48 protein-coding genes are annotated in these 57,671 nt (G+C 67.1%); 26 read left to right on the forward strand and 22 right to left on the reverse strand.

Features of this window, described 5'->3' with window-relative positions; translation table 11 throughout:
* Nucleotides 1-593 precede the first annotated feature (593 nt).
* Nucleotides 594-1,781 carry a mechanosensitive ion channel family protein gene (locus AC5JLE_RS19185; RefSeq protein ID WP_219634425.1) on the forward strand — a complete coding sequence of 396 codons (1,188 nt, stop codon included), beginning with the start codon at nt 594-596 and terminating at the stop codon, nt 1,779-1,781.
* Between the two features lie 83 nt (nt 1,782-1,864).
* Here the strand turns inward: AC5JLE_RS19185 and AC5JLE_RS19190 are convergent, their stop codons facing one another.
* The 3 genes from AC5JLE_RS19190 to typA are packed head-to-tail and all read right to left on the reverse strand — an operon-like array spanning nt 1,865 to nt 5,855.
* Nucleotides 1,865-3,487: an amidase gene (locus tag AC5JLE_RS19190; protein WP_496065549.1), complete on the reverse strand. Its 1,623-nt coding sequence runs from the start codon at nt 3,485-3,487 to the stop codon at nt 1,865-1,867.
* A gap of 41 nt (nt 3,488-3,528) precedes the next feature.
* Entirely contained in the window at nt 3,529-3,996 is a 468-nt protein-coding gene (locus tag AC5JLE_RS19195) for a DUF2127 domain-containing protein (protein WP_032955872.1), read from the reverse strand.
* Nucleotides 3,997-4,007: 11 nt separating this feature from the next.
* Nucleotides 4,008-5,855 (reverse strand): translational GTPase TypA, encoded by a 1,848-nt coding sequence (gene typA, locus AC5JLE_RS19200; protein WP_046429077.1) that lies wholly within the window; start codon nt 5,853-5,855, stop codon nt 4,008-4,010.
* A 273-nt stretch (nt 5,856-6,128) separates the two neighbouring features.
* Between typA and AC5JLE_RS19205 the strand changes: the two genes are divergently transcribed.
* From AC5JLE_RS19205 to AC5JLE_RS19230, 6 genes are all read left to right on the forward strand, one after another.
* Entirely contained in the window at nt 6,129-6,620 is a 492-nt protein-coding gene (locus AC5JLE_RS19205; protein WP_005408225.1) for a peptidylprolyl isomerase, read from the forward strand.
* 118 nt (nt 6,621-6,738) lie between these two features.
* A complete protein-coding gene (locus tag AC5JLE_RS19210) occupies nt 6,739-7,725 on the forward strand; it encodes a malate dehydrogenase (RefSeq protein ID WP_004153634.1) in 987 nt (328 codons plus the stop codon).
* Nucleotides 7,726-7,920: 195 nt separating this feature from the next.
* Nucleotides 7,921-8,535: an RluA family pseudouridine synthase gene (locus AC5JLE_RS19215; RefSeq protein WP_496065550.1), complete on the forward strand. Its 615-nt coding sequence runs from the start codon at nt 7,921-7,923 to the stop codon at nt 8,533-8,535.
* Nucleotides 8,536-9,245: 710 nt separating this feature from the next.
* Nucleotides 9,246-11,126 carry a propionate--CoA ligase gene (gene prpE, locus AC5JLE_RS19220; protein WP_049406571.1) on the forward strand — a complete coding sequence of 627 codons (1,881 nt, stop codon included), beginning with the start codon at nt 9,246-9,248 and terminating at the stop codon, nt 11,124-11,126.
* A gap of 216 nt (nt 11,127-11,342) precedes the next feature.
* On the forward strand, nt 11,343-11,846 hold the full coding sequence (locus AC5JLE_RS19225) for a hypothetical protein (protein ID WP_014646066.1): 504 nt from the start codon (nt 11,343-11,345) through the stop codon (nt 11,844-11,846).
* 46 nt (nt 11,847-11,892) lie between these two features.
* The gene (locus tag AC5JLE_RS19230; RefSeq protein ID WP_049406569.1) at nt 11,893-12,948 is read left to right on the forward strand and encodes a suppressor of fused domain protein; all 1,056 of its coding nucleotides are present in this window, start codon (nt 11,893-11,895) and stop codon (nt 12,946-12,948) included.
* Between the two features lie 119 nt (nt 12,949-13,067).
* Here AC5JLE_RS19230 and AC5JLE_RS19235 read toward each other — a convergent pair whose 3' ends face one another.
* From AC5JLE_RS19235 to AC5JLE_RS19255, 5 genes are all read right to left on the reverse strand, one after another.
* Entirely contained in the window at nt 13,068-13,679 is a 612-nt protein-coding gene (locus AC5JLE_RS19235; protein WP_014646068.1) for a glutathione S-transferase N-terminal domain-containing protein, read from the reverse strand.
* An 84-nt stretch (nt 13,680-13,763) separates the two neighbouring features.
* Entirely contained in the window at nt 13,764-14,222 is a 459-nt protein-coding gene (locus tag AC5JLE_RS19240) for a cell wall hydrolase (RefSeq protein WP_004154513.1), read from the reverse strand.
* Between the two features lie 297 nt (nt 14,223-14,519).
* Complete coding sequence (locus tag AC5JLE_RS19245) at nt 14,520-16,550, reverse strand: FAD-dependent oxidoreductase (RefSeq protein ID WP_049440287.1); 2,031 nt, start codon at nt 16,548-16,550, stop codon at nt 14,520-14,522.
* 357 nt (nt 16,551-16,907) lie between these two features.
* On the reverse strand, nt 16,908-17,537 hold the full coding sequence (gene yczE, locus AC5JLE_RS19250; RefSeq protein WP_014646070.1) for a membrane protein YczE: 630 nt from the start codon (nt 17,535-17,537) through the stop codon (nt 16,908-16,910).
* 195 nt (nt 17,538-17,732) lie between these two features.
* Nucleotides 17,733-18,752: a zinc-binding alcohol dehydrogenase family protein gene (locus AC5JLE_RS19255; RefSeq protein ID WP_032955885.1), complete on the reverse strand. Its 1,020-nt coding sequence runs from the start codon at nt 18,750-18,752 to the stop codon at nt 17,733-17,735.
* Between the two features lie 357 nt (nt 18,753-19,109).
* Here AC5JLE_RS19255 and AC5JLE_RS19260 point away from each other — a divergent pair, with 357 nt between their 5' ends.
* The 4 genes from AC5JLE_RS19260 to AC5JLE_RS19275 all read left to right on the forward strand — a co-directional run bounded on the left by AC5JLE_RS19260 (nt 19,110) and on the right by AC5JLE_RS19275 (nt 22,174).
* Nucleotides 19,110-20,201 carry an OmpA family protein gene (locus tag AC5JLE_RS19260; RefSeq protein WP_014646072.1) on the forward strand — a complete coding sequence of 364 codons (1,092 nt, stop codon included), beginning with the start codon at nt 19,110-19,112 and terminating at the stop codon, nt 20,199-20,201.
* 218 nt (nt 20,202-20,419) lie between these two features.
* Nucleotides 20,420-20,926 carry a hypothetical protein gene (locus AC5JLE_RS19265; protein WP_014646073.1) on the forward strand — a complete coding sequence of 169 codons (507 nt, stop codon included), beginning with the start codon at nt 20,420-20,422 and terminating at the stop codon, nt 20,924-20,926.
* Nucleotides 20,927-20,946: 20 nt separating this feature from the next.
* Nucleotides 20,947-21,753, forward strand: coding sequence for a pseudouridine synthase (locus tag AC5JLE_RS19270; protein ID WP_219633258.1), 807 nt, complete (start codon nt 20,947-20,949; stop codon nt 21,751-21,753).
* An 85-nt stretch (nt 21,754-21,838) separates the two neighbouring features.
* Nucleotides 21,839-22,174: a hypothetical protein gene (locus AC5JLE_RS19275; RefSeq protein WP_005415439.1), complete on the forward strand. Its 336-nt coding sequence runs from the start codon at nt 21,839-21,841 to the stop codon at nt 22,172-22,174.
* Between the two features lie 84 nt (nt 22,175-22,258).
* Here the strand turns inward: AC5JLE_RS19275 and kbl are convergent, their stop codons facing one another.
* On the reverse strand, nt 22,259-23,467 hold the full coding sequence (kbl, locus tag AC5JLE_RS19280; protein WP_197557503.1) for a glycine C-acetyltransferase: 1,209 nt from the start codon (nt 23,465-23,467) through the stop codon (nt 22,259-22,261).
* A gap of 198 nt (nt 23,468-23,665) precedes the next feature.
* On the opposite strand from kbl, the gene AC5JLE_RS19285 reads away from it, so the two are divergent.
* The gene (locus AC5JLE_RS19285) at nt 23,666-24,361 is read left to right on the forward strand and encodes a TorF family putative porin (RefSeq protein WP_005412357.1); all 696 of its coding nucleotides are present in this window, start codon (nt 23,666-23,668) and stop codon (nt 24,359-24,361) included.
* A gap of 132 nt (nt 24,362-24,493) precedes the next feature.
* Here AC5JLE_RS19285 and tdh read toward each other — a convergent pair whose 3' ends face one another.
* Nucleotides 24,494-25,516, reverse strand: coding sequence for an L-threonine 3-dehydrogenase (gene tdh, locus AC5JLE_RS19290; protein ID WP_032955954.1), 1,023 nt, complete (start codon nt 25,514-25,516; stop codon nt 24,494-24,496).
* A gap of 478 nt (nt 25,517-25,994) precedes the next feature.
* Between tdh and AC5JLE_RS19295 the strand changes: the two genes are divergently transcribed.
* The 7 genes from AC5JLE_RS19295 to AC5JLE_RS19325 all read left to right on the forward strand — a co-directional run bounded on the left by AC5JLE_RS19295 (nt 25,995) and on the right by AC5JLE_RS19325 (nt 34,584).
* Nucleotides 25,995-28,160 (forward strand): S46 family peptidase, encoded by a 2,166-nt coding sequence (locus AC5JLE_RS19295; protein WP_046429104.1) that lies wholly within the window; start codon nt 25,995-25,997, stop codon nt 28,158-28,160.
* Nucleotides 28,161-28,360: 200 nt separating this feature from the next.
* Nucleotides 28,361-29,005: a histidine phosphatase family protein gene (locus AC5JLE_RS19300; RefSeq protein ID WP_049440278.1), complete on the forward strand. Its 645-nt coding sequence runs from the start codon at nt 28,361-28,363 to the stop codon at nt 29,003-29,005.
* A 41-nt stretch (nt 29,006-29,046) separates the two neighbouring features.
* Nucleotides 29,047-30,318 (forward strand): bifunctional tetrahydrofolate synthase/dihydrofolate synthase, encoded by a 1,272-nt coding sequence (gene folC / locus AC5JLE_RS19305; RefSeq protein ID WP_241884057.1) that lies wholly within the window; start codon nt 29,047-29,049, stop codon nt 30,316-30,318.
* An 80-nt stretch (nt 30,319-30,398) separates the two neighbouring features.
* Entirely contained in the window at nt 30,399-31,427 is a 1,029-nt protein-coding gene (locus AC5JLE_RS19310) for an SPOR domain-containing protein (protein WP_197557505.1), read from the forward strand.
* A 46-nt stretch (nt 31,428-31,473) separates the two neighbouring features.
* Nucleotides 31,474-32,253: a CvpA family protein gene (locus tag AC5JLE_RS19315; RefSeq protein WP_014036126.1), complete on the forward strand. Its 780-nt coding sequence runs from the start codon at nt 31,474-31,476 to the stop codon at nt 32,251-32,253.
* Between the two features lie 30 nt (nt 32,254-32,283).
* Complete coding sequence (gene purF / locus AC5JLE_RS19320) at nt 32,284-33,750, forward strand: amidophosphoribosyltransferase (protein WP_005408246.1); 1,467 nt, start codon at nt 32,284-32,286, stop codon at nt 33,748-33,750.
* A gap of 9 nt (nt 33,751-33,759) precedes the next feature.
* Nucleotides 33,760-34,584, forward strand: coding sequence for a ferritin-like domain-containing protein (locus tag AC5JLE_RS19325; protein WP_496065551.1), 825 nt, complete (start codon nt 33,760-33,762; stop codon nt 34,582-34,584).
* 67 nt (nt 34,585-34,651) lie between these two features.
* Here AC5JLE_RS19325 and AC5JLE_RS19330 read toward each other — a convergent pair whose 3' ends face one another.
* Entirely contained in the window at nt 34,652-36,109 is a 1,458-nt protein-coding gene (locus tag AC5JLE_RS19330; RefSeq protein ID WP_032955939.1) for a T6SS phospholipase effector Tle1-like catalytic domain-containing protein, read from the reverse strand.
* 225 nt (nt 36,110-36,334) lie between these two features.
* Here AC5JLE_RS19330 and AC5JLE_RS19335 point away from each other — a divergent pair, with 225 nt between their 5' ends.
* Nucleotides 36,335-37,588 (forward strand): zinc-dependent metalloprotease, encoded by a 1,254-nt coding sequence (locus AC5JLE_RS19335; RefSeq protein WP_164167013.1) that lies wholly within the window; start codon nt 36,335-36,337, stop codon nt 37,586-37,588.
* A gap of 91 nt (nt 37,589-37,679) precedes the next feature.
* Here the strand turns inward: AC5JLE_RS19335 and lpxH are convergent, their stop codons facing one another.
* From lpxH to AC5JLE_RS19380, 9 genes are all read right to left on the reverse strand, one after another.
* Nucleotides 37,680-38,426: a UDP-2,3-diacylglucosamine diphosphatase gene (lpxH, locus tag AC5JLE_RS19340; protein WP_032955937.1), complete on the reverse strand. Its 747-nt coding sequence runs from the start codon at nt 38,424-38,426 to the stop codon at nt 37,680-37,682.
* 93 nt (nt 38,427-38,519) lie between these two features.
* Nucleotides 38,520-39,059, reverse strand: coding sequence for a phosphatase PAP2 family protein (locus AC5JLE_RS19345; RefSeq protein WP_032955935.1), 540 nt, complete (start codon nt 39,057-39,059; stop codon nt 38,520-38,522).
* Nucleotides 39,040-40,185 carry a glycosyltransferase family 4 protein gene (locus tag AC5JLE_RS19350; RefSeq protein WP_049407510.1) on the reverse strand — a complete coding sequence of 382 codons (1,146 nt, stop codon included), beginning with the start codon at nt 40,183-40,185 and terminating at the stop codon, nt 39,040-39,042. The genes AC5JLE_RS19345 and AC5JLE_RS19350 overlap by 20 nt, the downstream gene beginning before the upstream one ends.
* A 169-nt stretch (nt 40,186-40,354) precedes the next feature.
* Nucleotides 40,355-43,279 carry a TonB-dependent receptor domain-containing protein gene (locus AC5JLE_RS19355; protein WP_032955931.1) on the reverse strand — a complete coding sequence of 975 codons (2,925 nt, stop codon included), beginning with the start codon at nt 43,277-43,279 and terminating at the stop codon, nt 40,355-40,357.
* Between the two features lie 317 nt (nt 43,280-43,596).
* Nucleotides 43,597-45,123, reverse strand: a complete 1,527-nt coding sequence (gene ppx, locus AC5JLE_RS19360; RefSeq protein ID WP_032955928.1) for an exopolyphosphatase — start codon at nt 45,121-45,123, stop codon at nt 43,597-43,599.
* Nucleotides 45,124-45,298: 175 nt separating this feature from the next.
* Nucleotides 45,299-47,386, reverse strand: a complete 2,088-nt coding sequence (gene ppk1, locus AC5JLE_RS19365; protein ID WP_032955925.1) for a polyphosphate kinase 1 — start codon at nt 47,384-47,386, stop codon at nt 45,299-45,301.
* A gap of 4 nt (nt 47,387-47,390) precedes the next feature.
* Nucleotides 47,391-48,722 carry a phosphate regulon sensor histidine kinase PhoR gene (gene phoR / locus AC5JLE_RS19370; RefSeq protein ID WP_005415460.1) on the reverse strand — a complete coding sequence of 444 codons (1,332 nt, stop codon included), beginning with the start codon at nt 48,720-48,722 and terminating at the stop codon, nt 47,391-47,393.
* A gap of 106 nt (nt 48,723-48,828) precedes the next feature.
* Nucleotides 48,829-49,518, reverse strand: a complete 690-nt coding sequence (phoB, locus tag AC5JLE_RS19375; RefSeq protein ID WP_005408258.1) for a phosphate regulon transcriptional regulator PhoB — start codon at nt 49,516-49,518, stop codon at nt 48,829-48,831.
* A 116-nt stretch (nt 49,519-49,634) separates the two neighbouring features.
* On the reverse strand, nt 49,635-51,281 hold the full coding sequence (locus tag AC5JLE_RS19380; protein WP_014646090.1) for a M48 family metalloprotease: 1,647 nt from the start codon (nt 51,279-51,281) through the stop codon (nt 49,635-49,637).
* A 142-nt stretch (nt 51,282-51,423) separates the two neighbouring features.
* Between AC5JLE_RS19380 and grxC the strand changes: the two genes are divergently transcribed.
* From grxC to AC5JLE_RS19410, 6 genes are all read left to right on the forward strand, one after another.
* Nucleotides 51,424-51,714 carry a glutaredoxin 3 gene (gene grxC, locus AC5JLE_RS19385; RefSeq protein ID WP_004154541.1) on the forward strand — a complete coding sequence of 97 codons (291 nt, stop codon included), beginning with the start codon at nt 51,424-51,426 and terminating at the stop codon, nt 51,712-51,714.
* Entirely contained in the window at nt 51,711-52,103 is a 393-nt protein-coding gene (locus AC5JLE_RS19390) for a carboxymuconolactone decarboxylase family protein (RefSeq protein WP_004154542.1), read from the forward strand. Before grxC ends, AC5JLE_RS19390 begins: the two co-directional genes overlap by 4 nt.
* A 323-nt stretch (nt 52,104-52,426) precedes the next feature.
* Nucleotides 52,427-53,431 carry an isocitrate dehydrogenase gene (locus tag AC5JLE_RS19395; RefSeq protein WP_014036138.1) on the forward strand — a complete coding sequence of 335 codons (1,005 nt, stop codon included), beginning with the start codon at nt 52,427-52,429 and terminating at the stop codon, nt 53,429-53,431.
* A 248-nt stretch (nt 53,432-53,679) separates the two neighbouring features.
* A complete protein-coding gene (locus AC5JLE_RS19400) occupies nt 53,680-54,423 on the forward strand; it encodes a cysteine hydrolase family protein (protein WP_014646091.1) in 744 nt (247 codons plus the stop codon).
* Nucleotides 54,424-54,476: 53 nt separating this feature from the next.
* Complete coding sequence (locus AC5JLE_RS19405; RefSeq protein WP_496065552.1) at nt 54,477-55,385, forward strand: LysR family transcriptional regulator; 909 nt, start codon at nt 54,477-54,479, stop codon at nt 55,383-55,385.
* 25 nt (nt 55,386-55,410) lie between these two features.
* Nucleotides 55,411-56,163, forward strand: coding sequence for a sulfite exporter TauE/SafE family protein (locus AC5JLE_RS19410; RefSeq protein ID WP_069118519.1), 753 nt, complete (start codon nt 55,411-55,413; stop codon nt 56,161-56,163).
* Between the two features lie 11 nt (nt 56,164-56,174).
* On the opposite strand, the gene AC5JLE_RS19415 is transcribed toward AC5JLE_RS19410, so the two are convergent.
* Nucleotides 56,175-56,795 carry a flavin reductase family protein gene (locus AC5JLE_RS19415; RefSeq protein ID WP_069118489.1) on the reverse strand — a complete coding sequence of 207 codons (621 nt, stop codon included), beginning with the start codon at nt 56,793-56,795 and terminating at the stop codon, nt 56,175-56,177.
* 89 nt (nt 56,796-56,884) lie between these two features.
* Entirely contained in the window at nt 56,885-57,643 is a 759-nt protein-coding gene (locus AC5JLE_RS19420; protein ID WP_032961785.1) for a Bax inhibitor-1/YccA family protein, read from the reverse strand.
* Between the last annotated feature and the right edge of the window lie 28 nt (nt 57,644-57,671).

The raw sequence follows: 57,671 nt of genomic DNA on the forward strand, positions 1-57,671 counted from the left end.
TAAGCGGGACGCCGAGGTGGCCCTCGGCTGCCCCTGACAAGACAGTTGCTACTGGTAACTGCGGCGATTGGCATGCGCGGCTGTTGGTAGGTGTCGACCGTTGGTCGACACGATTTTTCTGTCAGATAGCAGTATTCAAGATGGGCTGCGACCCCGTGCCGACCAACGGTCGGCACCCACCATCAGCAGCAGGTCCCGACAGATCCGGTTACGGGGCGTGAGCCGCATGGGCCCGAGGCATGCCTCGGGCGGGTTGGGCAGGACGCCCAACCCCGGTCTTGCCGTGTGCGCAGGAAAGCGCACACGAGCAAGCGGCGACCGGAGCCTACATGGGTGAGGGCGCTTTGCTTGCGAAGCTCTGCTTCGCAAGCGCCCGAACGCACAGCCGCCAGCGGCTGGGCCGGACCGCGGAGCGGGATTCACGGCGTCTCCCGCAACCGGACCGACCCCGCCATCCCTCGGAATGCACGCTGTTGCTGTTGCTGTTGCTGTTGAGGTTGCCGGCCAGCGGCCGGCACTACCGCAGGTACAGGGCTGCAAGCCCTGCCGACCAACACGCTGCTTACGAACGACTGACGTGGCGCTCATGCGCCATGCGCGAGTCTGTCCACTTGGCTGTTCGAGTGGAGGTGGCAACGGTGCACTGGCAAAGCGCACAGGCATACGCATGGCCGTTGGGATTGGCCGTAGTGGTGGGCGGCATCGGCGCGTGGCTGATCCTGTGGATCTACCATCGGCTGAAGGGGCGCGATCGTCGGCGCGCGCGTATCGGGCGTGTGCTCGGGCTGCCGATGGCCACCGCATGGCCGCTGCTGCTGTTGATCCCTGCATTGCAGGCCACGCCGCTGCAGGATCCCGTTCTGGGCAACCTGCAACGGGTGCTGCATATCGCGCTGACCGCGTGCTTCATCTGGCTGCTGGTGCGGGCGGTGGCGGCGGGCGAACGTGCCATCCTGCGCAGCCATCCCATCGATGTCTCCGACAACCTGGAAGCGCGCCGCATCCAGACCCAGACGCGGGTGCTCAGCCGTGTGCTGATGGGCGGCATCATCGTGCTGGGCGCATCGCTGGTGCTGCTGACCTTCCCGATGGTGCAGAAGATCGGCACCGCGCTTCTGGCCTCGGCGGGCCTGATCGGCCTGGTGGCCGGTATCGCCGCAAAGCCCGTGTTCGGCAATCTGATCGCCGGCCTGCAGATCGCAGTGACGCAGCCGATCCGGCTGGATGATGTGGTGATCGTCGAAGGCGAGTGGGGGCGCATCGAGGAGATCGGCAGCAGCTATGTGGTGGTGCGCATCTGGGATGAGCGGCGAATGGTGGTGCCGCTGACCTGGTTCATCGAGAACCCCTTCCAGAACTGGACGCGGCGCAGCGCCGACCTGCTCGGCACCGCGTTCCTGTGGCTGGACTATCGTGCCCCGGTGGCAGCGATCCGTGCCGAGCTGGAACGCATCTGCCGCGGTGAAGCGCTGTGGGATGGCAGGGTCTGCGTGACCCAGGTGACCGAGACCAGCGAGCGCGCGATCCAGGTGCGCCTGCTGGTCAGTGCGCGCAGCTCCGGTGATGCCTTCGATCTGCGCTGCCTGGTGCGCGAACGCATGCTCGATTTCCTCGCGCGCGAGCATCCGCAGTCGCTGCCGCAGGTGCGTGCGCGGCTGCAGCATGCAGACGAACTGGACATGCCGCGCGGTCCACGTGCGCGCACTGCGGATGTGCGTTCGCCGGGGGCTGAAGACGGTGAGGCGGCGATCGTGCCGGTAGAGCTGGAGCCCGAGCGGTAGCGCCGGCCGCTGGCCGGCGAGCTCGGTTCTGCCGGCCAGCGGCCGGCACTACCGCAAGCAGGATTTCGCGGCGTTACCGGAGCTCACGGCTCGCCGACGTCGATCAGGGTGTCGGTGTCGAAGTGCGGCGGGCGTCGCGCGCGGGTGCGCTGTTCGTAGGCGTAGGCCATTTCGATCAGCTTCGGTTCGCTCCAGGCGGTGCCCATGAACAGCAGGCCGACCGGCAGGCCATTGATCTGGCCCATCGGCACGCTGAGGCTGGGATAGCCGGCGACGGCGGCGGCGCTGTAGCTCTCGCCGGGGAAGTCGTCGCCTTCGCTGCGGATCGGCCACGCCACACCGGTGGTCGGCGCCACCAGGGCATCGAGCTGGTGGGCGGCGAGGGCGGCGTCGATGCCTTCCGCGCCGGCCAGCCGGCGCGCATCGCTGCGTGCACGGATATAGGCGGGGTCGGCCAGGCCGGCGGTTGCGTCGGCCGCCACCAGCAGTTCCTGGCCGAACAGGCCCAGCTCCTGCTTGCTGTGCGCCTGGTTGAAGGCGATCAGGTCGGCCAGGCTGCGTAGTGGCGCGCGATGGGTGCTGAAGTAGCGCTCCAGCCCGGCCTTGAATTCGTACAGCAGCACCGTGCGTTCCGCCTCGGCCCAGGCGCCCTGGTTGGGCAGCTCCACCGGCACCACGAAGGCACCCGCCCGGCGCAGCTCGGTGGCCGCCTGTTCGATCAGCGGCGGCATGCCGCGGTATTTCAGCAGCGGTGTCTGCAGCAGGCCGATGCGCTTGCCACGCAGGCCCTGCGGGTCCAGGCGCGCGGTGTAGTCGTACACCGCGCGGCCAGGCATGGTCGCCGTGGCCGGGTCGGCATCGTCGCGGCCGGCGATGGCGGTCAGCACGGCTGCAGCGTCGGCGACGCTGCGGGTCATCGGCCCTGCGCTGTCCTGGCTGAAGGAAATCGGGATGATGCCCTCGCGGCTGACCAGGCCGACGGTCGGCTTGAGGCCGACGATGCCATTGACCGCCGCAGGGCAGACGATGCTGCCGTCGGTTTCGGTGCCGATCGCCACGCTGGCCAGGTTGGCGGCGACCGCCACCGCGCTGCCGCTGCTGGAACCGCAGGGCGAGTGGCTGAGGCGATAGGGATTGCGGGTCTGGCCGCCGCGCGCGCTCCAGCCGGACACCGAATCGTTGCCGCGGAAATTGGCCCACTCGCTGAGATTGGTCTTGCCCAGCACCACCGCGCCGGCGTCGCGCAGCCGGCGCACCAGGTAGGCGTCGTCCGGGCGGAACCCCTGCAGGGCCAGCGAGCCGGCGCTGGTGGCCATCGGGGCGGCGTTGATGTTGTCCTTCAGCAGTACCGGAATGCCGTGCAGCGGGCCGCGCAGGCGTCCATCACGGCGCTCGCGGTCGCGCGCAGCGGCTTCCTTCAGTGCATCCGGGTTGAGCTCGATCACCGCGCGCAGGCGCGGCCCGGTGCGGTCCAGGGTGGCGATGCGCTGCAGGTAGGCCTGGGTCAGGGTGGTGCTGTCCAGCTCACCGGCGCTCATCCGCGCCTGCAGGTCGGTGACATCGGTTTCGGCGTACGGGAACGGCACGTTGCGGCTCGCGGGTTCGGCCGCATGCGCGCTGGACGCGGCCGGGCTGCAGCCAGCCGAAAGCAGCGCAGGCAGCGCGGCAAGCAGGCAGGTCAGCAGAGGCGGCAAGGACGGGCGCATGGGGCGGCTTGGTCGGCTCCAATCCCCAGTGTAGCCGGTGCTCAGCGGTGGCGCTTGCGCAGGTCGCGGGCGAGGACGTAGACCACGATCAGGTTGATCGCCAGGATCGTCCACGATGGCCAGCCGGGATGGCGGATGATCGCGAAGATGTCGAAAGGCAGGTACAGGGAGGCGGTCAGGCAGCCCAGCCAGGAGGCCCAGGCCTTGGCCCGCCACAGGCCCCAGGCTTCGACCAGGTGCAGCAGGCCGTAGCCGATCATCCCCGCCGCGGCCAGGTGCACCGCGTCGGGGCTGATCATGTGCAGCAGCGAGGGCAGGGTGCCATGGTCCGGATCCAGGCTGAAACGCCGGATCAGGACCATGATGCCGTGCCGCAGCGGCTGCGGTCCGAGCACTTCCAGCCCGGTGGCGGCCAACAGCGCCAGCATCGCCTTGCTCGCTTCGAGCAGGGCGATGACGTGGAGGCCCGGATGCCGGTGCGGATCCGGGTTGTAGCCGCTCTGGTCCACGGGGTGCTGGCTCAGCCGCCGCGCGAAGCCTTCTTGCGGTCGCTTTCGGTCAGGAACTTCTTGCGCAGACGGATCTCCTTGGGGGTGATCTCGACCAGCTCGTCGTCTTCGATGAAGTCCAGGGCCTGTTCCAGCGAGTACTTGATCGCCGGGGTCAGCTGGATCGCGTCGTCCTTGCCCGAAGCGCGCATGTTGGTCAGCGGCTTGGTCTTGATCGCGTTGACGGTCAGGTCGTTGTCCTTGGAGTGGATGCCGACCAGCTGGCCTTCATACACGTTGTCGCCTTCGGCAGCGAAGAGCTTGCCGCGCTCCTGCAGCGGACCCAGCGAGTAGGCGGGAGTGACGCCCGGCGCATTGGCGATCATCACGCCGTTGATGCGCTTGGCGATCGCGCCCTGTTCCTTCGGACCGTAATGGTCGAACACGTGGAACAGCAGGCCCGAACCCTGGGTCAGGGTCTTGAACTCGTTCTGGAAACCGATCAGGCCACGGGCCGGGATCTGGTATTCCAGGCGCACACGGCCCTTGCCGTCCGGTTCCATGTTCTTCAGCTGGCCCTTGCGGGTACCCAGCTTTTCCATCACGCCGCCCTGGTGGATTTCTTCGATGTCCACCACCAGCTGCTCGATCGGCTCCATCATCTGGCCGTCGATTTCCTTGATGATCACTTCCGGGCGCGACACGGCCAGCTCGTAGCCTTCACGGCGCATGTTCTCGATCAGCACCGACAGGTGCAGTTCGCCGCGGCCGGAGACCAGGAACTTGTCGGCGTCTTCCAGCTGTTCGACCTTCAGTGCCACGTTGTGGACCTGCTCGCGGTCCAGGCGGTCCTTGATCTGGCGGCTGGTCAGGAACTTGCCACCGGACAGGTCCTTGTTGCCGGCGAACGGCGAGTTGTTGACCTGGAAGGTCATCGAGATGGTCGGCTCGTCGACGGTCAGCGCCGGCAGGGCTTCGGGGGTATCCGGGTGGCACAGGGTGTCGGAGATGGTCAGCTCCGGAATGCCGGAGATGGCCACGATGTCACCGGCCTCGGCCGTCTCCTGCTCGATGCGCTCCAGGCCCAGGAAGCCCAGCACCTGGGCGACCTTGCCGTTGCGCTTCTTGCCTTCACGGTCGATGACGGCGACCTGCATGTTCTTCTTCAGGGTGCCGCGCTGGATACGGCCGATGCCGATCACGCCCACGAAGTTGTTGTAGTCCAGCTGGCTGATGCGCATCTGGAACGGGCCTTCCGGGTCCACTTCCGGACGCGGGGCGTGCTGCATGATTGCTTCGTACAGCGGGGTCATGTCGCCGTCGCGCACGGTGTCTTCCAGGCCGGCATAGCCGTTCAGGGCCGAGGCGTAGACGATCGGGAAGTCCAGCTGCTCATTGGTGGCGCCGAGCTTGTCGAACAGGTCGAAGACCTGGTCGATCACCCATTCCGGACGCGCGCCCGGACGGTCGATCTTGTTGACCACGACGATCGGCTTGAAGCCCATCGCGAAGGCCTTCTGGGTGACGAAGCGGGTCTGCGGCATCGGGCCGTCCATCGCATCGACCAGGATCAGCACGGTGTCGACCATCGACAGCACGCGCTCGACCTCACCACCGAAGTCGGCGTGGCCGGGGGTGTCGACGATGTTGATCCGGTTCTTGATGCCGGTCTTCTTGTCTTCCCAGGTGATGGCGGTGTTCTTGGCCAGGATGGTAATGCCGCGTTCCTTTTCCTGGTCGTTGCTGTCCATCACGCGCTCGGCGAGGACGGTACGCTCGGACAGGGTGCCGGACTGCTTCAGCAGCTGGTCGACCAGGGTGGTCTTGCCATGGTCGACGTGGGCGACGATGGCGATGTTGCGAAGATTTTCGATGGACATACGAAAGGGGGCCAGTCGGCGCCGGATTTGGAAAAAGAAGTCCAACATTATACGTCGAACTTGACGATTCGCGAAAAGGTGGATTTCACGCCTGTCACGGGGCCCATTCAGCTGGGCATCCGCCGCCCCGGCCGGGGCCGCCAGGACCCGGCTGCGCGGCTCCCCGTCCGGGGGCTGAAGCGGGGCGCTTCACCAATGGTCGAAGCCGCCGCCGACACGAGGCGGGTGTAAACTAGGTGGCTAGACGCATTCCCCTTTGCATCAAGGATCTTCATGTCCCTCATCGCCACTTTCGACACCACCCAGGGCCCGATCAAGGTCGAGCTGTTCGCCGACAAGGCACCGCTGACCGTGGCCAACTTCGTGAACCTGGTCAAGCACGGCTTCTATGACGGCCTGATCTTCCACCGCGTTATCGCCGACTTCATGATCCAGGGCGGCTGCCCGCAGGGTCGTGGCACCGGCGGCCCGGGCTACAAGTTCGAAGACGAGAAGAATGGCGTGAAGCACGAGGTCGGCTCGCTGTCGATGGCCAACGCCGGCCCGAACACCAACGGCAGCCAGTTCTTCATCACCCACATCAAGACCGATTGGCTGGACGGCCGCCACACCGTCTTCGGCAAGGTCCTGGAAGGCCAGGCGATCGTCGATTCGGTCAAGCAGGGCGACGTGATCCATTCGATCACCCTGGAAGGCGACGTCGACGCCGTGCTGGCCGCCCAGGCCGACCGCGTCGCGGAGTGGAACAAGCACCTCGCCGCCTGATCCCCCTTCGAAACGGCCACCCACGGGTGGCCGTTTCCCTGTTCCCCGCCGCCCGCCAGGCCTGCGTGGTTCTGCCCGCGGCGTCCCATCAAACGCTTGCAAGCAAGAGGAAACCCCCATGAAAGCACCCGTTCGTGTTGCCGTGACCGGCGCCGCCGGCCAGATCGGTTATGCCCTGCTGTTCCGCATCGCCTCCGGCGAAATGCTGGGCAAGGACCAGCCGGTCATCCTGCAGCTGCTGGAACTGCCGGTCGACAAGGCCCAGGCCGCCCTGAAGGGCGTGATGATGGAGCTGGAAGACTGCGCCTTCCCGCTGCTGGCCGGCATGGTCGGCACCGATGATGCCGAAGTCGCGTTCAAGGACGCCGACATCGCCCTGCTGGTTGGCGCACGTCCGCGTGGCCCGGGCATGGAGCGCAAGGACCTGCTGCTGGAAAACGCCAAGATCTTCACCGCCCAGGGCGCGGCGCTGAACAAGGTCGCCAGCCGTGACGTGAAGGTGCTGGTGGTCGGCAACCCGGCCAACACCAATGCCTACATCGCCATGAAGTCGGCCCCGGACCTGAAGCCGGAAAACTTCACCGCCATGCTGCGCCTGGACCACAACCGCGCGCTGAGCCAGCTGTCGACCAAGCTCGGCAAGCCGGTCGGTGGCATGGAGAAGCTGGTCGTGTGGGGCAACCACAGCCCGACCATGTACCCGGACTACCGTTTCGCCACCGCCGATGGCGCGTCGATCGCCGATGCGATCAACGACCAGGAATGGAACGCCAACACCTTCATCCCAACCGTGGGCAAGCGCGGCGCGGCGATCATCGAAGCCCGTGGCTCGTCCTCGGCCGCTTCGGCCGCCAACGCTGCCATCGACCACGTGCGTGACTGGGTGCTGGGCAGCAACGGCAAGTGGGTCACCATGGGCGTGCCGTCCGACGGTTCCTACGGCATTCCGGAAGGCGTGATCTTCGGCTTCGCAGTGACCACCGAGAACGGCAAGTACACCCTGGTGAAGGATCTGCCGATCGACGACTTCAGCCAGAAGTACATCGACAAGACCCTGGCCGAGCTGGAAGAAGAGCGCGCCGGCGTTGCCCACCTGCTGGGCTGATGCAGGCGGTACCGGCTCGAGGCGGTACCTCTTTCATCAAGGTAGGTGTCGACCGCTGGTCGGTACATTCCCATCGAGGTAGGTACCGACCGTTGGTCGGTACATTCCCATCGAGGTAGGTACCGACCGTTGGTCGGTACGCAGAACGGGGGAGCTTCGGCTTCCCCGTTTCTGTTTGGACGGATACGGAGCCGCATGATCCACCTGCATTACATCGACGACGCGCTGCTGGTGGCCGAGAAGCCGGCCGGCCTGCTGTCCGTGCCCGGCCGCGGCGCCGAGAACCAGGATTGCGTGGTCGCGCGCCTGCAGGCGCTGTACTCGGATGCGTTGACCGTGCACCGCCTGGACCAGGTGACCTCCGGCCTGCTGCTGCATGCGCGCGGCAAGGACATGCAGGTGGCGTTGTCGATGCAGTTCGAGCAGCGCCAGGTCGGCAAGCGTTATGAAGCGATCGTGGAGGGGCTGCTTGAAGGCGATGCCGGCGACGTGGACCTGCCACTGATCGTGGACTGGCCAAACCGGCCGAAGCAGATGATCGATCACGAACGCGGCAAGCCGGCGCTGACGCGCTGGCGCGTAATGGCGCGTGATGCCGAAGCGCAGCGCACGCGCGTGGCGCTGGAGCCGGTTACTGGCCGCAGCCATCAACTGCGCCTGCACATGGCCAGTCTCGGCCATCCCATCGTTGGCGATGTGCTGTATGACGCCGCGCCTGCGCAGCGCGTGCATCTGCATGCGCGCAGCCTGCGGTTCACCCACCCGGTGACGGGCGAGGCGCTCGCGTTCGAGTCCGCCACTCCGTTCTAGGGGTTCGGCAGGGCTTGCAGCCCTGCACCTGCTACGAACCGGAGCAACGTCAAAGGCCAAGGCGGCTCTGGTCTTCTGCTTGCTGGGCGGGGCGGTGTGGGTTGGCAGGACACGCCGTAAACCCCCCTCCGGGGTCCGGCCCAGCCGCTGGCGGCTGTGCGTTCGGGCGCTTGCAAAGCAGTGCTTCGCAAGCAAAGCGCCCTCACCCAAGGGGGCTCGATGGCGCCATCCATGGCGCCAACGGTCCTGCCAACCCACACCGCCCTACCCCCGACAGATTCCTGCGGCGGTTGGTAACGGCTGTCGCTGTTGGTGTTGGTAGGTGTCGACCTTGGTCGACACGGTTTTTCTGTCAGATATCGAATTGAATATTGAATCTGGGGATCCGACCCCGTGCTCCGACAGATCGCGGAAGTCTGTCGAAGGCGGGGTGGGTCCGGTTGCGGGGGCGTGAGCCGCATGGATGCGGCGACCGAGCCTCCATGGACGGATTCACGGTGTCCCCCGCAACCGGACCCACCTCGCCATCCCACGGGAAACCCGCTGTTGCTTCGGCTGTTGCTTCTGAGGTTGCCGGCCAGCGGCCGGCACTACCGCGGGTGCAGGGCGCAGCCCTGCATGAAAACCCCACCCCCTACCAAGGTAGGGCGGCCCGCGCGGCAGCGCCGGACTATCCTCGAACCCATGACTTTGTCTGGGAGGGCTGCGTCATGAACTACGAGGAAACCTACCGTCGCTCGATCGACGAGCCGGAGGCCTTCTGGGGCGAGGAAGCCAAGCGCATCCATTGGCACAAACCGCCGCAGCAGGTACTCGACTACAGCAACCCGCCGTTCCGGCGCTGGTTTGTCGGCGGTGAAACCAATCTCTGCTACAACGCCGTCGACCGCCATCTGGCCGAGCGCGCCGACCAGCTCGCGCTGGTTGCCATTTCCACCGAGACCAGCAGCACCCGCGAGATCACCTATCGCCAGCTGTATCGGGAAGTGAACGACTTCGCTGCCGTGCTCAAGCACCTCGGCGTCGGTCACGGTGACCGTGTGGTGATCTACATGCCGAACATGGCCGAAGCCGTGTTCGCGATGCTGGCCTGCGCGCGCATCGGTGCGGTGCATTCGGTGGTGTTCGGTGGCTTCGCCGCGCACAACCTGGCGCTGCGCATCGACGATGCCAAGCCGAAGCTGCTGATCGCCGCCGATGCCGGCATGCGCGGTGGCAAGCTGATTCCGTACAAGCCGATGGTCGATGCAGCCTGCGCCGAAGCCACGTCGCCACCGCCGCACGTGCTGATCGTGTCGCGCGGACTGGATGCCGCCGAACCACGCGTGCCGGGCCGCGATGTGGAGTACGCCGCGCTGCGTGCGCAGATCGGTGAGGTCGACGTGCCGGTGCAGTGGCTGGAATCGAGCGAGCCGAGCTACCTGTTGTATACCTCGGGCACCACCGGCAAGCCGAAGGGCGTGCAGCGCGATGTCGGCGGCTACGCGGTGGCGATGGCACAGTCGATGGAAACCGTGTTCGACTGCAGGCCGGGGCAGGTGATGTTCTCCACTTCCGATGTCGGCTGGGCGGTAGGCCATTCCTACAATGTGTACGGCCCGCTGATCGGCGGCTGCACCTCGCTGCTGTACGAAGGGCTGCCGACCAACCCGGACCCGGGCATCTGGTGGGCGCTGTGCGAGCAGTACAACGTGCGCACGATGTTCTCGTCCCCCACTGCCATCCGCGTGCTGAAGAAGCACGATGCGGACTTCATCCATCGCCACGACCTGCGCGCGCTGAAATACCTGTTCCTGGCCGGCGAGCCGCTGGACGAACCGACCGCGCACTGGATCAGCGAAGCGCTCGGCAAGCCGATCATCGACAACTACTGGCAGACCGAGACCGGCTGGCCGGCGCTGACCCTGCTGCCGGGCCTGGAGATGAAGCCGGTGCGCTTCGGTTCGCCGGGCTTGCCCAACCTCGGCTACCGGATGAAGGTGATCGACGAGAACACCGGCGAGGAAGTCGCACCGGGGCAGAAGGGGGTGCTGGTGGTGTCGCCACCGTTGCCGCCGGGCTGCATGAGCACGGTGTGGAACGACGACAACCGTTTCCTGCAGAGCTACTTCAGCCACTTCAAGGAACTGCTGTACAGCTCGCTGGACTGGGCAATCCGCGACGACGATGGCTACACCTTCATCCTCGGCCGTACCGATGATGTGATCAACGTGGCCGGGCACCGGCTGGGCACGCGCGAGATCGAAGAGGCCATTTCGAGCCACCCGCGCGTGGCCGAGGCTGCCGTGATCGGGGTCAAGGACGAATTGAAGGGGCAGGTGCCGCTGGTGTTCGTCACCCTCAAGCAGGGCCTGGATGGCGAGGATCCGGCGCAAGTGGTGGCCGAGATGATGGCCACGGTGACCACCTCGCTCGGCGCAGTGGCCCGCCCGGCGCACGTGCACGTGGTCAACGCGCTGCCCAAGACCCGTTCGGGCAAGCTGCTGCGGCGCTCGTTGCAGGCGCTGGCCGAGCAGCGCGACCCGGGTGACCTGTCGACGCTGGACGATCCCGGCGCGCTGGAGGAGATCCGCCGGGCGCTGGGCCGTTGATCCGGTCGTGCCGGCCACTGGCCGGCACCCCCATCCACCCCGAGGTTGCCGGCCAGCGGCCGGCACTACCCGCAGTACTTGCGCTAAGCTCGGCCTGTCATCGACCTGCAATACGCGGCTCGCGCCGGGGAACGCGCGTGCCGTCCGGAGATGGCAACACAGGGGGGCGTGCCCGCGAGGGCGCGCCGGCATTGCGCATCGAGCGAGGGGGAGGCAATGGCATTGCTGCACGCCAAGACGGCTGCTGGCCGTCAGGAAATCGAAGACCGTAGCCGGCGCCTGCCGGCGGCACTGCGTTCGATCCTGCTGATGGTCGATGGCCATCGCAACGACACCGAACTGCGTGGCCTGTTCGAAGGCCTGCGGGCACCACCGGACGCGCTGGAGCAATTGTCAGCACAGGGCCTGATCGAAGTGATCGGCGGAAGCGCAGAGGTGGCGCCGGCGCGCGGCATCAGCACCGGGCGCGAACAGGACCCGGCGCTGTACCAGCAGTTGTACGACGCGATGAGCGAGGCGGTGCGCCGCCACCTGGGCCTGAAGGGCTACTTCATGCAGTTGAAGATCGAACGCTGCACCGATGCGCTGGCGCTGGAGCGCTTGTGCCCGGAGTTGCTGGCGGCGGTGGGCAAGGCGCGCAGCCCGGCATTGGCGCAGCGCTGGTGGCAGGAAACCCAGGCGGCGGTGCTGAACGCTGGCAGTGAGGTCGTGCAGGCCTGAGCCACCGCGTAAAGTGATCGGTTCACTTCCCTACAAGGAGTCCCGCGTGCAGGACGACCACGACGACACCGACACCCCAGGCTGGGACGCGATCAATGCGGCGCTGGCGCCGCTGTATGCCGGCCAGGAGCCGCGTCACTTCGGCACCGCGCTTCCGTACACGCTCGGTGGCCAGGATCCACTGGATGGCATCAGCGTGTACTGGGCGGATGCGCCGGTACCGCACTGGCATTACATCACCTACGGCTTCTCCGAGCTGTACGCCAAGGAGAGCAGTGATGCAGATGCCAGCGGTTATGGCTTCGAGCTGACCTTCCGTCTGGCTGCCGAGGCCGGTGAGAACGCCGGCAGCACCCCGCCGGTGTGGCCGATGAACCTGCTGCAGAACCTGGCGCGCTACGTGTTCGGCAGTGGCAACGTGTTCGAGGATGGCCATCACCTCAACGCCAACGGTCCGATCGCGCTGGAGACCGGCACGCGGCTGTGCCATCTGGCCTTCATTGCGGACCCGCAGTTGCCGGCGCGGGACACGGCCAACGGCCATCTGCAGTTCCTGCAGCTGGTCGGATTGACCGATGAGGAGATGGAGGCGGTCAAGCGCTGGTCGACGCGTGGCGTGCTGCAGGCGCTGCTGCCGGCGATGCCGCTGTGGATCAGCGATCTGCATCGCGACAACCTGCTGGAGGACCCGGCGCTGGCACAGCGGGTGCAGGCCGGCAGCGAACGCGAGGGTTCCAGCACCGGCATGCTGTTCATCGAGACCCTGGACTGGCGGCAGGAGGCGGGCGTCACCACGCTGGTGCTCGGCGCCGGTCAGGTCGCCAGCGTGTGCGAACTGTTGCCGCTGCGCCTGCGCCACGGCAAATCGCTGGAACTGGCCAGCCGCGAGCGGCAGTGGGAGTTCATCGCGCACGGGGGCGGTGAAGCGGCGGACGTATCCGCCGACAGCGCGCGCTGGTCACTGGACGAGGCGGGCCTGCAGGCCCTGGCAGGGGTGCGCGCCGAGCGCGGGGTTTACCCGGTGGCGGGGGCGCTGCGCATCGAAGTGGTGCCGACCTACCTGCGCGATGCCAAGGGGGAAGTGATCCGCCAGATCGGCTGATCGCGCGAATGATATCGAGGGGTCGGAGCCGCCTGCTGCGCAGGCGGATCCGACCCCGTCTGGTGGCCGGTGGGGTCAGATCCGTCCGCCACGCGAACGGCTCTGACCCCTGACCAAGGTCAGGCCAGGCCTTCGGCCTTCAGCGCGGCCTGCACGCCGGCATCGGCATCCATGCGTGCCTTGTAGGCGGCCAGATTGTCCAGGCCCGACAGGTCGACCTTGGTGCCGGCGGCCCAGCGCAGGGTGATGTAGAAGTACGGGTCGGCGAAGCTGCGGAAGCCGGCCAGCCAGGGCTTGTCGGCCAGCTGCCTGTCGGCGGTCTCGAACAGGCCACGCAGGCGCTTGTGCGCGGCGGCGCGGATCGCGTCGTACTGGCCTTCGTCGGCAATGAACTTGCCCGGCGCGAACAGCGGCGAGAAGGCCGGGTGCACGTCGGAATTGACGAACGCCAGCCAGCGGGTGGCTTCGGCGCGCTGGCGCGGGCTGCCGTCACCGCCGAGGCCGGCCTGCGGGAAGCTGTCGGCGATGTAGCCCATGATCGCGGCGTTCTGCAGCAGCACGAAGTCGCCGTCGACCAGCGCGGGCACCGCACCGGCCGGATTGATCTTGAGGAATTCCGGACCCTTCAGGGTGTCCTTGTTCAGCAGTTCAACCTCGAACGGCTGGCCGGTCCACTGCAGGGCGATGTGGTCGGCGGTGGAACAGGCACCGGGCTTGCTGTACAGCTTCATGGGAACTCCAGGTGATGCGGGCGGGAAACGCCCACTATCCCAGAGCCTGCCGGCAGGCGGCAACGCTGCCGCCGGCACGGATCGTTACGACTGCCGCGGCTTGAGGTTCTGCACCTTATAGAAGGTGTGATCGCCGATGGTGGCCACCTGGTAGGCATTGCGCCAGTTCGGGCTGGCGATGGACAGCGCGGCGAAGTGGCTGGCACCGGGCACGATCTCGCGGCGCTCGCCGGCCGGCAGCGCCCAGTTGCGCTCGGCGTCGAAGGCCACGTTCATTGCCTCGCTCCAGGCCGCGTCGTTGCCCAACTGGGTGCCGGGGGAGACGATGGTCGGTGCGAACTGCTTGCGCGCGGTGACCACCTGGCACATCGAGTCGCCCCACAGGCCACTGTCGAGACGGCGCAGTGCGACCTCGGCGACGGCCTGCTGGCCGCGCAGGGTCTGGTCGCGGGCTTCCAGGTAAACGGTGGTGCTCAAACACAGTGAATCAGCGGCCGGCTGCGGCAACAACTGCGACAGCCAGAGAATCCAGGCCAGTTTCATATAACTCCTTGCTCCGTATGGGCCGCACCCTCCGGTTCCGGCCGCAGGGCGACAGGAGGCGGGGTACGACTTGGCGTCATGGGGAGGCGGCCATCGGGGCCGCCCCGTTGGGCAGCCCCAAAAGAAACGACCAGTACCGATCGTGGGGCTGCGCCGGCTCACCGGAAACTGGCTGGTGAGCGGAAAGATGGCGCAAGGTAGGGGGGCGTAGCCGAACGCATCGTGAACCGCTCGGCTTGACATTCAGGTTCAATGAGGGTGACGGAAATCACATTCCGCCCCCCATTCAGGCGCTCATCAGAGCCCGGCGGCAACCCGGCTGCCCTGGTCGATGGCGCGCTTGGCGTCGAGTTCTGCGGCCACGTCGGCACCGCCGATCAGCTGCGCGTTGATGCCGGCCGCCTGCAGTTCGGCCTGCAGCGCGCGGTTGGGTTCCTGCCCGGCGCAGATCACCACATGGTCGACCGGCAGCAGCTGTTCGCTGCCGTCCACGCGGATGCGCAGGCCCGCGTCGTCCACGCCGAGGTACTCGACGCCACCGAGCATGCGCACGCCCTTGGCCTTCAGCGTGGCGCGATGGATCCAGCCGGTGGTCTTGCCCAGGCGCGCGCCGGGCTTGCCCGGGCTGCGCTGCAGCAGCCACAGCCGTCGCGGCGAGGTTTCAACCTCCGGCCTGGCCAGTGAGCCGCGGGCCTCGAAGGTGCTGTCCACGCCCCATTCGGCCATCCAGCGCTGCGGGTCGAGGGAGGGGGACTCGCCGGCGTGGCTGAGGAATTCGCCGACATCGAAGCCGATGCCGCCGGCGCCGATGATCGCCGCACTGGCGCCCACTTCGACCCGGCCCAGCAGCACGTCCAGGTAGCTGACCACCCTGGCGTGGTCGGCACCGGGGAAATCGACCTTGCGCGGGGTGATGCCGGTGGCCAGCACCACCTCGTCGAAGCCGGTCAGCTGGGCGGCATCGGCGCGGGTGCCGAGGCGCAGCTGCACACCGGTTTCGGCCAGTTTGTGGCGGAAGTAGCGCAGGGTCTCGTGGAACTCTTCCTTGCCGGGGATGCGCTTGGCCACGTTGAACTGGCCGCCGATCTCATCATTGGCGTCGAACAGGGTGACCTGGTGGCCACGCTGGGCAGCGACGGTGGCACAGGCCAGGCCGGCGGGGCCGGCACCGACCACCGCAACCTTCTTCGGCGCAGCGGTGGGGCGATAGACCAGCTCGGTCTCGTGCGCGGCGCGCGGATTGACCAGGCAGCTGGCCAGCTTGTTCTCGAACACGTGGTCCAGGCAGGCCTGGTTGCAGGCGATGCAGGTGTTGATCGCCTCCGCGCGGCCGGCACGGGCCTTGTTCGGCCACTGCGGGTCGGCCAGCAGCGGGCGTGCCAGCGACACCATGTCGGCGCCGCCAGCGGCGAGGATGCGCTCGGCGACGTCGGGCATGTTGATGCGGTTGGTCGCCACCAGCGGCACCTTCACATGCGGCTTGAGCTTGGCGGTGACCCCGGCGAAAGCAGCACGCGGCACCGAGGTGGCGATGGTCGGAATGCGCGCTTCGTGCCAGCCGATGCCGGAATTGATGATCGTTGCGCCGGCCGCCTCGATGGCCTGCGCCTGCTGCACGATTTCTTCCCAGCTGCTGCCGTCGTCGACCAGATCCACCAGCGACAGGCGATAGATGATGATGAAGTCCGGGCCGCAGGCCTCGCGGATGCGGCGTACGATCTCGACCGCGAAGCGCATGCGTTGGCGCGCGTCGCCGCCCCAGGCATCGGTGCGCTTGTTGGTGCGCGGGGCGATGAATTCGTTGATGAGGTAGCCCTCCGAACCCATCACTTCCACGCCGTCGTAGCCGGCCTCGCGGGCCAGCTTGGCGCTGCGTGCGTAATCGGCGATATGCCGGTCGACGCCGCTGGCCGACAACGCGCGCGGGGTGAACGGGTTGATCGGTGCCTTCAGCTTCGACGGTGCCACCGACAACGGGTGATAGGCGTAACGGCCTGCATGCAGCAGCTGCAGGCAGATCTTCGCGCCGTGCTGGTGCGCGGCGGCGGTGAGCTGGCGGTGCGGCCGCACTTCCCAGGGCCAGGACAGCTTGCCGCCGAACGGCTTCAGCCAGCCGACCACATTCGGTGCGAAGCCGCCGGTGACGATCAGGCCGACGCCGCCCTCGGCGCGCTCGGCGAAGTAGGCCGCCAGCCGCGGGAAGTCGCGGGCGCGATCCTCCAGGCCGGTGTGCATCGAGCCCATCAATACGCGGTTGCGCAGTTGGGTGAAGCCCAGGTCCAGCGGGGCGAACAGATGGGGATAGGCGCTTTCGTTGGCTGGCGACATGGTCGATACGCTTGCGTACGGAAGCGCGAAGCGTGCCGCGAAACGGCGGCCGGGGCAAGGGCCGCTGGCCGGGTACGCTCGGCACATGCGTGCTGTCGCTCCCGCGTTTCGCTGCGCGAATCGCGGGCCCCACTTACCGGCCTCCACCCCCCCGCGCCTGCGGCGCTGCCCCCGAACTCCGGGGGCGGTAGTGCCGGCCGCTGGCCGGGTACGCTCGGCACATGCGTGCTGTCGCTCCCGCGTTTCGCTGCGCGAATCGCGGGCCCCACTTACCGGCCTCCACCCCCCCGCGCCTGCGGCGCTGCCCCCGAACTCCGGGGGCGGTAGTGCCGGCCGCTGGCCGGCATTCGGGGCAGCTCAGGGTGATTGCGGCTGCCGGGCAGCGGCGGGTACGACCGGGGGGCGGCCGATCCCGAACCAGCCCAGCGTGACGCCGCACAGCGGGCCGATCAGCAGGGCGAAGGCGAGGGTGCCGAGGCCGACATTGCCGCCCAGCCACCAGCCCAGCAGCAATACGCTGCCTTCGATCAGGCTGCGCACCTTCCAGATCGGCCAACCGGTGCGGGCATGCAGGCCAGTCATCAAGCCATCGCGCGGTCCCGGGCCGAGGCGGGCGCCGATGTACAGGCCGGTGGCCAGCGCGACCAGCAGCATGCCTGCACAGAACATCGCCAGCTGCCAGCCCACGCCGATGGCCGGTGGCAGCAGCCACAACCCGAACTGTGCGGAGGGACCGATCAGCATCACGTTGAGCACCGTGCCGACGCCCGGCTTCTGGCGCAGTGGCCACCACAGCAACAGCACCAGTGCGCCGATGACATTGGTCGCCAGCCCGAAGGACAGCGGCGTCTGTGCGGCGATGCCCTGCGACAGCACGTCCCAGGGCGCCACGCCGATGGCGGCACGGATCATCAGCGAGGCACCGAAGCCATACAGGAACAGGCCGGTGATCAGTTGCAGCAGGCGCAGGGGCAGGGCGGTAGGCATGGTGGGCTCGGGGGAGAGGATATCTGTTTCCACCGTATCCCTGATTTCCTTGAGGCCATAGATACAGATCCCAGCCAATCCGCTGGTACAGGCAGCGCCGATCCTGCATGCGGGCGGTTGTGCAGGGCCGCGCCCGTGCTCTGCTGGTGGCGGCAGGCGTAGCAGCCTGGCGTGGGCTCGGCCTACATCACGGCGTCAGTCGTCCCAGCCCACCAGCGCCAGCTTGCCCACCGTGTGCCCGCTGGCCAGGCGCTGATGCGCGATGTCCAGGTTGGCCGCATTGATCGTGCCCAGCGTTTCACTGAGCGTGCCACGCAGCTGGCCGGCATCGATCATGCTGGCGGCGCGGCTGAGGATGCGATGCTGTTCGATGCAGTCGGCGGTGGCGAAGCGCGAGCGCGCGAACATGAACTCCCAATGGATGCCGATGCATTTGGCCTTGTACGGATCGCCGATGCGCAGTGCGCCACGCGGCTCCACGATCAGGCCGACATGGCCCTGTGGTGCCAGCAGCTGGCCCAGTTCGTCCCAGTAGTGATCGGTGTCGGCCAGGTTGAGCGCCACCTGCACTGCGTCGATGCCCAGTGCCTGCAGCTGGGGCTGCAGCGGCTGCCGATGGTCGATCACATGCGTGGCCCCCATCTGCCGGCACCAGTCGATCGAGGCCTCGCGCGAGGCGGTGGCGATCACCTCGAAGCCGGCATGGCGGGCCAGCTGGATCGCCATCGAGCCCACGCCTCCCGCACCGCCGATCACCAGCAGGTGCTGGCCGCCATGGCGGCGATCATCCAGATGCAGCGGCATGCGCTGGAACAACAGCTCCCAGGCGGTCAGCGTGGTCAGGGGTAGTGCGGCGGCTTCGGCGAAATCGAGCGTGGTCGGCTTGCGGGCGACCAGGCGCTCGTCCACCCACTGGTACTGGGCGTTGCAGCCCGGCCGGGTAACGTCACCGGCGAAGTAGACCTCGTCACCAGAGGCGAACAGGCTGGCCTCGTCACCGATGGCTTCGACCACACCGGCGGCGTCCCAGCCGAGCACCCGGGGAACCTCAAGGGTGGCCGGATCGGTAGCGGCCCGCTGCTTGCCATCGACGGGGTTGACCGATACCGCTTCGATCCGCACCAGCAGATCGCGGCCGCGAGGAGGCAGCGGCGGCGGCAGCAGGACATCACGCAGGGCAGGTGCGTATTCACGACTCAGGGCGACGGCTTTCATCACGGCTCCGGCTGGGTTCGTGATCCCATCATAAGGTTCCTCACGTTTCCGCAAACCTGCTGAACCGTGCGATGCAATGTGCTGCGCAGTATGTCGGTTTTCGCGCTTAAACCCCGTCAAACCCTTGCAGCGTGTGGGTCTTGCGGATTTTCATCATCCTGTATAGGGTTTCAACGTCGGACCGGTCGACGGTCGGGCGCAACACTTCACATGTTACGGGACTGTTAACATGGCCTTCACCCGCCTGAGCATAATGTTCGCGGCGGTGGCGTGCTGAATCGGCTGTCGTACATCGACGCACTAGTGCTGGCCCATGCCTCTACCGGTTTCATACCCCCGAAATAGGAGCTGTACTCAATGAACAAGAAGATCCTTACTGCCGCGCTGCTGGGCGGCCTGGCTTTCGCCCAGGCAGCTTCGGCGCAGGAGTTCGATGACCGCTGGTACCTGACCGGTTCGGCCGGCTTCAACTTCCAGGACAGCGACCGTCTGACCAATGACGCTCCGTTCGTGACCCTGGGCCTGGGTAAGTTCATCAGCCCGAACTGGTCGCTGGACGGTGAACTGAACTACCAGAACCCGAACTTCGACAGCAACCAGGACCTGAACTGGTCGCAGTACGGCGTCTCGCTGGACCTGCGTCGCCACTTCATCAAGGAAGGCCGCGGCTGGAACCCGTACATCGTCGGTGGCCTGGGCTACCAGAAGTCGGAAGAAGAGTACGCTGCAATCGACAACAACGGTCCGCGCCAGCGTAAGGACGGCAACGTTGCCGCCAAGCTGGGCGTCGGCCTGCAGACCACCTTCGAGAAGCGTGTTGCTGTCCGCGCCGAAGTGGCCTACCGCGCTGACTTCGACGACCAGAGCATCGCCGCCAAGGACGAGAGCTGGTTCGGCGACGTGCTGGCTTCGGTCGGCGTCGTGATCCCGCTGGGCCCGGCTCCGGTCGCGGCTGCTCCGGCTCCGGCTCCGGTTGCCCCGAGCTGCGCCGACCTGGATGACGACGGTGACGGCGTCAACAACTGCGACGACAAGTGCCCGAACTCGCAGCCGGGTCAGACCATCGGTCCGGACGGTTGCCCGGTTCCGGTCTCCATCGACCTGAAGGGCGTCAACTTCGACTTCGACAAGTCGAACCTGCGTCCGGACGCCGTGGCGATCCTGAGCGAAGCCACCGAGATCCTGAAGCGTTACCCGGATCTGCGCGTTGAAGTTGCCGGTCACACCGACTCGAAGGGTACCGACGCTTACAACCAGAAGCTGTCGGAGCGTCGCGCCACCGCCGTGTACAACTACCTGACCAAGAACGGCGTCGACGCCGGTCGCCTGGTCGGCCCGATCGGCTACGGCGAGAGCCGTCCGATTGCTCCGAACACCAACCCGGATGGTTCGGACAACCCGGAAGGTCGCGCCAAGAACCGTCGTACCGAGCTGAACGTCCAGAACTAAGTTCTGACGCTCTGCCAGTAGGACACAGCAGGACCCGGCTTCGGCCGGGTCTTGTTGTTTCTGCGGTCCGGAACCCGGCGTTTCAGGCGCGGGAGTAACCGTTCGTCGGGATTTTGCCCATAAAACCAATGAGTTGCCGTATTCATTGAAAGTGGCGCTTGAAAGCTGTCGCGGCATTGCTAAACTCGCCGCGTCACTTCCTTTCCTGGATGCCCTTCATGCTGCGCTCTGCATCGGCCGCCTTCCTGGCGCTGGCCCTGGTTCCCGCCGCCCACGCTGCGGTCGATTGCTCGGTCAACACCAGCGCCTCGCCGCTGCCGTTGCCGGCCACGACCATCGCGCCGGTGGCCGACGAGCTCTACATCCGTGGCAACCAGCTGGGCATGCCGGCCGGCGTGCTGAGCAGCAACTACGATCCGTCGCAGTCGCTGGACCAGGTGCTGCAGCGCCTGCGCATCGATGGGTGCCAGAACATCGCCAAGGCCATTCCGAGCGCACCGGCGGTGAAGCCGAACGATCCGGCGGCCTACAAGCCGCAGACCGAATTCGACAACACGCCCTGGCGCTTCGACATGAGCCAGAACGGCAAGCGCATGACCGCCGAAGAGTTCGACGCCTGGATGAAGGCGCGTGGCGTGCGTGTGGTCAAGGCGCGTCCGGCTCCGGCCGCCACTCCGGCTGCGGCCGAAGCACCGGCTGAGACCAAGCCGGTCGACAAGAAGTAAGCGCGGCGGGGAGCAGAGGCTTGCGCACGCGCCGCCCACCTGCTGCCCCCGCTGCCCGCTCCCACGCACCGCGTGGGCGTGCGGTTCCGGATGTCTCCAATGGCGTGCGCCATGGCCTGGCGCGCGTGCTGTCCAAGGCCGGCGTGTGCTCACGCAGCGAGGCCGCGCGCTGGATTGCCGAGGGCCGCGTGCGCGTGTCCGGCCGCATCATCCGTGATCCCGAGTTCCCGATTGCCAGTCCGCACCCGCCGATCGAAGTCGATGGCCGGCCGATGGATGCGCCGCAGCGCCTGTACCTGGTGCTCAACAAGCCGCGCGGCGTGGTGACCACGGCGCAGGACGAGCGTGGTCGCGACACGGTGTATCGCTGCTTCGATGGTGCCGGCCTGCCGTGGATCGCGCCGGTCGGGCGCCTGGACAAGGCCAGCGAAGGACTGTTGTTGTTCAGCAACGATCCGCAGTGGGCGGCGCGCCTGACCGATCCGGAGACCGGCCCGCAGAAGACCTATCACGTGCAGGTGGATCGTCTTCCCGATGAGGACACCCTGGCCGCGCTGCGCGCCGGTGTCGAGGACGAGGGCGAGTTCCTCGTCGCCCAGGCCGTGCGCGTACTGCGCAGTGGCGACAAGACCGCATGGCTGGAGGTGGTCCTCGACGAGGGACGCAACCGCCATATCCGCCGCCTGTTGGCGGCCTTCGACCTGCAGGTGCTGCGCCTGGTCCGGGTCGCGATCGGTGGGCTGCTGCTCGGCGATCTCGGCAAGGGGCAATGGCGGGTGCTGGAGGTCAGCGACCAGCAGCGGCTGGGGGCCGCTGCACCGGGCTGATCATCGCCCGCGGCCGGCAGTCGCCGGCCACCGTTCCAGGCGTAGGGGGCGCCTGGTTGCTGAATTTCCCGAACGGAGCCTGCCCATGTACCACCCGACCCTCAACCAAACCCTGCGCTGCGCAGGCCTGCTGCTGCCGATGGTGCTGCTGGCCGCCTGTGGCGGCCACAAGAAGGTGGCCAAGGCGGAAACGCCTGCCGAGACCCCGGTGGTGGAAGTGAAGACCCCGGAGCTGGATGGTCGCGGCAGTTACCGCTTCCTGATGAGCAACGGCGACAAGAAGATGACCGCCGATGAGTTCGATGCCTGGATGAAGGCCAACGGCATCCGCGTTGCCAAGGGCAACGGCCAGGACGCCGCCGCCAAGCCGGTAGTGGTGGCCAGCAAGGAAGAGCCGAAGGGCAAGAAGAAAAAGAAGTGATGCCGGGAAGGTGCCGACCTCGGTCGGCACGCCCTCAAGCTCTGGTAGGTGCCGACCTTGGTCGGCACGCTTTGACCGCTGGGATCAACTCTTGATCACGCCCAGCTCGACGCCAATGCGGGTGAACGCATCGATCGCGCGGTCCAGGTGCTCGCGGCTGTGCGCAGCGCTGATCTGGGTGCGGATGCGCGCCTGGCCCTTGGGCACCACCGGGAAGAAGAAGCCGATCGCGTAGATGCCTTCTTCCAGCAGGCGCTCGGCGAACTTCTGCGCCAGCGGCGCGTCGTACAGCATCACCGGGCTGATCGGGTGCACGCCCGGCTTCACGTCGAAACCGGCGGCGACCATCTTTTCGCGGAAGTAGCGGGTGTTCTCCACCAGGGTGTCGCGCAGGTCGTCAGCGGCGGCCAGCATCTCGAACGCCTTGATGCCGGCGGCCACCACATGCGGCGGCAGCGAGTTGGAGAACAGGTACGGCCGCGAACGCTGGCGCAGCAGCTCGATCACCTCGGCGCTGGCGCAGGTGAAGCCGCCCAGTGCGCCGCCCATGGCCTTGCCCAGGGTGCCGGTGATGATGTCGATCTTCTCCAGCACGCCCTTCACTTCGGCAGAGCCGCGGCCGGTGGCACCGAGGAAGCCGGTGGCGTGGCATTCGTCGATGTGCACCAGCGCGTTGTACTTCTTCGCCAGCGCGGTGATCTCGTCCAGCGGGGCAATGAAGCCGTCCATCGAGAACACGCCGTCGGTGGTGATCAGCTTGGTCTTGCAGCCGGCGGCATCGGCGGCCTGCAGCTGGGCTTCCAGGTCGGCCATGTCGCAGTTGGCGTAGCGGAAGCGCTTGGCCTTGCACAGGCGCACGCCGTCGATGATCGAGGCGTGGTTCAGTGCATCGGAAATGATCGCGTCGTTCTCACCGAGCAGCGGTTCGAACAGGCCGCCGTTGGCGTCGAAACAGGCCGCGTACAGAATGGTGTCCTGCTTGCCGAAGAAGTCGGCGATCTGCTTCTCCAGCTGCTTGTGCAGGTCTTGGGTACCGCAGATGAAGCGCACCGAGGCCATGCCGAAGCCGTGGGTATCCAGCGCATCCTTGGCGGCCTGGATCAGGTCCGGATGGTCGGCCAGGCCCAGGTAGTTGTTGGCACAGAAGTTCAGCACCTTGCGGCCATCCTCGAGGGTGATCTCGGCCGACTGCGGGCTGGTGATGATCCGCTCGGACTTGAACAGGCCCTGGGCGCGGATGGCGTCCAGTTCCTCGGCGTAGTGGCGGGTCAGGGCGGAGGAGGCGTCGGTCATGGCGTGGGCACGGCTCTGAACGGGGAAACCGTTGATTCTACCGGGCTACGACGGCCTTCGACCGGGCCGGGCAGGGCACCGCCACGGGTGGCACATGTTGCATCGCAATAGCAAACGGGTTAAAAATTCGTGAACTGCGCCTGTCTGGCGCCGGTTGCCCGCTCCCCCTTCCCGCCCCCGCCACCCTCGGAGACGCCCATGAAGCACGCCCGTGCCTGCCTCGCCATTGCCGCTGCCCTGACCCTGGCCGCCCCGTTCGCCGCCAGCGCCCAGGAAAACGAATCGCCGTACAGCTGGAACGTCACCGCTGTTTCCGATTACCTGTTCCGTGGTGTGTCGCAGACCGACGAGGATCCGACCCTGCAGGCCGGTTTCACCTACACCAGCCCGGTTGGCCTGTACGCAGGCGTGTGGGGCTCGGGCGTGGATTTTGGTGCGGGTGACCCGAAGACCGAGGTCGACTACCTGATCGGCTACGGCGTGGACGTCACCGAGCGCGTCAACTTCGACGTGCTGCTGAACCGCTACACCTACCTGAAGTCCAGCCACCAGAACTACAACGAACTGATCACCACCACCACGCTGGATGACACCTACAAGCTGACGGTGGCCTACACCAACGATGTCTGGAACAGCAGCACCGATGGCTGGTACTTCGGCCTGGGCGGCAGCTGGGGCCTGCCGAAGGACTTCACCCTGAATGCCAACGTCGGTCGCAGCACCTTCGAGGACGGCATCGCCAAGGACTACACCGACTGGAACGTCGGCGTCGCGCGCCAGTTCGGCCTGTTCAACGTCGGCCTGGGCTACTACGGCACCGACGGCAACGGCCGTGACAATTCCGGCAAGCTGGCCCACAGCCGGGTGATGCTGAGCGTCGCCGTCGGCAAGTAACGCCGAAGGCGTTACGGGTAGTGCCGGCCGCTGGCCGGCAACACCAAAGAAAAAGGCGCCCATCGGGCGCCTTTTTCAATTTCAAGGTGTGCCGAGCAAGCTCGGCACCCACCCATCGCGCACGGCGAAGGGTCAATTCCAGCTCAAAACAACCTTGCCGGCCTTGCCTTCTTCCATCAGGTCGAAGCCCTTCTGGAACTCGTCGATCGGCAGCTGGTGGGTCATCACCTTGCCGAGCGGGAAGCCGGACAGCACCAGCTGGGTCATCTTGTACCAGGTCTCGTACATCTTGCGGCCGTAGATGCCCTGCACGGTCAGGCCCTTGAAGATGATCTTGTCCCAGTCGCAGCCGGCGCCCTTGGGCATGATGCCGAGCATGGCGATCTTGCCGCCGTGGTACATGCAGTCGAGCATGTCGTTGAACGCGCGCGGGTTGCCGCTCATTTCCAGGCCCACGTCGAAGCCCTCCATGTGCAGCTCCTTCATCACGTCCTTCAGCGACTGGTTGGCGACGTTGACCACGCGGGTGGCGCCCATGTCGGCGGCCAGCTTCAGGCGGAAGTCGTTGACGTCGGTCACCACCACGTTGCGCGCACCGATGTGCTTGCAGATGCCGGCGGCGATGATGCCGATCGGACCGGCGCCGGTGATCAGCACGTCTTCGCCGATCACGTCGAATTCCAGCGCGCAGTGTGCGGCATTGCCGTACGGGTCGAAGAACGCGGCCAGTTCCGACGGGATCTGGTCCGGAATCGGCCACAGGTTGCTGGCCGGCATCACCATGTATTCGGCGAAGGCGCCGTTGACGTTGACGCCGATGCCGACGGTGTTCGGGCACAGGTGCGGGCGGCCGCCACGGCAGTTGCGGCAATGGCCACAGACGATGTGACCTTCGGCCGAGACGCGCTGGCCGATCTCATAGCCGGTCACCGCCGAGCCGAGCGCGGCAATGCGGCCGACGAACTCATGGCCGATGGTCAGGCCCGGCTTGATGGTGCGCTGGCTCCACTCGTCCCACAGGTAGATGTGCAGGTCGGTGCCGCAGATCGCGGTCTTTTCCAGCTTGATCAGGACCTCGTTCGGGCCCGGGGTCGGAACCGGAACTTCTTCCAGCCAGATGCCCTTGGCCGCTTCGCGCTTGACCAGGGCCTTCATCGTTTGCTGCGCCATCGGGGTGGAACTCATCAGGGGGAAAGCGCGGATTATAGGGTGCCGCGCGGATTTCCCATGTTGCGCTGCGGGTGCAATGGCGGAACGAAAGGCGTGCGCCGACGGGCGTTTCGAACGTGCTGCAAACAGCAGCGCCTCCTTGATTCCTGGGGAGGGCGCGCGGTCACCCTGGCCGGGACACGCAAAAGCCCATCCATGGTGCTCGACGGCGCCTTGCTCGTGCGCGCTATCCTGCGCACACGGCAAGACCGGGGTTGGGCGTCCTGCCCAACCCGCCAGTCGCATGCGCCCGGCCCATGGCGCCAACGGTCCCGGCCAGGGTGACCACGCCCCCTCTGGACGATTCCATGTGCGCGGCCGATGTGCGCATGGCAGAGCAAGAAGTAGGCCCATGACTTCCGGGGTTCGGGCCGGGGCAGGGCGGCGGGCTACAATCGAGGGTTCCACTACCAGGGGCTGCTCCATGCGCTCGAACCTGCTTGCATTCTCCATCGTCGCCAGCCTCGGGCTGGCCCAGGTCGCCCATGCCGCTGAAGGCATGTGGGTGCCGCAGCAGCTGCCGGAAATCGCCGGTCCGTTGCAGAAGGCCGGCCTGAAGCTGTCCCCGGAGCAGCTGTCCAACCTCACCGGCGACCCGATGGGCGCGGTCGTCGCCCTCGGCGGCTGCACCGCCAGCTTCGTGTCGCCGCAGGGCCTGGTGGTCACCAACCACCACTGCGCCTACGGTGCGATCCAGCTGAATTCGACCGCCGAGAAGAACCTGATCAAGGACGGCTTCAACGCGCCGAAGCACAGCGATGAACTGAGCGCCGGCCCGAACGCCCGCGTCTACGTGCTCGACCAGATCACCGACGTCACCGCCCAGGCCAAGGCCGCCATTGCCGCCGCCGGCAACGACCCGCTGGCCCGCAGCCGTGCGCTGGACGCCTTCGACAAGGCCCAGGTCGCCGCGTGTGAAGCCGAGGACGGCTTCCGCTGCCGCCTGTACACCTTCTCCGGCGGCAACACCTACCGACTGTTCCGCAACATGGAAATCAAGGACGTGCGCCTGGTCTACGCGCCCCCGGGCAGCGTCGGCAAGTACGGCGGCGACGTCGACAACTGGATGTGGCCGCGCCACACCGGCGACTTCTCGTTCTACCGCGCCTACGTCGGCAAGGACGGCAAGCCGGCCGCATTCTCGGCCGACAACGTGCCGTACCAGCCCAAGCACTTCCTGAAGTTCACCGACCAGCCGCTGGGCGCCGGTGACTTCGTGATGGTGGCAGGCTATCCGGGCCGCACCAACCGCTACGCGCTGGCCGGTGAGTTCAACGAAACCGCCAGCTGGACCTACCCGACCATCGCCAGGCACTACAACGCAGTGTTGAAGATGATCGATGAGGCGGGCAAGGCCGACGCCGACGTCAAGGTGAAGTACGCCGCCACCGCGGCCAGCATGAACAACGTGGCCAAGAACTACGCCGGCCAGCTGGAAGGCTTCAAGCGCATCGACGCTGCTGGCCAGAAGCAGGCTGAAGAAGCCGCCGTGCTGGCCTGGCTGAAGAAGCAGGGCGCCGCCGGCAAGCCGGCCTTGGCAGCGCACGCGCAGCTGGTCAAGCACCTGGATACCAGCAAGGCGACCCGCGAGCGCGATCTGTTCGTCGGCCAGTTCAACAACACCTCGGCGGTCAACGCCGCCATCGGCCTGTACCGCCTGTCGATCGAGCGCACCAAGCCGGACGCCGAGCGCGAGGTCGGCTACCAGCAGCGCGACCTGCCGACCCTGGAAGGCGGCCTGAAGCAGATGGATCGCCGCTATGTGGCGAAGATGGACCAGCAGCTGCAGACCTACTGGCTGGACCAGTACGTCGCCCTGCCGGCCGCGCAGCGCAACAACGACGTGCTGAACACCTGGCTGGGCGGCAGCGATGCCAGCGCGGTCAAGGCACTGGTGAGCAAGCTGTCGGGCACTGAGCTGGGCAGCCTGGATGCACGCCTGAAGTGGTTCAAGGCCGACCGCGCCGCGTTCGAAGCCAGCACCGATCCGGCCATCCAGTACGCGGTGGCGATCATGCCGTCGCTGCTGAAGCAGGAAGAGCAGAAGAAGATCCGCGAAGGCGAGTCGCTGACCGCACGTCCGCTGTACCTGCAGGCACTGGCTGACTACAAGAAGAGCCAGGGCGAGTTCGTGTACCCGGATGCCAACCTGTCGCTGCGCATCACTTTCGGCAACGTGATGGGCTATGAGCCCAGGGACGGCGTGGCCTACACCCCGTTCACCACGCTGGAGGGCATCGTCGCCAAGGACACCGGCGTCGATCCGTTCGATGCGCCCAAGGCCCTGCTCGACGCGGTCAAGGCCAAGCGCTACGGCGGCCTGGAAGACAAGCGCGTGGGCTCGGTGCCGGTGAACTTCCTGTCCAACCTGGACATCACCGGTGGCAACTCGGGTTCGCCGGTGCTGGACGCCAACGGCAAGCTGGTCGGCCTGGCCTTCGACGGCAACTGGGAATCGGTCAGCTCCAACTGGGTGTTCGACCCGGTGATGACCCGCATGATCGCGGTCGACAGCCGCTACATGCAGTGGATCATGCAGGAAGTGGCGCCGGCGCCGGCGCTGCTGAAGGAACTGAACCTGGCGAAATAAACCCGTTGCGGTAGTGCCGGCCGCTGGCCGGCAACCCCGACCAGATAGCCGGAGTTTCCAAAACCCCGCGATCCACGTCGCGGGGTTTTTTCATGCCCGGCACGGCCCGGTGCGCCGAACGGGTATCATCCCTGTTCCGCGTACTTCACAGGATGTGAACGAAACGCGGAAACCTCCTCCCCCCAGGACCCCTTGCACGCATGCGCATCCTGCTTGCCCGCCACGGCGAAACGCCGTGGAACGCCGAAGGCCGCTACCAGGGCCAGATCGACATCCCGCTTTCGCCGATCGGTGAAGCCCAGGCCCAGGCCCTGGGCGCCCGCCTGGCCTCGGTGGACATCACCCGTGCCGTCGCCTCGCCGCTGTCGCGCGCGCAGCGCACCGCGCAGCTGGCACTCGGTGCCGCCCGTGCCGACATGTTGCTGACCGAGCCGGAGCTGCAGGAAATCGCCCACGGCGAGTGGGAAGGCCTGCTGGCCAGCGAAATCAACGAAAAGGACCCGTCGCGCCTGAAGGCGTGGCGCGAGGAGCCGGACACCGTGCTGATGCCCGGCGGTGAATCGCTGCGCCTGGTGCTGGAGCGCAGTTGGCGGGGCCTGGCCCGCGCCACCGAAGGCCTCGGCGAGCACGACACCCTGCTGGTGGTCGCCCATGACGCGGTCAACCGCGTGATCCTGTGCAGGGTGCTGGGCCTGCCGATCTCCCGCCTGTGGACCTTCCGCCAGGCGCCGACCACGCTCAACCTGCTCGAAGGCGCCGACCTGGACAGCCTGGAAGTGGTGCGCCTGAACGACTGTGCCCACCACACGCCGTTCTTTGGCGAAGCCAAGCACCGCGCACTCTGATCCATCCCCTCGCATCAACTGCTTCTGCTGGAACCGCTGCCGTGACGAACACCCCGACCACCCTGGCCGACTGGCTGGACTACATTGAACGCCAGCACCCGGCGACCATCGACATGGGCCTGGAGCGCGTGCGCGCCGTGGCCACGGCGATGGGCCTGGGGGCGCCGGCCCAGCGCACCATCGTGGTCGGTGGCACCAACGGCAAGGGCTCCACCGTGGCCTTCATCGAAGCCATCGCGCGTGCTGCCGGCTGGAAGGTCGGCGCGTACACCTCGCCGCACCTGCTGCGCTACAACGAGCGCGTGCGCATCGACGGCCACGATGTGGAGGATGCGGCGCTGGTCGCCGCCTTCAACACCATCGAGGCCGCGCGTGGCGATATCACGCTGACCTATTTCGAGTACGGCACGCTGGCCGCGCTGCAGCTGTTCGCCGACGCCGGGCTGGACCTGGCGGTGCTGGAAGTGGGCCTGGGCGGTCGCCTGGATGCGGTCAACATCGTCGACGCTGACGTGGCGGTGATCACCACCGTGGACATCGACCATGCCGAATGGCTGGGCGGGGACCGCGAAGCGATCGGCACCGAGAAGGCCGGCATCATCCGTGGCTGGAAGCCGGTGATCCTGGGCGAGACCGACCCGCCGTCGAGCGTGCTCGCACGTGCCTACCTGGTCGGCGCCAACGCGATCCGCGGCGGCAGCGATTATTTCTACGAACCAATCGATGCCCAGCGCTGGCGCTGGCGCGATGTCGGCCTGCGCATGGAACTGCCGACCCCGGCGATGGCCGGCCCGATCCAGCTGGCCAACGCGGGTGCCGCCATCGCTGCGCTGCGCGCGCTGGACAAGCCGGTGCCGCGTGCGGCGTGGGCTGCTGGTGTCGCGGCGGCGCGCATCTCTGGCCGCCTGCAGGCGTTCGAGCGTGACGGCGTGCAGGTCCGTGTCGATGTCGGGCACAACCCGCAGGCGGCGGGCCAGCTGGCGCGCGCGCTGAAGGCCGAAGCGTCGGCCGGGCGCACCCTGGCGGTGTACGCCGCGCTGCAGGACAAGGACGCGGCGGGCGTTGTGCAGGCGCTGCAGGACGTGGTCGGCGAGTGGACCCTGGCCGGACTGGACGGCCCGCGCGGGCAGAGTGCTGCCCAGTTGCAGGCCCGCCTGGCCGGTACGGCGGCGGCCAAGGCCCAGCGCGCTGATACTGTCGAGCAGGCGCTGGCACAGGTACTGGCCCAGGCCGGGCGCGGTGACCGCGTACTGGTGTTCGGCTCCTTCCATACCGCCGCTGCCGCGCTGCAATGGTTGCAGGGCGCCGCCTGATCCGCGTTCAGCCAACGCCGACGCCGTCCGGTCCGGCACCCGTATAATCGACCGCAACCTCCGGACAGTTGCCGCCTCACGTGGATACGCCTCTGAAACAGCGTCTGATTGGTGCCATCGTGCTGGTGGCGCTGGCCGTGATTTTCCTGCCGATGCTGGTCAAGGGACCGGCGCCGGACAGCGGTGTGGCCTCGGTGCCGATCGCCGCGCCGGACGCACCGGCCGATGGCCAGTTCGAAACCCGTGAGCTGCCGCTGGTTGCTCCGGCCGGTGGAGCCACCGGCCTGCAGACCGGGCAGGCCAAGCCGCTGCAGGAGACGGCCGCGCCGGCTACGCCGCCGACCGTGGACACGTCTCCGGCGGTTGCCGCCGGCAACTTCGCCGTCACGTTTGGCGCCTACGGCAGCAAGGCCGACGCCGATGCGGTGATCGCCTACCTGCAGCGCTCGCAGCTGCCAGGCTTCGCCGAAACCACCACCATCAGCGGGCGCCAGGCGTGGCGTGTGCGTGTCGGGCCGTATGCCGACCGTGCCCAGGCCGAAGCCGCGCGCCTGCAGGCGGTCAAGATCCGCGCCGATGTGAAGGCAGAAGTCATCACCCTGGATGCGGCGGCAGGCAGCAGTGCGGCGGTTGCCACCACGCCGGCGCCGACCACCAGCACCCCGGCCGCGGCCACCACGCCGTCGGCCACCAGCAACCCGGTGCGCAGCGAAAGCCTGCCGCCAAGCACGCCGACGGCGACCACCAAACCAGAGCCGCCCAAGCCGGCACCGAAGCCCGAGGCTCCGAAGCCGGACGCCAAGCCCGAGCCGAAGCCGGAGGCCGCCGCCAACAAGCCGGCGCCTGCCACGCCGACAGCACCGGCAGCCAGTGGCGTCGGCTTCGCCGTGCAGTTGGGCGCGTTCGGCCAGGCCAACGATGCCAACGCGCTGCGCGACAAGGTCCGCGCCGCCGGCTTCAGTGCTTTCGTCGAGCAGGTACGCACTGAAAAGGGCACGCTGCATCGCGTCCGCGTCGGACCGGTGGCCAACCGCGCTGACGCCGAGCAGCTGAAGGCGCAGGTCGCCGCCAAGGTCGGCGTGGCCGGCATGGTCCGACCGCACCCATGATCCACGCGCAGGCCCGTTGCCAGCGCCGCCGAAGGAGCGGGGCGCCATGATCGACGTGGTGCTGCTGATCGTGATCGCCGCCTCGACCCTGCTCGGGATGCTGCGTGGCTTTGTTGGAATCGTCATCGGCACGCTGTCGTGGCTGCTGGCCGCGTGGGCGGCCTTCGCCTTCGGCAACGATGCGGCACGCTGGTGGGCGGCCCCGGCCGCACCCGGCGGCGAGCATTTCGTTGGCGGCTACCTGGGCGTGGGCATTGGCGTGATGATCGTGGTCGCGGTGATCGGCATGGTCATCAAGGCGATGATCCATCGCAGCATGCTGACCAGCCTGGACCGGTTGCTGGGCGGCGTGCTGGGCGCCGTGCGTGGCGGCCTGATCGCGGCGATCCTGGTGCTGCTGGCCGGCTTCACCCCGCTGACCGCCGAACCCTCCTGGAAGCGCTCGGCGGTCCGCCCGGTGCTGAACCCGGCCGTGGCCTGGATGAACGGGAAGCTGCCGCACTGGCAGGTGCCCGGCGCCGATCTGCTGCCCAAGACCTTGCCGACCGACATGCTGTCCCCATCTGCATTGATGGAGCTGGGGAAGAGCGCAGGCGCCGATCTGGGAAAGCCGGGCGCGGCAGGCGATAATGGCATCCTCAACCAGGTAGTGGCGGGCAGCGGATGGCTGCGGCCCGCGAAAGCGGAACAGGGCGACGCATACGATCCGGCCGAAGTGCGCCCGGACGCCCCAGCACTGCCAGACAGTATCGAGCCGGGCGATCCGGCCAATGTCGACCGCAGGCGCGGCGACCACCGCGGCCAGGTACGGCCACCTTCCTTGTAACTGGGCACAGCCCAGCGGAGACTTCGCACCATGTGTGGCATCGTCGGAATCGTCGGCAACCAGAACGTCGCCGGGCAGTTGTATGACGGCTTGACCGTTCTCCAGCATCGCGGCCAGGATGCCGCGGGCATCGCCACGGCCAATGGCAGCCGCCTGCGGGTGCAGAAGGCCACCGGCCTGGTCCGCGATGTGTTCGATGCACGCACCATGTCCACCCTGGAAGGCAGCGTCGGCATCGCCCATGTGCGCTACCCGACGGCCGGCTCGGAAGGCATGGACGAGGCGCAGCCGTTCTACGTCAACTCGCCGTACGGCATCGCGCTGGCCCACAACGGCAACCTGATCAACACCGAGGCGCTGCGCCAGCAGGTGTTCGAGCAGGACCGCCGCAACGTCAACACCGATTCGGACAGCGAAGTGCTGTTGAACGTGTTCGCCTATGAGCTGGAACAGCAGCGCCAGCTGAGCCCGGAAGCCGCGATCCGCGCGGTGGCTGGCGTGCACCGCCGCTGCAAGGGCGGCTATGCGGTGGTCAGCGTGGTGCTGGGCCTGGGCCTGGTGGCCTTCCGCGACCCGCACGGCATCCGTCCGCTGGTGCTGGGCAAGCGCAGCCATGCCGAGGGCGACGAGTACATCGTGGCCTCCGAGTCGGCCGCGCTGGACGTGCTGGGCTTCCAGCGCGTGCGCGATGTGCAGCCGGGCGAAGCCCTGGTGATCACCGCCCGCGGCGAGCTGTTCTCGGAAATCTGCGCCGAGCCGGCCGAGCACACCCCGTGCATCTTCGAGTACGTGTACTTCGCGCGTCCGGACTCGATGATCGACAACGTCTCGGTGCACAAGGCGCGCATGCGCATGGGCATCAAGCTGGGCGAGAAGATCCTGCGCCTGCGCCCGGACCACGATATCGACACCATCATCCCGATCCCGGATACCTCGCGTGATGCCGCGCTGGAGATCTCCAACGTGCTCGGGGTGAAGTACCGCGAAGGCTTCATCAAGAACCGCTACATCGGCCGCACCTTCATCATGCCGGGCCAGGGCGAACGCGTGAAGTCGGTGCGCCGCAAGCTCAACCCGATCCACCTGGAGTTCCGCAATCGCGTGGTGCTGCTGGTGGACGACTCGATCGTGCGTGGCACCACCAGCCAGCAGATCGTGCAGATGGCCCGTGATGCGGGCGCGCGCAAGGTCTACCTTGCCAGCGCGGCACCGCCGGTGCGCTACCCGAACATCTACGGCATCGACATGCCGGCGGCCGAAGAGCTGGTCGCGCACAACCGCACCGTGGAAGAGATCGAGGCCCACCTGGGCTGCGACTGGCTGATCTACCAGGACCTGGAGGACATGGAAGCGGCGGTGAGCGAGGGCAACCCGGCGCTGCGCAACTTCGATTCGTCCTGCTTCAACGGCCACTACCCGACGGGTATCGAGCCGGGCTACTTCGAGCGCATCCAGCAGCTGCGTTCGGACGACGCCAAGCACAAGCGCCGCGCCTGAGGTCCAGGCGTGGTCGATGTACCCGACGTTGGTGGCGACCTGCTGCGCGCAGCGCAGCAGTGCCTGGCCGAAGCCGACCCGCTGCGCAAGGTCGCGTTGACCCAGGCGTATGCCGCCGCGTTCCGTGCCGGCCGCCTGAAGGTGGCTGCCGATGCGCCGCCGCCGGAACCGATCCGCATGCCTGGCCGGCCGGCACGGCTGGTGCTGGTGCATCCGCGCGAAGTGCCCCGGCGCGGGCTGGGCGGCGTGGAAGGACGCGCCGCCTTCATCCACGCCATCGCCCACATCGAACTCAACGCGATCGACCTGGCCTGGGATGCGGTGTCCCGATTCCGCGGCCTGCCGCCAGCGTTCCATGCCGACTGGGTCAGTTGTGCCGACGACGAATCGCGGCACTTCATGCTGCTGCGCGAGCGCCTGCAGGCGCATGGCCACGACTACGCCGATTTCCCCGCGCACAACGGCCTGTGGGAAATGTGCGAAAAGACCGCGCATGACGGCCTGGCGCGCATGGCCCTGGTACCGCGCGTGCTGGAAGCGCGCGGCCTGGACGTGACACCGGGCATGATCGAGAAGCTGCGCAATGTCGGTGATGGTGAAACCGCCGACGTACTGGAAGTGATCCTGCGCGAGGAAGTGGCGCACGTTGCCGCCGGTTCACGCTGGTACCGCTGGTACTGCGATCGCGCCGGCGTCGAGCCGCGTGCGCGCTTCAAGGCGCTGCTGGTGGAATACGCCGGCGGCTACCTGCACGGGCCGTTCAACATCGAAGCGCGCCTGCTGGCCGGCTTCGACGCCGACGAGCTCGCCAACCTGGTCGAACAGGCCGGTTGAACAAAAGGGGACGGAGGGGATTAAGTCGTTTGTGGCACAAACGACTTAATCCCCTCCGTCCCCTTTTTCATGCGTTGGGCAGCACCACGCGCTTGCCATCCACGGTGGGCCGGTTGATGTAGAACAGGCCGGGACCGGGCCGGTAGGGCAGTTCGCTGACGCCGGCATCGGCGGCATAGGTCAGGGCGGTGTCGCCCAGCGCGTCGAAATTCCAGTGCGCCGACTGCATCAGGTAGCGTCGGCGCAGCAGCGCCTCCTGGGTCTGGGTCAACGCCTGCCCTGCCACCAGCCGCCGTGCGATCGGTTGCAGGGCCGACGGCAGTTCCCAGCCGGGAATCTCGGCAGCGCTGGCGCGCCAGGTCACGCCGGCATCGATGGCATGCTGCTGCATCACCTGCAGCGCGATCAACTGGTAGCGCCAGTCGATGCGCCGCCGCAGTACCACGGCGGCAGTCACGTACAGCACCGGTGACAGCAGCACGCTGCGGCTGCCGGCGCGGCGCTGCTGCTGCCACTGGTGCCAGACATCCACCCACACTTCCTTTTCGTCCACGCCCAGCTGCTGCCGCCAGCGTTCGGCATCGGCCTGCGTTTCAGCGTAGGCCGTGGTTGCCTGCAGCATCGCCAGCGGGGGAATCTGGTAGTCGGCAACGGCGGGGCGGCGCAGCTGCTGGCGACGTGGGCGGCTGAGCAGCTTGGGGCCTTCCTCCAGCTGGTTGTAGCCTCCGCCGATGTTGGCGTGCACGCCGGGCAAAGCGATCTCGGTGAACGGCGGTGCCACCGTGGTCAGCGGATAGTGCTGGCGATGCTCGTCGCGCGCGGTCAACTGCACTACGCGTGCAGCGATGCCACTGGACAGGGCAAGCTGCGGTTGTTCGTCGGCGCGGCCACCGCTGACCGCAGCCACGGTATCGAACAGGCCGATGAATCGCAGCACCGGAAGGGCAGGGGCGAAGTCCGACGTACAGACCAGGCCGGACGATTGCAGCAGTTGCCGCCAACGCGTGGTATCCCAGCCCTGCAGCTGGTTGGCGATATCACGTGCGGCGGCAGCGCCTCGAGAGAACCCGAACAGATCCAGCTGCACGCGACGCAGCGGTTGCCGCCAACGCGTGGACAGTTCTGCAAGCGCAGCTGGGAGCACCACCTGCAGCGCGCGCTGCACCTTTGCGCGGACGCCGCTGGCGCCGATACCGAACGCCAGTCCTATCAGGTCGTCGTCGGCGTCATCGCGGGTACCGACACCTTCCACGTAGATCGACAGCGAAGGCGTGGCCATCGCATCGCGGCGGCTGTCCGGGTACAGCTGCTGCAGGCGTGCGATGTTGGTCAGGCCGTTGTCGTAGCTGCTGGTCAGCCGGCTCTGGTAGGTCGAATCATCATCCGCACGCAGCTGCGCCGGGCGCGGTCGCGGCTGCTGTGGTCGACCACGCGCGAGGTTGTGCGCGTTGTTGCGGGTGCCATCGAAGAACAGGCCGATCCGCAGCAAGCCGACATCTTCGTCCGTGTCCTGCGATGGTGCCATGTGCATTCCCCGTCGTGGCTGCGTCACGGTAGCGCGAAAGTGGTGTGTTGGCGAAGTGTAGTGACGCTTTTGACCTGACTGAACGCAGATGCGGTCGATCACAAATCCTGACTTTCATTCCACTCGCCTATTGAATTCACACGAGCCGCGCAGGCCATATGGCCAAACCCGGCACACCGGGTCGTGCTGCATCAACGCTGTTCACATCATTCAAGGAGCGACGCAATGTTGTCCAGATCGATTGGCAAAGCGGCAGGTGGCCTGGTGTTGGGTTTGTCGGTGGCGGCGGCCGCGCATGCGGCACCGTTGTTCGAGCCGGTGACGGTCATCAGCCGCGCATCGGCAAACAGTGAGCCCGCGCTGGGCAAGCTGCTGGCCACCCCGTCCACCGCGACGGTACAGGAAGTGCGCGTTGATGCAGCCGCGACTGCACAGCCGCAGCTGGAGTTCGAACTGCTCGGCCAGCGCGTGCAGGCCGTGCGCAGCAAGGTGGAAGCGCTGCCCGATGGCGGCAGCATCTGGTACGGCCAGTTCCGTTCGCCCTCGGACAAGCTGACCGCGGCCACCTCCAACGGCCAGGACGACCCCGGCAATTCGCTGATCCTGGTGCGCTCGGGCGATACCATCACCGGCTCGATCCGCAAGGATGGAAAGCTGTACCGCCTGCGCCCGCTGGGCAACCGCCACGTGCTTGTGGAAGTGGACGAGTCGCGGATGCCGGCCGACCATCCGGCCGATTACAACCAGCTGCCGAAGATCCCGATGGGCAACAACGATCGCCTCGGCATCGCGCAGGCGTCGTCCGGCACGCCGGCCACCATCCGCGTGCTGGTGGTGGCGACCAATGCCGCCGTCACCGCCTATGGCGGCAACATGCAGTCACTGGTGCAGCTGGCGGTGGCCGAATCCAACCAGGGTTATGTCAACAGCAACGTCGGCATCACCATGGAACTGGCCCGCTACGAGACCACCAACTACACCGAATCGGGCAGCTTCGATACTGACCTGGCGCGCTTCCGTGGCACCAGCGATGGCTACATGGACAGCATCCACACCAGCCGGAACACCTATGCGGCGGACGTGGGCGTGCTGCTGATCAACAACACCGCCTACTGTGGCCTGGCCTCGGGCATCGGCTCGACCGCGTCGACGGCGTTCGCTGCGGTGTACTGGGATTGCGCGACCGGCTACTACTCGTTCGCGCACGAGATCGGCCATCTGCAGAGTGCGCGGCATGACATCGCCACCGACTCGAGCACCTCGCCCTATGCCTATGGCCACGGCTATCGCTACGAGCCCGCCACCGGCACCGGCTGGCGCACGATCATGGCCTACAACTGCACCCGCAGCTGCCCGCGCCTGAACTACTGGTCCAACCCCAACATCAGCTACAACGGCATCCCGATGGGCAACGCCAGCACCGCCGACAACCAGCGCGTGCTGGTCAACACCAAGGCCACCATCGCGGCCTTCCGCTGACACTGTCCAGGCGCCGACCAAGGCCGGCGTCTACCCGGGCGCATGCACCTGCTCTGGTAGATGCCAACCTTGGTTGGCACCTTGCGATCCGTTATTCGCGCGCGAGCGTATCCAGCGTCCAGCCGCTGGCATCCACGCGCAGCACCGAACCCTGTTCGTACCAGTCACCCAGCACGATGCGGGTGCGCTCGCGACCACCGGCCTGCAGCGTGTGGATCGCCGGCCGATGGGTATGGCCATGGATCATGGTGTCCACGCCATGGCGCACGAAGGTGGCATCGACTTCGGCAGGGGCCACGTCGGTCACCGACTCGAACTGTGCTCGATCGTCCTGCTTCATCTCGGACTGGCGCGCCTGGCTGGCCTCGCGCGCCTTCTGCGCGAACGCGATGCGTGCGGCCAGCGGCTGCGACAGGAACTGCGCCTGGAACACCGGGTCGCGCGTCTGTGCACGGAACTGCTGGTAGGGAATGTCATCGGTGCACAGCAGGTCACCGTGCTGCAGCAGCACCGCGCGGCCGTACAGTTCGATCATGCACGGGTCGGGCAGGATGCGCAGGCCGGCACGGCGCGCGTAGTCCTCACCGAGCAGGAAGTCGCGGTTGCCGCGGATGAAGTACACCGGCACGCCGCTGTCGGACAGCACCTTCAACGCATCGGCCACCGTGTCGGCGGCGGGCGAGGGCGTGTCGTCGCCGATCCAGGCCTCGAACAGGTCGCCGAGGATGTACAGCGCATCGGCGCCGGGCGCCTGCTCGCGCAGGAAGCGCAGGAACAGGTCGGTGATCTCCGGACGGCTGGGGTCCAGGTGCAGGTCTGAAATGAACAGCGTGGTCATGCCCGCATTCTAGGCCATCAATGATGACGGTAGCGCCGCCGGTATTGTGGGGGTCAGATCTCTTTTCCGAAGGAAAAGGATCTGACCCCGGGGCTATACCGGCAGCGGCAGCCAGGTCAGGCTGGCCGAAGCCAGCACGATGGCGATGGCGGTGGCTGCCAGCACATCGGAAGGATAGTGCAGGCCCAGGACCACCCGCGACAGGGCAACGCCACAGGTGAACGGCACCAGCAGCGGCGCCAGCCACGGGTAGTAGGCCAGTGCCACGATGGTGAACGACACCGCATGCAGGGTGTGTCCGGAGGGGAAACTGAACTCGTCCAGCGGCGCCACCCAGGCGCGGATGCGCAGGTCGGCCGCGTAGGGCCGCGGGCGCCGGGTCCAGCGCTTGAGGACCTTGTACAGCAGCAGCGCGGCCAGGCCCGTGGCGGCCATGTGCACCGAGGCGCGCAGGCCGTCGAAGCCGTCCAGCACCACCAGCGCGGCCATCAGCACGTACCAGAACACGCCATCGCCGAGCCGGCTGATGACCGCGAACAGGCGACGCACGCGGCGCCGCCGGCAGTAGTGGTTTGCGCGCCGGCACCAGCGTGCTTCGCGCCCGGCCAGCAGCTCAAGCGGCGTAGTGCGCATGGCCGTTCCTCCGCGACTGTGCCAGTTCGGCCAGCAGTGCATCGAACTCGGCCACCACCTGTTGTGGATGCAGGCGCTTCATCGCGCGTGCGGCATTGCCGCCCAGTTCGCGGCGCTGCGCGTCATCGGCGGCCAGTCGCACGGCGGCCTCGATGAACTGATCGTCGCTGTCCACGGCTGCGCCGTTCTCGCCATTGCGCAGGTACTCGCGCGCGGCGCCGTAGTCGAAGGCCACGGTGGCCACACCGCTGGCCATGCTTTCCAGGGTCACGTTGCCGAACGTTTCGCTGCGGCTGGGGAACAGGAACAGATCGCCGCTGGCGAAGTGCCGGGCCAGCGCATCGCCGCGCTGGATGCCACAGAAGATGAAGTCGGGGTTTTCATGTGCCAGCTTCTCGCGGGCCGGGCCATCTCCGACCCACACGAAGCGTGCCTTGGGCCGGATCTGCTGCAGCCGGCGGAATGCCTTCACTGCCAGGCCGAGGTTCTTTTCAGCAGCAATGCGGCCGACATAGATCGCCACCAGGCCGTTGCCATCCACGCCCCATTCCTCGCGCAGCGCGGGATCGCGCCGTCCCGGATCGAACTGCTGGCTGTCCACCGCGCGGGCCAGCAGGCGCACGCGCTCGAAGCCCTGTTCGCCGAGGAACTGCTGCAGCTCGCGGGTCGGCACCAGGGTGGCATCGGCCTGGTTGTGGAAACGGCGCATCCAGCGCATGGCTGCGGCCTGCAGCCACGCCACGCCGTAGTCGGGCAGGTACTCGTCGAAGCGGGTGTGGAAGCCGCTGGCGACCGGAATGCCGAGGCGGCGCGCAGTGCGCAGTGCCGACCAGCCGAGCGGACCTTCGGTGGCGATGTAGACCGCATCCGGGCGTTGTTTCTGCCAATGGCGGCCCAGCCGGATCGGCGCCGGCAGTCCGAAACGCAGGCCGGGGTAGCGGGGCAGGGCGGCGCCGGGAACCAGCAAGGTGCCGGGTGCCGAATCCAGCGCTTCGCTGGACTGGCGGGGGCGGACCAGGTCGATCTCGTGCCCGGCTGCGCGCAGACCTTGTTCCAGCCCCTGCACGGTGAGGGCGACGCCGTTCACTTCCGGTGGATAGGTCTCGGTGACGATGGCATAGCGCATGGCGGGCCTCCGGGTTTCCGGCATGCTCGGGCCTGGCGATGTAGCCGACATGACCGCTTTGCGACCATCAGATGACGGTGGCGCCGGCCAGCGCCTGGGCGCGGCGGCCAATAAAAAACCACGGCCCCGAAGGGCCGTGGTCGTCATGCTTCCGTCACAGCGCGATGGATCAGAAGCGCTGCTGGTACTTCATGTAGATGAAGCGGCCGATATCGTAACCACCGTAGTACGAGAAGGCCGAGTTCGGCTTGCTGTACATGACCGGGCCGGTCTTCTCGAACACGTTGTTGGCACCGACCGACACGGTGGCGTCCCACGGCAGCGAGTAACGCACCTGCACGTCGTGGAAGGTGACCGCGCCGCGCTCGTTGTAGTTGCGTGCGCCCTTGTACCACGGTGCGTACACACCCGGATCCGAGCACTCGTCCGGGTACAGCGCGATGTTCGAGCAGGTTTCCTTCACGCCCGAATAGTAACGCGCGGTCCAGCTCGCGCCGAAGTTGCCCCGCTCGTAGCCCAGCACCAGGTTGGAACGGACGCGGAAAGCGCTGCCGATGCCGTTGGTGACGATCGGGACGATCGAGCTGTCGTTGGAGGTGCGGTAGGTCGCACTGGACACGTAGGTGGTGGCCGAGTTCACGTTGAACTTGCCGAACCGGGTGTCCAGACGGTAGCTCACGTCCAGATCGTAGCCTTCGGTTTCCATGAAGCCCGCGTTGCGGTTGCCGAACTTCAGGTTGGTCACGATGCCGGTCACCGGGTCACGCTGGAAGCGCGAGCAGCGCGCGTCGATACCCGATTCGTAGCAGTCCTGCAGGATCTGGGTCGGCGTGTCGGCGATGATCGTGTTGTCGATGCGGATCTTCCACCAGTCCAGCGAGGCGTTGAAGCCCTGGATGAAGCTCGGGCTCCAGACCAGGCCCAGCGTCTTGCTGGTCGAGGTTTCCGGCGTCAGCAGCGGGTTCGACCCGGAGGTGAACGGCACCGGGGTCGCGTCCGTCGACGTGTTCACCGGGGTGCCACCCTGGCGCAGCTGGCGGAAGGTATTCGCATTGGCGATGTCGCGTGCGCAACGTGCACGGACTTCCGCGCTGGAGGCCGAGGAACCGAAGCGGGTGTCGCACGGATCGCTGAACTGCGCGAAGGTCTCCGAACCACCACCGAACAGGTCGCTGATGGTCGGTGCACGGAAGCCCTCGGCCCAGGTGCCACGCACCATCAGCGAGTCGATCGGCTTCCACTTGAAGCCGAACTTGCTGTTGAGCGTGTTGCCGAAGGTGTTGTAGTCCGAGAAGCGGGTTGCGCCATTAAAGGTCAGTTCCTTCGCGCCCGGCAGGTCGGCCAGCACCGGAACGTTCACTTCCAGGTAGGCCTCGTTGACGGTGTAGTCACCGCCGGTCGGGCCCGCGGCCAGGTTGGTGGTCGCGCCGGTCTGGGCCAGGGCATCCGGGGTGTACTTGCCTTCTTCCTTGCGGCTTTCCACGCCGAACGCGAAGCCCAGGTCGCCAGCCGGCAGGGTCACGATGCTGCCAGCGATGTTGGCAAAGAAGTTCTTGGAGGTGGTACGGCCCTTGGTGATCTCTTCCGGGAACAGCCACGCCTGCAGTTCTTCGTTGCCGTACAGGCCATCGGCAGCCGTCGTGCCGTACGGCACCAGCGGGTTCCACGGCTTGCACACGTCATAGGAGATCGGTGCAGCGGCGGTGCCGCACTGCACCTTGCCGGTGGCGGCGTTGTAGAACGACGGGCCGACGCCGCCGGCGACGCGACCCTTGTGCAGGTTGCCGGTCGCCACCGATTCCAGTTCATTGCGGTTGTACTGGTAACCCACTTCCCAGTCGAAGTAGCGGCTGCCGATCTCGAACGAACCGTCGAACGACGCCACCGCGCGGTAGGTCTTCAGCTCGCTGGTGGTCACGCGCGGCACTTCCCAGGTGCGGCGGTTCCATGCCACGGCGGTCGGGGTGGCATACCCGTGCTGGCGGCCGAACGGATTGAAGTAGCTGTTGATCGACATCGAGCCGACACCGGCGGTGCTCGACTGCAGCGGATAGCCCGCGATCTGGCGGGTGGACTCACGCTGGTTGTAGCCCAGCTCGGTGCGGAAGTTGACGTTGTCGGTGATCTTGAACCGGCCGTCGAAATAGACCGAGTCGCGCTTGACCGGATACATCACGTGCATCTGGTCGTTGGCGTTGCTCACGTCACCGGTGAACGGCGTGCTGTCGGTGAGGTGGTAATTGGCCGGGTTGGTGGGATCCGCGCCGCGGTTGAGGGAATAGCCGCAGCCCGCAGTGGCGGTACAGCCCGGGCCGCGCAGACCGGTGAACTGGCCGTACTGGCTGATCGTGGTCCAGTTGCTGCTGTCGTACGGATGGCGATCGGTCATGCCGTACTTGCTGAAGCCGCGATCGCGCGCCCACACGCCCTTCTCTTCGGCATGCTCGGCGGACAAGGTCAACGACACGCGATCGTTGCTCCAGCCGGCGACCACGTCGAAGCGGTCACGTGCGCCGTCGCCCTGGCTGTACTGGCCGTGATAGACGTTGGCGGTCACACCGGTGACATTGGAGCGGGTGATGATGTTCACCACGCCGGCCATGGCGTCGGAGCCATAGATCGCAGAGGCGCCGTCCTTCAGCACCTCGATGCGCTCCACGGCGGACACCGGCAGCGTGGAGATGTCCTGGTAGCCGGACGTGCTGATGCCCATGCGCTTGCCGTTGACCAGCACCAGCGTGCGCTGGGTGCCCAGGTTGCGCATGTCGATGTAGGTGCCACCCGCGTTTTCACCCGCGGTCAGCGCATTGGCGCGGCTGATGGTCGGGCTGCCCATCGCGGTGACGTTCTGCAGGATGTCGGCAACCGAGCTGAAGCCCTGCTTTTCGATGTCGTTGCGGCTGATCGCGAACACCGGCTGGGCGGTTTCCACGTCCACCTGGCGGATGCGCGAGCCGGTGATCTCGATGCGGTCGAGGTTGGTGGGCGTTGCGTTGCTGCCGTCCTGGGCAAACGCGGGCAGGGCGGCCAACGTTGCGGTGGTAGCCAGGGCATAGCGGATGGCCTGCCCCAGTGCGGTGGTGCGTGAAGTCATGGCGAGCTCTCTCTCTCAGGTCGTGCACAAGACGCCAAAGTGGGCGTCGAAGGAGCCAGCTGGGTTGATGACCGAGCCGGTGACCCGATAGTAGTCTCGTTAGTTAATGCTCTGTAAAGAGTTCGTATCGATTTATGTCACGGGACACCCCCATCCTTCACAAAACGTGAACAAAAGCAGGCGCTTACGTGAGAGGTGCGATACGCGATACGGTGCCGTCGTGATGCGAAGCAGCACAAAAAACCGCCAGACTGCGCAAAGTGGGGGTGCGAAGTGCGTCACCCCTGCCGTCCTGTGGACTACTGGGAACAGCGTATTCAGGCTACGAACGGACGGAACTGGATGCCCAGCCCGGCGATCCCGTCGGTCTCGCCGATCAGGTCGGCGCGCAGCAGCGGACGGGCATCGATGAATGCCTGCGGCACGATCAGCGACAGCCGGTTGTCGTCGGCGGTCAGTTCCAGCGCCGGCAGCGGGTCGTCCTCATGCGCGCGGTTGAGCAGCACCGCCAGCCGCAGCAGGGCCGCCAACCGGCGCGCGGTCAGCAGCAGTCGCTCGGGCAGGGCGTCGAAGGCGGTCTTGGTCACGCTGCGGCGATGGCTGCGCACCAGCGCGGCCAGCATCTGCTGTTCCTGGCGGGAGAAGCCGGCGATGTCCGAGTGCTCCAGCACGTAGCTGCCATGCACGTGGTAGCCGCTGTGGGCAATCATCAGGCCCAGTTCGTGCAGGCGTGCGGCCCAGCCGAGCATGCGCGCATCATCGGCATCGAGCTTCCAGCGTTCCTGCACCTGCTCCAGCAGTGACAGAGCGGTGTCCTGCACGCGGTCGGCCTGTACCGTATCGATACCGTAGCGCTGGCTGAGCGCGGCCACCGATTCATCGCGCAGGTCGTTCTCGCCGGCACGGCCGACGATGTCGTAGAGGATGCCCTCGCGCATCGCGGCCTTGCTGACCAGCAGCTTCTGCAGGCCAAGTGCCTGGAACGCCGCTTCCAGCACCAGGATGCCGCCGGCGATGATCGGGCGGCGGTCGCTGGACAGGCCCGGCAACTGGATGTCGTCGATCTTCTTGGCCTTCAGCAGCTCATCGCGCAGTTGCGGCAGGGCCTCGGCGGTGATCGCACCCTTGCTCAGCTTCATCGTCGCGCAGATCTCGCTGATCGCCTTGTGCGTGCCCGAAGAACCCAGCGCCTCCTGCCAGCCCAGCGCGCGGTACTTGCTGGCGAAGGGCTGGAACTCGCGGCCGATCTCGGCCAGCGCGTCCTTCCAGCGCTTCTTGCTGAGCTTGCCGCCGGGGAAGAAGCGCCGGGTGCTGGCGATGCAACCGGCCTGCAGGCTTTCGCGCTCCAGGGTCTGCATGCCCATGCCGATGATGAATTCAGTGGAGCCGCCACCGATGTCGATCACCAGCCGGCGCTGGCCGGGCTTGGGGGGTTGCGCGTGGGCCACGCCCAGGTAGATCAGGCGGGCTTCTTCGCGGCCGCTGACCACTTCGATGGCGTGTCCCAGTGCAGTTTCGGCCGGGACCAGGAACGACTGGGGAGAACGCAGCTGGCGCACCGTGTTGGTGGCCAGCGCGCGCACCCGATGCGGCGGCACATTGCGGATGCGCTGGCCGAAACGGGCCAGGCATTCCAGCGCGCGCTGCCGTGCGGCGGAAGACAGTCCGCCTTTGCCATCCAGCCCGTCGGCCATGCGCACCGTCTCGCGCAGGCGGTCGATCACCCGCAGCTGGCCGAGCGTGTAGCGCGCGATGACCATGTGGAAACTGTTGGAGCCAAGGTCGATGGCGGCCAGCAGGTCGCCATCCTGCAATGCGGGCGGAGTCGTGGAGGTATGCGGCATGGGCGAATGTTAGCCGAAGCGGCGGTGTGCTCGTCACCGCGCGGCCTTCACATTCTGGAAGGAGGCGTGCAGCAGGATTGCAAGGGGTCAGATCCCTTTCCCGCAGGAAAGGGATCTGACCCCGGGCGACCGCTGATCGAATCCCGACCAGCGGTCGGGATCCACCGGGGCAGGACTACAGCCCCTGCATCAATGCCATCTGCGCAGAATGCGGGGCTTCGTCGTGCGCCGGCGCACGCTTGTGGTAGACGCCGTCGGCGTCCAGTTCCCAAGCGTTGAGGTTGTCGTCCAGGTAGTTCTGCAGGACCTCGCGGTACACCCGCTTGGCCAGTTCCGGATCGAGGATCGGGAAGCAGGTCTCGACCCGGCGCAGCAGGTTGCGTTCCAGCCAGTCGGCGCTGGCGCAGTACATCTCCGGCGCGCCGTCGTTGCCGAACCAGTAGACGCGGCTGTGCTCCAGGAAGCGGCCGACGATCGAGCGCACGCGGATGTTGTCCGAGACACCCGGAACGCCCGGACGCAGGGTGCAGGCGCCACGGATGATCAGGTCGATCTGCACGCCGGCCTGCGACGCGGCGTACAGCGCGCGCACCACCTGCGGTTCGTTCAACGCGTTCATCTTGGCGATGATCCGCGCTGGGCGGCCGGCGGCGGCGATGCGCGTCTCGCGCTCGATACGGCCGAGGATGCCGGTGTGCAGGGTGAAGGGCGACTGCAGCAGGCGCTTGAGCTTCATCTTCGAGGCCAGCCCGGACAGCTGCTGGAACAACAGGTGCACGTCATTGCCGATGTCCGGATCGGCGGTGATCAGGCTGATGTCGGTGTACGCGCGGGCAGTGCCGCTGTGGTAGTTGCCGGTGCCCAGGTGCACGTAGCGGCGCAGCTTGCGGCCTTCGCGGCGCACGATCAGCAGCATCTTGGCGTGGGTCTTGTAGCCGACCACGCCGTACACCACCTGCACCCCGGCCTCCTGCAGGCGATCGGCCAGGCCCAGGTTGGCCTCTTCGTCGAAGCGCGCACGCAGTTCGACCACTACAGTCACGTCCTTGCCGTTGCGCGCGGCCTGGATCAGTGCGTCGACGATCAGCGAATCCTTGCCGGTGCGGTACAGCGTCTGCTTGATCGCCAGCACGTTGGGATCGATCGCCGCCTGCCGGATCAGGTCCAGCACCGCGGTGAAGGCATCGAACGGGTGGTGCAGCAGCAGGTCCTGGCGCGCCGTGGTCTCGAAGATGCCGTCGCTGTCGCGCAGCGTGCGCGGGGTCATCGGCGGGTACTTCAGGTCTGGCTGCGCGATCAGGTCGTACAGCTGGATGATGCGGTTGAGGTTGACCGGGCCGTCGATGCGGTACACCGCGTTCTCGGTCAGACCGAAATTCTGCAGCAGGGTGCGCACGATCTCGCGCGGCATGTCGTGGGCGATTTCCAGGCGCACCGCCGGCCGGTAGCCGCGGTCTACCAGTTCGTCGCGCAGCGCCAGCGCCAGGTTCTCCACTTCCTCCTCGTCCACCACCAGCTCGGAGTTGCGGGTGACACGGAACTGGTAGGCACCCTGGACTTCCATGCCCGGGAACAGCTCATCGACGAAGGTCGACAGCACCGAGGACAGGAACACGAAGTTCTGCGATCCGCCGAGCTTCTCCGGCAGCTGGATGATGCGCGGCAGCGAGCGCGGCGCACGCACGATCGCCAGGTGGCCGGCGCGGCCGAACGCATCGGTGCCCTTCAGCACCACCACGATGTTCAGCGACTTGTTGAGGATCTTCGGGAACGGGTGCACCGGGTCCAGGCCCAGCGGCGACAGCACCGGCATGATCTCGTTGCGGAAGTAGGCGCGCAGCCAGCGCCTCTGGCGGTCGGTCCAGGAATGGCGACCGAGCACGCCGATGCCGGCCTCCATCAGCGCCGGGCGCAGCGTCTCGTTCCAGCAGCGGTACTGCTGGTCCACCAGCTCCGCAGCGCGGTCATGGATGGCGTTGAGGATGGCCTGCGGGCTCATGCCGTCCGGCGCCGGCGGCAGGCCGAATTCCTGCGCGTGGCGCACGGCGGCGGCACGGATCTCGAAGAACTCGTCGAGGTTGGTGCAGGAGATGCACATGAAGCGCAGGCGCTCCAGCAGCGGCACCTGCGGGTCCATGGCCTGCGCCAGCACGCGGAAGTTGAAATCCAGCTGCGACAGCTCGCGGTTGATGTACAGCGACGGGTCGCGCAACGGATCGTTGTCCGGGCTCACGGGGAGGGGGAGGGATCCGAGGCTGCTCATGGCGTCATTCTTCGATGGAGGTCAGGGGGGCGGACTCGCGCGGGCGCACGTGGTCGGCATCGAAATGGCAGGAGAACACCGAGCCCTTGCCGACTTCGCTTTCAATCTCCAGCCGTGCGTGGTGCAGGCCGAGGATGTGCTTGACGATGGACAGGCCCAGCCCGGTGCCGCCGCTCTCGCGCGAGCGGCTGCTGGACACACGGTAGAAACGTTCGGTCAGGCGCGGCAGGTGGGTGGCGGGAATGCCGTAGCCGGAATCGCGCACCGCCAGCACGGCGCCGTCGCCTTCGCGGCGGAACTCCACCGCAATGCGGCCCCCGGCCGGGGTATAGCGCACCGCGTTGGTGACCAGGTTGGAGAAGGCGCTGTGCAGTTCCTTGGTCGAACCCTGCAGGTCGACACCGGCCAGATCATCGATGCTGATCTGGTGGCGGCCCTGGCTGTGCGCCTCGGCCTCGCGGCGCAGGGTCGCCAGCATCGGCTGCATGGCCACGGTCTCTTCCTCGCTGTGCTCCTGCGATTCCAGCCGCGACAGGGTCAGCAGGTCTTCCACCAGCTGGGCCATGCGCTGGCTCTGCTTGCGCATTTCTTCCAGCATCGGGCCGGTGCCGGGGAAGTCCTCCGGATCCATCATGTCCAGGTAGCCGTGGACCACGGTGAGCGGCGTGCGCAGCTCGTGTGAAACATTGGCCACGAAGTCGCGGCGCACCTGTTCCAGGCGCAGCAGCTTGCTGACGTCGCGGGCGATCAGCAGCCAGTAATCCGACGAATAGGGAATCAGGCGCAGGTTCAGGCGGATCGCCGGATCGACCGGCGAGGGCACGTCCAGGATCGGTTCGGCATTGCGGCCACCGGCCAGCCAGTGGGCCAGCGGCATCGGCTGCAGGCGTTCGACCAGGGCCTCGCCAAGGTCGCCGGGATGGTGCAGGCCGAGCAGGGCGGTGGCCGCTTCGTTGAACCACTGCACGCGCTGGCTGTTGCGGTCCAGCACCACCACCGCGTCGGGCAATGCGGCGGCGGCGGCGCGGTAGCTGCGCAGCATGTCCAGCAGGCGGCGCTTGCGCACGCGCATTTCCACCTGGTTGCGATACAGCAGGCGGTCCAGTTCGTTCCAGACGCCGGTGCCTTCTTCGGCGGTGTCCCAGCGCTGGCGTGCGGTCAGGCGGCGCAGCACGCTGCGCAGGCGCCAGTAATGCCAGGCCAGGGTGGCCAGCGCGCCCAGCGCGATGCACAACCACAGATGGCCCGTGAACCACCCCACCAGTCCGGCGAACAGCAGTACCGCGGCAACGGTGGCCAGGGTCTTCAACCAGGCAGAGCGGATGTGGCGGGGCATTGCGGTCTCGTCGTTGAGGTGCGGCGGTTCACTGGAGTGAACCAAGGGTTATAGCAGAGTTGCCGGCACCGGCACCCGCAGGTGCGCGGTGCCGGCACGACGAGACTCAGGTGGCAGTGGAGAACCGGTAGCCGGCGCCGCGCACGGTCTGCACCATGTTCTCGGCGTTGAACGGTTCCAGCGTCTTGCGCAGGCGGCGGATATGCACGTCGATGGTGCGCTCCTCCACGTACACGCTGCCACCCCATACATGGTCCAGCAGCTGCGCGCGGGTGTAGACGCGCTCCGGATGGGTCATGAAGAAGTGCAGCAGGCGGTATTCGGTCGGGCCGATCGGCACCGGCTGGTCGTTGGCGAACACGCGATGGGCGGCGCCGTCGATGCGGATCGGGCCGACTGCCACGCTGCCGTCCTCGTCGTCCTCGCGGGCACGGCGCATCACCGCACGGATGCGCGCCAGCAGTTCGCGCGCCGAGAACGGCTTGACCACGTAGTCGTCGACGCCGGCTTCCAGGCCACCGACGCGGTCGTTCTCTTCGCCGCGGGCGGTCAGCATGATGATCGGCACTTCGCGGGTCAGCGTTTCCTTGCGCCAGCGACGGGCCAGGTCCAGGCCGCTGGTGCCGGGCAGCATCCAGTCCAGCAGGATCAGGTCCGGAACGCGGTCGGCGATCGCGGTCTGGGCCTCCCGGGCATCGCCGGCGTGGACCGGTTCGTAATCGCCCTTGCGAAGGGCGAAGGCGACCATTTCACGGATCGCGGGCTCGTCATCGACGATCAGGATGCGTTTCTGCACGAGGACACCGTAGGGCTCGGTTACTGGAGTGGTGCCAGTAGACTACGGTTTGATGACATGTTTGTGACTGCCCGGCCGGAACCGGCCTGGATTGCCATCGGCCGGTCATGCAGCGCTCAGCGCCGGTCCAGGTCCGGGTCCTGCACGCCCTGGCGGCGCAGCTCCAGCACGGTCGGGGTGATCGCTTCGATGCGGGCATCGACCCGCGCGCGGCCAATGTAATCCAGCGCCGGGTTGCGCTTGAGCGCCTGCAGCTGCAGCAGCGCCTGTTCCGGCCGACCGCTGAGGAAGGCGGCCTCGGCATAGGCCTCGCTGGCACGCACGCTGTCGCCGGCCAGCTCGCTGGCGCGGGCAAAGCGCTGCTGGAAGACCGGATCGTTACCGCTTTGCGACAACAGGGGGCGCAGCATCGCCTGCGCGCGCTGGCCGGCCTCGCGGTTGCCCTGTTCGTTCAGGATCTCGGCATAGGTCAGCGCCACCGGGCGGCTGTTGGGGTGTTCGCGCAGCAGCTGCTCGAAGCGGCTGTTGGCCTGGGCCGCCTGGCCTGCCCGCGATTCCGCTTCGCCCAGGCCCAGCGCCAGCCACAGGTTGCCGGGATGGGTCTGGAGCAGGCCGGCCAGGGTCTGCCGGGCCTGGCCGGCGCCGGCACGGCCACCGCGCATGACCGCCAGCGCCTGGCCATAGCGCTGCGCATCGTTGAGACCGTCCTTCTGCCGCTTGGCCAGGTCGGCATACTCGCGTTCCAGCTCGGGGGTGGAATCCGCGCTGAGCACGCGCAGGCGCTCACGTGCCCAGTCGAAGTCGCCGCTGGCGCCACGGTTGAGCTGGCCGATCGGGAGGCGCAGCACACTGCTGGGCAGCAGCGGGTTGTTGCCGCGCAGCAGCGGCTCGCCCAGGCTGGGATCGGCCGGGTCCACCCGCTCCTTGCGCTCGCCGGTGGGGGTGCTGGTGGTCAGCAGCACCGTATCCTTCTTCATCTGCTCGGCGCGGGCCTTGGCTTCGCTGATGCGGGTGATATTGACCGGGTGGGTGCGCAGGAACTCGGGCACGCTGTAGCCCCCTTCGTTGCCACGCATGGCCGCCGACATCCGTTCGAAGAAGCCGGCCATGGCATCCACGTCGTAGCCGCTGCGCGACAGGGTGCGGATGCCGAGGCGGTCGGCCTCGGACTCGTTGGAGCGGGTGTAGTTGATCTGCCGTTGCTGCATCAAGCCCATGCCCGAGCTGATCGCGGCCATCGTCGCGTTGCCGGACGACGTGCTGTTGCTGGCCTGGGCGGCCACCACCGCTGCCAGCATGCCCAGCAGGATCGGGATCTGGTCACGCTGGGCGCGCTCGACGCCGCGCAGCACATGCTGCTGGGTGACGTGGGCGATTTCGTGGGACAGCACCGCAGCGACCTCGTCCTCGCGCTCGGCGGTCAGCACCAGGCCGGCATTGACCCCGATGTAGCCGCCCAGCGTGGCGAACGCGTTGATCTGGCGGTCGTTCATCACGAAGAAGGTGTACGGCTGCCGCGGCTGGTCACTGTTGGAGCCGAGCCGGGTGCCCATGGTCTGCAGCCAGTCGTTGACCAGCGGATCTTCCAGCAGGTAGCCGTAGTTGCGCAGCTCGCGCAGCATCATCGCGCCGTACTCGGCCTGGCGGGCCGGGGTCAGCAGCTCGCCGGCCGAGGAGCCGATGTCGGGCAGCTTCTCCTGGGCCTGGGCCAGCGGCATGGCCAGGGCCAGGGTGACGGCGGTAGTCAGCAGCAGGGCTCGCAAGCAGGAGTTCCTCGGGCGGGGCGCGCCAAGCGTGGCAGGGCGGGGGGCAACCATTCGTTAATCCACAGTGTTGCGGCCGTGGCGTGGAAATTCCAGCGCACCGGTACCATATGTAGACCGTCGATCCATCGTGGAGTTTCCCGTGACAGCCCAGACCGCCGGCGGTGCCCCCGCCATCACCATCTATTCCACCGCCGTCTGCCCGTACTGCGTGGCCGCCAAGAACTTCCTGAAGAGCAAGGGCCAGCAGTGGACCGAGGTCCGCATCGACCTGGACCCGGCCGAGCGCGAGAAGATGATGGCGCTGACCCGCCGCACCAGCGTGCCGCAGATCTTCGTCGGCGACGTCCATGTCGGCGGCTACGACGACATGATGGCCCTGCACCGTGAAGGCAAGCTCGAGCCGCTGCTGGCCGGGCAGGGCCAGGCATGAGCGCGGCCGACGACGGCAGCAAGGACCGCATCGCCGAGTTCACCGAGTTCCGCAAGCGCATGAACGAGCGGATCCTGGGTGAGCCGAACCAGGTGGTGCGCCGCTTCTTCGCGCTGGACACGCAGACCTACCAGGCCGGCGCGCTGGACGTGAAGACCAAGGAGCTGCTGGGCCTGGTGGCCTCGATGGTGCTGCGCTGCGACGACTGCATCAGCTATCACGTGGCCCAGTGCAAGGACGCCGGCGTGACCCGCGAGGAGTTCTTCGAGACCTTCTCGGTCGGCCTGGTGGTGGGCGGATCGATCGTGATCCCGCACCTGCGCCGCGCGGTCGACTTCCTCGACCAGCTTGAAGGTGGCGCCGCCGCCCCGGCAGCGCACGAGCACTGAGGGGCGTGCCGGCCGCTGGCCGGTATTCCCTGAATCCGGCATGGCCGGGGTTGCCGGCCAGCGGCCGGCATTACCGCACCCGCGAGGGGCCTTCTCCACGATCCAACAGCCCAGGAGGCCCCTTGTTGTTCAAGGGGGCGCGCCGACAGGCGCGGGGATAAGGCGGAATGCGCGGGCAATTCTGCCTGGGCCGGGCACTGGGACCATGGTCTATTTGGGACCTCGGCCCCGGCTCAGGCATAATTGCCGGTGAAACTTCCTTTGCGCCGGCGTTTCCGGGCACGTCCGGACGGCGTTTTTCCCCCTGTTCGGAACATCGATCAATGACGCAGAAAATTACGGTCATCCGCGGCGACGGCATTGGCCCGGAAATCATGGACGCCACCCTGTTCGTGCTCGACCAGCTCAAGACTGGCCTGGAGTACGAAGACGCCGACGCCGGCCTGGTGGCCCTGGAAAAGCACGGCGACCTGATGCCGGCAGTGACCCTGGAATCGATCGCGCGCAACAAGGTCGCGCTGAAGAGCCCGCTGACCACCCCGGTCGGTGGTGGCTTCACCTCGATCAACGTCAGCCTGCGCCGCCACTTCGACCTGTACGCCAACGTGCGTCCGGCCCACACCTTCCCGAACACCAAGTCGCGTTTCGACAACGTCGACCTGATCACCGTCCGTGAGAACACCGAAGGTGCCTACCTGGCCGAAGGCCAGGAAGTGTCGGCCGACGGCGAAACCGCCTTCTCCGGCACCCGCATCACCCGCAAGGGCTCCGAGCGCATCGTGCGCTACGCCTTCGAGCTGGCCAAGAGCACTGGCCGCAAGAAGGTCACTGCCGTGCACAAGGCCAACATCATCAAGTCGACCTCGGGCCTGTTCCTGAACGTCGCCCGTGAAGTCGCCGCACAGTACCCGGAGATCGAGTTCCAGGAAATGATCGTCGACAACTGCTGCATGCAGCTGGTGATGCGTCCGGAACAGTTCGATGTGATCGTCACCACCAACCTGTTCGGCGACATCATCTCCGACCTGTGCGCCGGCCTCGTCGGCGGCCTGGGCCTGGCCCCGGGTGCCAACATCGGCAAGGACGCGGCGATCTTCGAAGCCGTGCACGGCACCGCGCCGGACATCGCCGGCCAGGGCAAGGCCAATCCGTGCGCGCTGCTGCTGGCAGCCGCGCAGATGCTGGACCATGTCGGCCAGCCGGAGAACGCCGAGCGCCTGCGCAAGGCCATCGTGGCGACCATGGAAGCCAAGGATTCGCTGACCGGCGACCTGGGCGGCACCGGCACCACCATGAGCTTTGCCCAGGCCATCGCCAGCCGCCTGTAAGCGGCCGGCCGACCTCGGTTGGATCCACAGCGGGGCGCCTTCGGGCGCCCCGTTGCGTTGTGGGCCGGCCCGGTAGATCCACGCCGTGCGTGGAATGACGGGGCCTTGGTCCGCAGCCACCCATGGGGTGGCTCTACAGGGAAATTGTCTGTGCGTACATTGCACAGATCATGTGCCGCTACGCGGCTGGTTCGTGCGTCATGCGCTCCGCATCCTGTGCCCACTTCCCAACGCACTGGAGCTCGAACATGAACCTCACCGCCTTCGGCCTGGCCAGCCTGATCGGCATGGCCACCACCGCCCCGGTCGCCGCCGCCGAGCCGGCCCATCCCACCATCCGCCACATGGCTGGCGCGCCGGTCGCGACCTCGCTGGATGCGGCAAAGACCGCCGTGCTGGTCATCGACTTCCAGAATGAGTACTTCGATGCCACGGCCGCACCGGGCTTTGCCGGTGGCCGCATGGTCATTCCCGATGGCGTGGCCGCGCTGCGGCAGGCGAAGCGGGTGGTCGAATTCGCCGATGCCCATGGCATCCGCGTGATCCATGTGCAGCACGTGCTGCCGGCGGGTGCGCCGCTGTTCGCACAGGGCAGCGTCAATGCTGCCTTCCATCGCGACCTGCAGCCGCGCCAGGGCGAGACCGTGGTGCAGAAGGACAATGTCAGCGTGTTCGCCGGCGCGTCCTCCACCGTGCTCGACCCGCTGCTGAAGAACGCCGGCATCGACACCCTGATCGTCACCGGCCTGCAGACCCATGCCTGCGTGGCTGGTGCCGCGCGCGACGCGGCGGCCGCGCCCCGTGGTTACCGGGTGATCGTCTCGTCCGATGCCAGCGCCAGCCGTGACCTGGACCTGGCTGGCGGCCGGCGCATCGGCCATCGCACGCTGCATGAAGCCGCTCTGGCCCAGATCGAGGACGCCTTCGGCGATGTCATGACGACTGACGCGATCCTGGCACTGCCGGTGCGAAAGGCCGGCGACGGCGCTTGATAAGCTGGCGGGGCCCGCATGCCGCGGGCTCCGCCACGTGGAGCTGCCCGCCGATGGATCACTTCGCTGCCCTGCGTGCACTGCGCGCCATCATCGATGCGGGCAGCTTCACCGCGGCAGCCGAGCGCCTCGGTACCACCCACTCGGCGATGTCGCGGCAACTGCGGCAGCTGGAAGAACACCTGCAGGTGCGCCTGCTCGATCGCAACAGCCGCCGGCTGTCGTTGACCGAGGCCGGGCGCGACTACTACCGTGAGGCGGCAACGCTGCTGGACCGCCTGCAGGAAGCCGACGACCGTGCCCGTGCCGGGCAGGCGCAGCCCAGTGGAAGCGTGAGGATCAGCGTGCCGCAGGTGGTGGCCAGCCAAGAGCTGCCGCACTGGCTGCCGTCATTCCTGAAGCGTTACCCCCAGGTCACGCTGGACCTGTCGGCCGATGACCAGCTGGTCGATGTGGTCGGTGGTGGTTTCGACCTGGCCCTGCGCATCGCGGCTTCACTGCCGGACAGCCAGCTGGTCGCGCGCGAGCTGGCCAGCTGCCCGCGCATCCTGGTCGCCGCACCGGCCTACCTGGCACACCACGGACTGCCGCGGCAGGCAGCGGACCTGGCTCATCACACGCTGCTGGGTTTCAGTCCCACGCCAGCAATGCCGCCCTGGCAGTTGCAGGGGCCGCGCGGCGCAACCGCGAGCATCGAAGCCGGGCAGCGCCTGCGCGTGGATGCCACGCCCGCACTGTACGCCGCCGCGCTGGCCGGCATGGGCATCAGCCTGTTCACCGCCTTCACCGTGCAGGAGGATCTGCGCGCCGGTCGTTTGATCCGCGTGCTGCCGGCCTGGCATGCGGGCCAGCGACGCTACTTCGCGCTGTACCCGCATGCACGTGCACTGGCGCCCAAGGTGCGTGCGCTGGTCGAGCATCTCGCGGCGCACTACGCTGCACAGGTGAGCGCGGCAGGGTAGTCGCGCGGTTGCAGCCGGGGTGATGATGGAGTCGGTGTATCTGCTGGTCGCGCTTGGCGCGATCGTCGCCGGATTCGTACAGGGCCTGTCCGGTTTCGCCTTCGGGATGGTAGCGATGTCGTTCTGGGCATGGGGGCTGGAGCCGCGACTGGCCGCTGCGCTGTCGGTGTTCGGCGCGCTGGTCGGTCAGCTGGTGGCCGTGTTCACCGTGCGGCGTGGCTTCAACCTGCGCCTGCTGCTGCCGTTCGTGCTGGGCGGCCTGGTGGGCATTCCGCTCGGCGTGATGGTACTGCCACACCTGGACATGGACTGGTTCAAGGCGCTGCTGGGCGGCTTCCTTGCGCTGTGGTGCCCGGTGATGCTGATGGCGCGATCATTGCCGCCGATCCGCGTGGGTGGTCGTATCGGTGACGCGATCGCCGGCATGGCAGGTGGGGTGCTCAGCGGCATCGGCGGTTTCGCCGGACCGGTGCCGACGCTGTGGAGCACGCTGCGTGGCTTCGGCAAGGACGAGCAGCGCGCGGTCATCCAGAACTTCAACCTGGCGATGCTGGCAGTGACCATGGCCACCTATGTCGGCAGCGGCCTGGTGAGCCGGCAGATGCTGCCGTACTTCGCCATCGTGGCGCCGGCGATGCTGGTGCCGACCCTGCTGGGTGCGCGCGTCTACATCGGCATCAGCGAGGCGCGCTTCCGGCAGATCGTACTGAGCCTGTTGACCGCGTCGGGCATCGCATTGCTGGCGTCGTCGATGCCGGCGCTGCTGGCGCGGTCGTAACCGGTTGAACGTCAGGTCGGGCGGAACATGCGGAAGCGCTGTCCGGCACCGATGCGGAAGTAGTCGGCAGGCCCGCCGCCGCGCAGGATCGGCGCCGCCGCAGCGGTGTCGTAGATGCCATCGACCAGCAGCCGTTCATCGATATGCACCGTCACCACTTCGCCCAGCACCAGCCAGCCGTTGGTGTCCTGGCCGGCGGCATCGCGCAGGCGGACGATCTGCGTGCAGCGGCATTCCATGCTTACCGGGCTCTGTGCCACGCGGGGCGGTGCGACCTGCGTTGAGGCCAGTGGTGTCAGGCCGGCAAGGGCGAACTCGTCGACATCCGGCGCGACCGCACGGCAGCTTTCGTTCATCGCCTCGGCCAGGTCGAAGGTGGCCAGGTTCCAGACGAATTCACCGGTGGCTTCGATGTTGCGCAGCGAGTCTTTGCGGCCCTGGCTGGAGAAGCCGATGATCGGCGGGGTGTAGTTGAAGGCGTTGAAGAAGCTGTAGGGCGCCAGGTTCAACGTGCCCTGTGCGTCGCGGCTGGAAATCCAGCCGATCGGGCGCGGGCCGATGATGGCGTTGAACGGGTCATGCGGCAGACGGTGGCCCTCTGCCGGGCGGTAGCTGTGGAAGGTGTCGGGCATGGGGGCAGGGGACGTGTGGGCTTGCTCGACTCTACAAAAAAGCCGCGACCCTTGCGGATCGCGGCTTGTCTTTCTCGGCGTGGCTGGACTCAGCGCTGCTGGATCTTCGACAGCAGGCGCAGGAACTCCACATACAGCCAGACCAGGGTCACCATCAGGCCGAATGCGCCATACCACTCCATGTACTTCGGCGCGCGCTGGGCCACGCCGGTTTCGATGAAGTCGAAGTCCAGCACCAGGTTCAGCGCCGCCACGACCACCACGAACAGGCTGAAGGCGATGCCCAGCCAGCTGGAGTCGTGGATCACCGGCACGTTGATGTTGAAGAAGCCCAGCACGAACGAGGCCAGGTAGAGCAGGGCGATGCCGCCGGTGGCGGCGACCACGCCCATCTTGAAGTTCTCGGTGGCCTTGATCACGCCGCTGCGGTACGCGAACAGCAGCGCAAACAGGGTGCCGAAGGTCAGCAGCACGGCCTGGAACACGATGCCCGGGAACTTGGCGTTGAACACGGCCGAGATGGCGCCGAGGAACACGCCTTCCACCAGCGCGTACATCGGCGCGGTGACCGGCGACCATTCCTTCTTGAAGATGGTGATCAGCGCCAGCACCAGGCCGCCGATGCCGCCGCCCAAGGCGTACAGCTTGGCCGCGTCCATGACCTGGCCGTAGTCGTCGATGGTCTGGTTCCAGGCGAAAGCGGCCGTCAGCACGGTCAACAGCAGCAGGAAACCGGTCTTGTTGACGGTGCCGTTGAGGGTCATTGCCTGGTCGGGGCTGGTCACCACCGAACCGCTGGCAAGGTCGAGGAAGGTCGACTCGGAAAGAGCCGGGTTGCCGCTGCGCATGCGTGTTCTCCGTGCGAATGAGGGTCAG

The organism is Stenotrophomonas sp., assembly GCF_059505245.1.

Excerpts from the sequence above, each read along its gene's own strand:
- AC5JLE_RS19185 (WP_219634425.1), top strand. The coding sequence starts at position 594 with ATGCGCGAGTCTGTCCACTTGGCTGTTCGAGTGGAGGTGGCAACGGTG.
- AC5JLE_RS19190 (WP_496065549.1), bottom strand. The coding sequence starts at position 3,487 with ATGCGCCCGTCCTTGCCGCCTCTGCTGACCTGCCTGCTTGCCGCGCTG.
- typA (WP_046429077.1), bottom strand. The coding sequence starts at position 5,855 with ATGTCCATCGAAAATCTTCGCAACATCGCCATCGTCGCCCACGTCGAC.
- AC5JLE_RS19205 (WP_005408225.1), top strand. The coding sequence starts at position 6,129 with ATGTCCCTCATCGCCACTTTCGACACCACCCAGGGCCCGATCAAGGTC.
- AC5JLE_RS19210 (WP_004153634.1), top strand. The coding sequence starts at position 6,739 with ATGAAAGCACCCGTTCGTGTTGCCGTGACCGGCGCCGCCGGCCAGATC.
- AC5JLE_RS19215 (WP_496065550.1), top strand. The coding sequence starts at position 7,921 with ATGATCCACCTGCATTACATCGACGACGCGCTGCTGGTGGCCGAGAAG.
- prpE (WP_049406571.1), top strand. The coding sequence starts at position 9,246 with ATGAACTACGAGGAAACCTACCGTCGCTCGATCGACGAGCCGGAGGCC.
- AC5JLE_RS19225 (WP_014646066.1), top strand. The coding sequence starts at position 11,343 with ATGGCATTGCTGCACGCCAAGACGGCTGCTGGCCGTCAGGAAATCGAA.
- AC5JLE_RS19235 (WP_014646068.1), bottom strand. The coding sequence starts at position 13,679 with ATGAAGCTGTACAGCAAGCCCGGTGCCTGTTCCACCGCCGACCACATC.
- AC5JLE_RS19240 (WP_004154513.1), bottom strand. The coding sequence starts at position 14,222 with ATGAAACTGGCCTGGATTCTCTGGCTGTCGCAGTTGTTGCCGCAGCCG.
- AC5JLE_RS19245 (WP_049440287.1), bottom strand. The coding sequence starts at position 16,550 with ATGTCGCCAGCCAACGAAAGCGCCTATCCCCATCTGTTCGCCCCGCTG.
- yczE (WP_014646070.1), bottom strand. The coding sequence starts at position 17,537 with ATGCCTACCGCCCTGCCCCTGCGCCTGCTGCAACTGATCACCGGCCTG.
- AC5JLE_RS19255 (WP_032955885.1), bottom strand. The coding sequence starts at position 18,752 with ATGAAAGCCGTCGCCCTGAGTCGTGAATACGCACCTGCCCTGCGTGAT.
- AC5JLE_RS19260 (WP_014646072.1), top strand. The coding sequence starts at position 19,110 with ATGAACAAGAAGATCCTTACTGCCGCGCTGCTGGGCGGCCTGGCTTTC.
- AC5JLE_RS19265 (WP_014646073.1), top strand. The coding sequence starts at position 20,420 with ATGCTGCGCTCTGCATCGGCCGCCTTCCTGGCGCTGGCCCTGGTTCCC.
- AC5JLE_RS19275 (WP_005415439.1), top strand. The coding sequence starts at position 21,839 with ATGTACCACCCGACCCTCAACCAAACCCTGCGCTGCGCAGGCCTGCTG.
- kbl (WP_197557503.1), bottom strand. The coding sequence starts at position 23,467 with ATGACCGACGCCTCCTCCGCCCTGACCCGCCACTACGCCGAGGAACTG.
- AC5JLE_RS19285 (WP_005412357.1), top strand. The coding sequence starts at position 23,666 with ATGAAGCACGCCCGTGCCTGCCTCGCCATTGCCGCTGCCCTGACCCTG.
- tdh (WP_032955954.1), bottom strand. The coding sequence starts at position 25,516 with ATGAAGGCCCTGGTCAAGCGCGAAGCGGCCAAGGGCATCTGGCTGGAA.
- AC5JLE_RS19295 (WP_046429104.1), top strand. The coding sequence starts at position 25,995 with ATGCGCTCGAACCTGCTTGCATTCTCCATCGTCGCCAGCCTCGGGCTG.
- AC5JLE_RS19300 (WP_049440278.1), top strand. The coding sequence starts at position 28,361 with ATGCGCATCCTGCTTGCCCGCCACGGCGAAACGCCGTGGAACGCCGAA.
- AC5JLE_RS19315 (WP_014036126.1), top strand. The coding sequence starts at position 31,474 with ATGATCGACGTGGTGCTGCTGATCGTGATCGCCGCCTCGACCCTGCTC.
- purF (WP_005408246.1), top strand. The coding sequence starts at position 32,284 with ATGTGTGGCATCGTCGGAATCGTCGGCAACCAGAACGTCGCCGGGCAG.
- AC5JLE_RS19330 (WP_032955939.1), bottom strand. The coding sequence starts at position 36,109 with ATGGCACCATCGCAGGACACGGACGAAGATGTCGGCTTGCTGCGGATC.
- AC5JLE_RS19335 (WP_164167013.1), top strand. The coding sequence starts at position 36,335 with ATGTTGTCCAGATCGATTGGCAAAGCGGCAGGTGGCCTGGTGTTGGGT.
- lpxH (WP_032955937.1), bottom strand. The coding sequence starts at position 38,426 with ATGACCACGCTGTTCATTTCAGACCTGCACCTGGACCCCAGCCGTCCG.
- AC5JLE_RS19345 (WP_032955935.1), bottom strand. The coding sequence starts at position 39,059 with ATGCGCACTACGCCGCTTGAGCTGCTGGCCGGGCGCGAAGCACGCTGG.
- AC5JLE_RS19350 (WP_049407510.1), bottom strand. The coding sequence starts at position 40,185 with ATGCGCTATGCCATCGTCACCGAGACCTATCCACCGGAAGTGAACGGC.
- AC5JLE_RS19355 (WP_032955931.1), bottom strand. The coding sequence starts at position 43,279 with ATGACTTCACGCACCACCGCACTGGGGCAGGCCATCCGCTATGCCCTG.
- ppx (WP_032955928.1), bottom strand. The coding sequence starts at position 45,123 with ATGCCGCATACCTCCACGACTCCGCCCGCATTGCAGGATGGCGACCTG.
- ppk1 (WP_032955925.1), bottom strand. The coding sequence starts at position 47,386 with ATGAGCAGCCTCGGATCCCTCCCCCTCCCCGTGAGCCCGGACAACGAT.
- phoR (WP_005415460.1), bottom strand. The coding sequence starts at position 48,722 with ATGCCCCGCCACATCCGCTCTGCCTGGTTGAAGACCCTGGCCACCGTT.
- AC5JLE_RS19390 (WP_004154542.1), top strand. The coding sequence starts at position 51,711 with ATGAGCGCGGCCGACGACGGCAGCAAGGACCGCATCGCCGAGTTCACC.
- AC5JLE_RS19395 (WP_014036138.1), top strand. The coding sequence starts at position 52,427 with ATGACGCAGAAAATTACGGTCATCCGCGGCGACGGCATTGGCCCGGAA.
- AC5JLE_RS19400 (WP_014646091.1), top strand. The coding sequence starts at position 53,680 with ATGAACCTCACCGCCTTCGGCCTGGCCAGCCTGATCGGCATGGCCACC.
- AC5JLE_RS19405 (WP_496065552.1), top strand. The coding sequence starts at position 54,477 with ATGGATCACTTCGCTGCCCTGCGTGCACTGCGCGCCATCATCGATGCG.
- AC5JLE_RS19410 (WP_069118519.1), top strand. The coding sequence starts at position 55,411 with ATGGAGTCGGTGTATCTGCTGGTCGCGCTTGGCGCGATCGTCGCCGGA.
- AC5JLE_RS19415 (WP_069118489.1), bottom strand. The coding sequence starts at position 56,795 with ATGCCCGACACCTTCCACAGCTACCGCCCGGCAGAGGGCCACCGTCTG.
- AC5JLE_RS19420 (WP_032961785.1), bottom strand. The coding sequence starts at position 57,643 with ATGCGCAGCGGCAACCCGGCTCTTTCCGAGTCGACCTTCCTCGACCTT.